General features: G+C 70.4%; 49 protein-coding genes and 7 pseudogenes. 36 read left to right on the top strand and 20 right to left on the bottom strand.

Annotated features, from left to right (window positions below):
• Positions 1-1,165: 1,165 nt before the first annotated feature.
• Both ACWF9Z_RS29260 and ACWF9Z_RS29255 read right to left on the bottom strand, forming a co-directional pair.
• Positions 1,166-1,315, bottom strand: a pseudogene (locus ACWF9Z_RS29260) (SRPBCC family protein); the annotation flags it as partial.
• 151 nt (positions 1,316-1,466) lie between these two features.
• Complete coding sequence (locus tag ACWF9Z_RS29255; protein WP_453606845.1) at positions 1,467-1,835, bottom strand: hypothetical protein; 369 nt, start codon at positions 1,833-1,835, stop codon at positions 1,467-1,469.
• Positions 1,836-1,838: 3 nt separating this feature from the next.
• Here ACWF9Z_RS29255 and ACWF9Z_RS29250 point away from each other — a divergent pair, with 3 nt between their 5' ends.
• On the top strand, positions 1,839-2,360 hold the full coding sequence (locus ACWF9Z_RS29250; protein WP_453606842.1) for a hypothetical protein: 522 nt from the start codon (positions 1,839-1,841) through the stop codon (positions 2,358-2,360).
• Here the strand turns inward: ACWF9Z_RS29250 and ACWF9Z_RS29245 are convergent.
• The 3 genes from ACWF9Z_RS29245 to ACWF9Z_RS29235 all read right to left on the bottom strand — a co-directional run bounded on the left by ACWF9Z_RS29245 (position 2,312) and on the right by ACWF9Z_RS29235 (position 4,449).
• The gene (locus tag ACWF9Z_RS29245; RefSeq protein ID WP_453606839.1) at positions 2,312-3,028 is read right to left on the bottom strand and encodes a class F sortase; all 717 of its coding nucleotides are present in this window, start codon (positions 3,026-3,028) and stop codon (positions 2,312-2,314) included. The two genes, ACWF9Z_RS29250 and ACWF9Z_RS29245, sit on opposite strands and share 49 nt — an antisense overlap.
• Positions 3,025-3,849, bottom strand: a complete 825-nt coding sequence (locus ACWF9Z_RS29240; RefSeq protein WP_453606837.1) for a hypothetical protein — start codon at positions 3,847-3,849, stop codon at positions 3,025-3,027. Before ACWF9Z_RS29240 ends, ACWF9Z_RS29245 begins: the two co-directional genes overlap by 4 nt.
• A gap of 147 nt (positions 3,850-3,996) precedes the next feature.
• Complete coding sequence (locus tag ACWF9Z_RS29235; protein WP_453606834.1) at positions 3,997-4,449, bottom strand: ribosome-inactivating family protein; 453 nt, start codon at positions 4,447-4,449, stop codon at positions 3,997-3,999.
• A gap of 520 nt (positions 4,450-4,969) precedes the next feature.
• Here ACWF9Z_RS29235 and ACWF9Z_RS29230 point away from each other — a divergent pair.
• The 3 genes and pseudogenes from ACWF9Z_RS29230 (at position 4,970) to ACWF9Z_RS29220 (ending at position 7,079) form a co-directional block, all read left to right on the top strand.
• Positions 4,970-5,744 (top strand): annotated as a pseudogene (locus tag ACWF9Z_RS29230) (transposase family protein).
• Positions 5,745-5,757: 13 nt separating this feature from the next.
• Positions 5,758-5,931, top strand: a pseudogene (locus ACWF9Z_RS29225) (IS630 family transposase); the annotation flags it as partial.
• A 248-nt stretch (positions 5,932-6,179) separates the two neighbouring features.
• Complete coding sequence (locus ACWF9Z_RS29220; RefSeq protein WP_453606831.1) at positions 6,180-7,079, top strand: GNAT family N-acetyltransferase; 900 nt, start codon at positions 6,180-6,182, stop codon at positions 7,077-7,079.
• 926 nt (positions 7,080-8,005) lie between these two features.
• Here the strand turns inward: ACWF9Z_RS29220 and ACWF9Z_RS29215 are convergent.
• Together ACWF9Z_RS29215 and ACWF9Z_RS29210 are read right to left on the bottom strand one after the other, a co-directional pair.
• On the bottom strand, positions 8,006-8,557 hold the full coding sequence (locus tag ACWF9Z_RS29215; RefSeq protein WP_453606828.1) for an EF-hand domain-containing protein: 552 nt from the start codon (positions 8,555-8,557) through the stop codon (positions 8,006-8,008).
• A 137-nt stretch (positions 8,558-8,694) separates the two neighbouring features.
• Positions 8,695-10,992 carry a molybdopterin-dependent oxidoreductase gene (locus ACWF9Z_RS29210; protein ID WP_453606824.1) on the bottom strand — a complete coding sequence of 766 codons (2,298 nt, stop codon included), beginning with the start codon at positions 10,990-10,992 and terminating at the stop codon, positions 8,695-8,697.
• Positions 10,993-11,453: 461 nt separating this feature from the next.
• On the opposite strand from ACWF9Z_RS29210, the gene ACWF9Z_RS29205 reads away from it, so the two are divergent.
• The 7 genes from ACWF9Z_RS29205 to ACWF9Z_RS29175 all read left to right on the top strand — a co-directional run bounded on the left by ACWF9Z_RS29205 (position 11,454) and on the right by ACWF9Z_RS29175 (position 16,036).
• Positions 11,454-11,579: a hypothetical protein gene (locus tag ACWF9Z_RS29205; RefSeq protein ID WP_453606822.1), complete on the top strand. Its 126-nt coding sequence runs from the start codon at positions 11,454-11,456 to the stop codon at positions 11,577-11,579.
• 378 nt (positions 11,580-11,957) lie between these two features.
• Positions 11,958-13,565, top strand: a complete 1,608-nt coding sequence (locus ACWF9Z_RS29200) for an RNase A-like domain-containing protein (protein ID WP_453606819.1) — start codon at positions 11,958-11,960, stop codon at positions 13,563-13,565.
• A 10-nt stretch (positions 13,566-13,575) separates the two neighbouring features.
• On the top strand, positions 13,576-14,250 hold the full coding sequence (locus ACWF9Z_RS29195; RefSeq protein WP_453606816.1) for a hypothetical protein: 675 nt from the start codon (positions 13,576-13,578) through the stop codon (positions 14,248-14,250).
• 21 nt (positions 14,251-14,271) lie between these two features.
• Entirely contained in the window at positions 14,272-14,676 is a 405-nt protein-coding gene (locus ACWF9Z_RS29190) for a WXG100 family type VII secretion target (protein WP_453606813.1), read from the top strand.
• 14 nt (positions 14,677-14,690) lie between these two features.
• Positions 14,691-15,011, top strand: a complete 321-nt coding sequence (locus ACWF9Z_RS29185; protein WP_453606811.1) for a WXG100 family type VII secretion target — start codon at positions 14,691-14,693, stop codon at positions 15,009-15,011.
• Position 15,012: 1 nt separating this feature from the next.
• Complete coding sequence (locus ACWF9Z_RS29180; protein ID WP_453606808.1) at positions 15,013-15,369, top strand: RNase A-like domain-containing protein; 357 nt, start codon at positions 15,013-15,015, stop codon at positions 15,367-15,369.
• Between the two features lie 10 nt (positions 15,370-15,379).
• Positions 15,380-16,036 carry a contact-dependent growth inhibition system immunity protein gene (locus tag ACWF9Z_RS29175; protein WP_453606805.1) on the top strand — a complete coding sequence of 219 codons (657 nt, stop codon included), beginning with the start codon at positions 15,380-15,382 and terminating at the stop codon, positions 16,034-16,036.
• A 269-nt stretch (positions 16,037-16,305) separates the two neighbouring features.
• On the opposite strand, the gene ACWF9Z_RS29170 is transcribed toward ACWF9Z_RS29175, so the two are convergent.
• The gene (locus ACWF9Z_RS29170; RefSeq protein WP_453606802.1) at positions 16,306-16,761 is read right to left on the bottom strand and encodes a hypothetical protein; all 456 of its coding nucleotides are present in this window, start codon (positions 16,759-16,761) and stop codon (positions 16,306-16,308) included.
• A gap of 493 nt (positions 16,762-17,254) precedes the next feature.
• On the opposite strand from ACWF9Z_RS29170, the pseudogene ACWF9Z_RS29165 reads away from it, so the two are divergent.
• The 11 genes and pseudogenes from ACWF9Z_RS29165 to ACWF9Z_RS29115 all read left to right on the top strand — a co-directional run.
• Positions 17,255-17,670 (top strand): annotated as a pseudogene (locus ACWF9Z_RS29165) (IS110 family transposase); the annotation flags it as partial.
• A 201-nt stretch (positions 17,671-17,871) separates the two neighbouring features.
• Positions 17,872-18,045 (top strand): annotated as a pseudogene (locus ACWF9Z_RS29160) (S1 RNA-binding domain-containing protein); the annotation flags it as partial.
• Between the two features lie 212 nt (positions 18,046-18,257).
• A complete protein-coding gene (locus ACWF9Z_RS29155) occupies positions 18,258-18,668 on the top strand; it encodes a hypothetical protein (protein ID WP_453606799.1) in 411 nt (136 codons plus the stop codon).
• A 258-nt stretch (positions 18,669-18,926) separates the two neighbouring features.
• On the top strand, positions 18,927-19,313 hold the full coding sequence (locus ACWF9Z_RS29150; protein ID WP_453606796.1) for a hypothetical protein: 387 nt from the start codon (positions 18,927-18,929) through the stop codon (positions 19,311-19,313).
• 101 nt (positions 19,314-19,414) lie between these two features.
• Positions 19,415-19,879, top strand: coding sequence for a hypothetical protein (locus ACWF9Z_RS29145; protein WP_453606794.1), 465 nt, complete (start codon positions 19,415-19,417; stop codon positions 19,877-19,879).
• A gap of 93 nt (positions 19,880-19,972) precedes the next feature.
• Positions 19,973-21,241 (top strand): IS701 family transposase, encoded by a 1,269-nt coding sequence (locus tag ACWF9Z_RS29140; RefSeq protein ID WP_453606791.1) that lies wholly within the window; start codon positions 19,973-19,975, stop codon positions 21,239-21,241.
• A gap of 433 nt (positions 21,242-21,674) precedes the next feature.
• Positions 21,675-22,529, top strand: coding sequence for a DUF4132 domain-containing protein (locus ACWF9Z_RS29135; RefSeq protein ID WP_453606788.1), 855 nt, complete (start codon positions 21,675-21,677; stop codon positions 22,527-22,529).
• Positions 22,526-27,508: a hypothetical protein gene (locus ACWF9Z_RS29130; protein ID WP_453606785.1), complete on the top strand. Its 4,983-nt coding sequence runs from the start codon at positions 22,526-22,528 to the stop codon at positions 27,506-27,508. The genes ACWF9Z_RS29135 and ACWF9Z_RS29130 overlap by 4 nt, the downstream gene beginning before the upstream one ends.
• The gene (locus ACWF9Z_RS29125) at positions 27,505-28,683 is read left to right on the top strand and encodes an ATP-binding protein (RefSeq protein WP_453606782.1); all 1,179 of its coding nucleotides are present in this window, start codon (positions 27,505-27,507) and stop codon (positions 28,681-28,683) included. The genes ACWF9Z_RS29130 and ACWF9Z_RS29125 overlap by 4 nt, the downstream gene beginning before the upstream one ends.
• 76 nt (positions 28,684-28,759) lie before the next feature.
• Positions 28,760-32,488, top strand: coding sequence for a vWA domain-containing protein (locus tag ACWF9Z_RS29120; protein WP_453606885.1), 3,729 nt, complete (start codon positions 28,760-28,762; stop codon positions 32,486-32,488).
• On the top strand, positions 32,485-34,230 hold the full coding sequence (locus tag ACWF9Z_RS29115; RefSeq protein ID WP_453606779.1) for a hypothetical protein: 1,746 nt from the start codon (positions 32,485-32,487) through the stop codon (positions 34,228-34,230). Before ACWF9Z_RS29120 ends, ACWF9Z_RS29115 begins: the two co-directional genes overlap by 4 nt.
• 551 nt (positions 34,231-34,781) lie before the next feature.
• Here the strand turns inward: ACWF9Z_RS29115 and ACWF9Z_RS29110 are convergent.
• From ACWF9Z_RS29110 to pip, 3 genes are all read right to left on the bottom strand, one after another.
• Positions 34,782-35,336 carry a hypothetical protein gene (locus ACWF9Z_RS29110; protein WP_453606776.1) on the bottom strand — a complete coding sequence of 185 codons (555 nt, stop codon included), beginning with the start codon at positions 35,334-35,336 and terminating at the stop codon, positions 34,782-34,784.
• Positions 35,337-35,338: 2 nt separating this feature from the next.
• Positions 35,339-35,893: a matrixin family metalloprotease gene (locus ACWF9Z_RS29105; protein ID WP_453606774.1), complete on the bottom strand. Its 555-nt coding sequence runs from the start codon at positions 35,891-35,893 to the stop codon at positions 35,339-35,341.
• Between the two features lie 747 nt (positions 35,894-36,640).
• On the bottom strand, positions 36,641-37,603 hold the full coding sequence (pip, locus tag ACWF9Z_RS29100) for a prolyl aminopeptidase (protein ID WP_453606771.1): 963 nt from the start codon (positions 37,601-37,603) through the stop codon (positions 36,641-36,643).
• Positions 37,604-37,957: 354 nt separating this feature from the next.
• Here pip and ACWF9Z_RS29095 point away from each other — a divergent pair, with 354 nt between their 5' ends.
• The 5 genes and pseudogenes from ACWF9Z_RS29095 (at position 37,958) to ACWF9Z_RS29075 (ending at position 41,214) form a co-directional block, all read left to right on the top strand.
• Positions 37,958-38,296 (top strand): hypothetical protein, encoded by a 339-nt coding sequence (locus ACWF9Z_RS29095; protein ID WP_453606768.1) that lies wholly within the window; start codon positions 37,958-37,960, stop codon positions 38,294-38,296.
• Positions 38,297-38,436: 140 nt separating this feature from the next.
• On the top strand, positions 38,437-38,919 hold the full coding sequence (locus ACWF9Z_RS29090; protein WP_453606765.1) for a hypothetical protein: 483 nt from the start codon (positions 38,437-38,439) through the stop codon (positions 38,917-38,919).
• Positions 38,920-39,004: 85 nt separating this feature from the next.
• Positions 39,005-39,148, top strand: coding sequence for a hypothetical protein (locus ACWF9Z_RS29085; protein WP_453606762.1), 144 nt, complete (start codon positions 39,005-39,007; stop codon positions 39,146-39,148).
• Between the two features lie 320 nt (positions 39,149-39,468).
• Positions 39,469-40,334 (top strand): annotated as a pseudogene (locus tag ACWF9Z_RS29080) (IS5 family transposase).
• Positions 40,335-40,680: 346 nt separating this feature from the next.
• Complete coding sequence (locus tag ACWF9Z_RS29075; protein ID WP_453606760.1) at positions 40,681-41,214, top strand: hypothetical protein; 534 nt, start codon at positions 40,681-40,683, stop codon at positions 41,212-41,214.
• A gap of 246 nt (positions 41,215-41,460) precedes the next feature.
• Here ACWF9Z_RS29075 and ACWF9Z_RS29070 read toward each other — a convergent pair whose 3' ends face one another.
• A complete protein-coding gene (locus ACWF9Z_RS29070) occupies positions 41,461-41,616 on the bottom strand; it encodes a hypothetical protein (RefSeq protein ID WP_453606888.1) in 156 nt (51 codons plus the stop codon).
• On the opposite strand from ACWF9Z_RS29070, the gene ACWF9Z_RS29065 reads away from it, so the two are divergent.
• Positions 41,577-41,972, top strand: coding sequence for a DUF5958 family protein (locus ACWF9Z_RS29065; RefSeq protein WP_453606757.1), 396 nt, complete (start codon positions 41,577-41,579; stop codon positions 41,970-41,972). The two genes, ACWF9Z_RS29070 and ACWF9Z_RS29065, sit on opposite strands and share 40 nt — an antisense overlap.
• Positions 41,973-42,300: 328 nt before the next feature.
• Entirely contained in the window at positions 42,301-42,747 is a 447-nt protein-coding gene (locus ACWF9Z_RS29060; RefSeq protein WP_453606754.1) for a hypothetical protein, read from the top strand.
• Between the two features lie 480 nt (positions 42,748-43,227).
• On the opposite strand, the gene ACWF9Z_RS29055 is transcribed toward ACWF9Z_RS29060, so the two are convergent.
• Positions 43,228-43,665: a DUF6892 domain-containing protein gene (locus ACWF9Z_RS29055; RefSeq protein ID WP_453606751.1), complete on the bottom strand. Its 438-nt coding sequence runs from the start codon at positions 43,663-43,665 to the stop codon at positions 43,228-43,230.
• A 5-nt stretch (positions 43,666-43,670) separates the two neighbouring features.
• Here ACWF9Z_RS29055 and ACWF9Z_RS29050 point away from each other — a divergent pair, with 5 nt between their 5' ends.
• From ACWF9Z_RS29050 to ACWF9Z_RS29030, 5 genes and pseudogenes are all read left to right on the top strand, one after another.
• Positions 43,671-43,820 (top strand): hypothetical protein, encoded by a 150-nt coding sequence (locus ACWF9Z_RS29050; protein ID WP_453606748.1) that lies wholly within the window; start codon positions 43,671-43,673, stop codon positions 43,818-43,820.
• A 204-nt stretch (positions 43,821-44,024) separates the two neighbouring features.
• Entirely contained in the window at positions 44,025-45,191 is a 1,167-nt protein-coding gene (locus ACWF9Z_RS29045) for a S1 family peptidase (protein ID WP_453606745.1), read from the top strand.
• Between the two features lie 494 nt (positions 45,192-45,685).
• Positions 45,686-46,945: a family 16 glycosylhydrolase gene (locus tag ACWF9Z_RS29040; protein WP_453606743.1), complete on the top strand. Its 1,260-nt coding sequence runs from the start codon at positions 45,686-45,688 to the stop codon at positions 46,943-46,945.
• A gap of 134 nt (positions 46,946-47,079) precedes the next feature.
• Positions 47,080-48,726, top strand: a complete 1,647-nt coding sequence (locus ACWF9Z_RS29035; RefSeq protein ID WP_453606740.1) for a beta-1,3-glucanase family protein — start codon at positions 47,080-47,082, stop codon at positions 48,724-48,726.
• Positions 48,727-48,943: 217 nt separating this feature from the next.
• Positions 48,944-49,305: pseudogene (locus tag ACWF9Z_RS29030) on the top strand (hypothetical protein); the annotation flags it as partial.
• On the opposite strand, the gene ACWF9Z_RS29025 reads toward ACWF9Z_RS29030, so the two are convergent.
• The 3 genes from ACWF9Z_RS29025 to ACWF9Z_RS29015 all read right to left on the bottom strand — a co-directional run bounded on the left by ACWF9Z_RS29025 (position 49,203) and on the right by ACWF9Z_RS29015 (position 51,504).
• On the bottom strand, positions 49,203-49,610 hold the full coding sequence (locus ACWF9Z_RS29025; protein ID WP_453606738.1) for a TipAS antibiotic-recognition domain-containing protein: 408 nt from the start codon (positions 49,608-49,610) through the stop codon (positions 49,203-49,205). The pseudogene ACWF9Z_RS29030 and the gene ACWF9Z_RS29025 sit on opposite strands and share 103 nt — an antisense overlap.
• A 413-nt stretch (positions 49,611-50,023) precedes the next feature.
• Positions 50,024-50,899 carry a hypothetical protein gene (locus ACWF9Z_RS29020; RefSeq protein WP_453606735.1) on the bottom strand — a complete coding sequence of 292 codons (876 nt, stop codon included), beginning with the start codon at positions 50,897-50,899 and terminating at the stop codon, positions 50,024-50,026.
• 431 nt (positions 50,900-51,330) lie between these two features.
• Positions 51,331-51,504, bottom strand: a complete 174-nt coding sequence (locus tag ACWF9Z_RS29015) for a hypothetical protein (RefSeq protein WP_453606732.1) — start codon at positions 51,502-51,504, stop codon at positions 51,331-51,333.
• A 584-nt stretch (positions 51,505-52,088) separates the two neighbouring features.
• On the opposite strand from ACWF9Z_RS29015, the gene ACWF9Z_RS29010 reads away from it, so the two are divergent.
• A complete protein-coding gene (locus ACWF9Z_RS29010; RefSeq protein ID WP_453606729.1) occupies positions 52,089-52,394 on the top strand; it encodes a hypothetical protein in 306 nt (101 codons plus the stop codon).
• 374 nt (positions 52,395-52,768) lie between these two features.
• On the top strand, positions 52,769-52,918 hold the full coding sequence (locus ACWF9Z_RS29005; RefSeq protein WP_453606727.1) for a hypothetical protein: 150 nt from the start codon (positions 52,769-52,771) through the stop codon (positions 52,916-52,918).
• A gap of 81 nt (positions 52,919-52,999) precedes the next feature.
• Here the strand turns inward: ACWF9Z_RS29005 and ACWF9Z_RS29000 are convergent, their stop codons facing one another.
• The 4 genes from ACWF9Z_RS29000 to ACWF9Z_RS28985 all read right to left on the bottom strand — a co-directional run bounded on the left by ACWF9Z_RS29000 (position 53,000) and on the right by ACWF9Z_RS28985 (position 56,506).
• Positions 53,000-53,290: a DUF6342 family protein gene (locus ACWF9Z_RS29000; protein WP_453606884.1), complete on the bottom strand. Its 291-nt coding sequence runs from the start codon at positions 53,288-53,290 to the stop codon at positions 53,000-53,002.
• 47 nt (positions 53,291-53,337) lie between these two features.
• Positions 53,338-54,606 (bottom strand): DUF6357 family protein, encoded by a 1,269-nt coding sequence (locus ACWF9Z_RS28995; protein WP_453606724.1) that lies wholly within the window; start codon positions 54,604-54,606, stop codon positions 53,338-53,340.
• Between the two features lie 69 nt (positions 54,607-54,675).
• The gene (locus ACWF9Z_RS28990) at positions 54,676-55,329 is read right to left on the bottom strand and encodes a hypothetical protein (protein ID WP_453606722.1); all 654 of its coding nucleotides are present in this window, start codon (positions 55,327-55,329) and stop codon (positions 54,676-54,678) included.
• 70 nt (positions 55,330-55,399) lie between these two features.
• Positions 55,400-56,506 carry an IS630 family transposase gene (locus tag ACWF9Z_RS28985; RefSeq protein ID WP_453606720.1) on the bottom strand — a complete coding sequence of 369 codons (1,107 nt, stop codon included), beginning with the start codon at positions 56,504-56,506 and terminating at the stop codon, positions 55,400-55,402.
• Between the last annotated feature and the right edge of the window lie 139 nt (positions 56,507-56,645).

The following is a 56,645-nucleotide window of genomic DNA, read 5'->3' as shown; positions in this document are numbered from 1 at the left end:
TCCCCACCGCCGTCGGGCTTGTTCGCCGTGTGCTCCTCGACGGACCGGCTTCCGCCATGGCAGCCGCCCTCCACCGGGTCCGCCGCGCGCGGCCGGTCGCCAAGACCGGTGCCGGGCACCGCCGGAAGGGTGGACGAGGCCGCCGGCGCGGTGGATGCCAGCCGGTGATGCCCCGCCGAGTCACACACGCCGAGCAACAAGATCAGCATGGTGCCGAGGAGGAGACCGACGAGCCACTGCTCGCGCCTCACGCTCCGCCAGGACCACCCTCGATATCGCATCGTGATCGAAACGCTACCCTTGGTGACTTTTGGATGCGACCAGCGACCCACGAACGAGTGACGCGCCCCGCAGGCGTCCGGTGGGAGCCCGCGCGTACTGTCTGCGGGGAATCCGGTCAGGGCCTGGCGGGTCGAGAGCCATTGCCAGGCAGGGGGATGACGCGTGCTTGCCTGCGGAGGGCGTCGTTTTCGAGGGCGAGCTGGCGGATGGCCTCTTCGTACAGGTGCAGGGTCCGGCGCAGGTCGGCGTTCTCCTGCCGCAGGCGCCTCAGTTGCTCTGGGTGCGCTCGCTGCTGGCCGGGGAGGGGCCTTCCCGCTCGCGAGCGGGCGCCGCGCGAGGTTGGAAGTAGCTGGTGATCAGGTCTTGGTGGTGGCGTGTAGAAGGTGGCGTGGGGCTGCCGCAGATGGCCGCATGACCGCCGGAGTCCACCAGGCCGTCGCCGCGAACATCGCGCGGACGAGGGCGGAGGGCACCGACCGGTGGGCCGACCTCCTGAAGTCCACGATGCCGGAGGGCTTGGTGCGCGACGCGATCCTCTCCTCCCCGGCCTGGCCGGACATCGCGGCCGCGATGGGAGACGTCGACGCCTTCGCGTCGAGCCGCCCAAGCCACCGAAGGGCGGCGAATTTCCCGCGGAAAATTCAGACAACCGGGCGATACCGGAGCCACGCCCCGAACCGGCCGCGACCGCCTGGACCGTGTCACCATCGTCGCGCTCCTGGCGACACCAGAAGCCGCCCGGCCTTCGATGCCCTCGGGCCTTCCTGGTGTCGTCCCACTGTGCAGGGCCCCGCTACAGCACGATCAGCTGGCCGGCCTGGAAATCCGGCTGCCGACCTCAGGCCCTGATGGCAGAGTGCGGCCATGATTTTCCTACGTTTTGCTTCGTGACCCAGTGCGTCATGGTGTCGGTGCGCTGCTCGATGCGCTCCACACCGTCCATGAAGTGGGGGAACGACTCGAACTGCGTCCACTGGTTGTAGGCGGTGCGCACGGGGACGTCGACCTCGATGGATGCTTCGACCTTCGACACAGAGCATCCTTCCTCTTCGCCGGCCAGGCGGTGTCCGGCCGTACCCGGGGAACCTTTCCCCTGCCCACGCCCGGCCCCCGCTGCCCGCGCCCGTGACCCCCGAACACCGCACTGGCGGGATGGTCCGCCGGTGCGGTGCGGTGCCGTGCGGTCAGGACAGTCGCCGGTGGATCGTCAGGGCCTCGTGTGCGCTGCCGGCCTGGCGCAGTTGCTGGCCGAAGGCGTTGAGGGTGGTGAGTTCGTTCGCCAGACGGCTCTGCGCGCAGGTCTGGTTACCGAGGTGGGCTGCTGCCTCACGGAGCCGGGCGATGGTCTCGTCGTTCCGTCCGAGCCGGTGGAGGGCCTCCGCCTCGTAGCCCAGTGCCCAGCCCACCTGGAGGTCGTCGCCGACCTCGGGCGCCGCTTCCGGGGCGGCTCGTGCGGTCGTCAGGGCGGCGGTGTGGTCGTGGTCCGCGTCGAAGCGCAGGGCGGCGGCCGCCCTGCGCAGTGCCCATCGGGCGTCCCGGTCCCGGGCGGCCATGATGTGCGCGAGGTCGTCCTCCTCGGCCAGCTGTTCGGCGGCGAACAGACGGAGGAGGTCGGGGAAGCGGTAGCGGTCGGCGGCGGCGGGGTTGCCGACATCAACCGCGACGCCTACGTCTACACGCCCGACGAGTCGATCCGGACCGTCAGCGCCGGCAGGCATTACGTCAACACCTACGCGCCGAACCGGTGCATGGTGCGCGGTGACGGGTTCGACGACGGCCAGGGCGGCCGCAGCCAGCTGTGGAACGTCATCCCGGTGAATGTCGACAACGACGGAAAGGCGTGCGGCTACTCCTTCATCAAGCAGTGGACCGGGAAGTGCCTGACCCTGGATCCCGCGACGAAGTCCGACAGGGCCGGCAGGTCACCCAGGCCGCGTGCCCGACCCTTGTCCGAGAGGAGCGCGGCAGAGTCCGTCAGCCGCAGTGGGGGCCTGCGGCTGACGAACGTCTTCCCGCGCCGGTGGAGTGGCTACGCGGCGCCCGTCATGCGGGCGAACACCACGACGTTGCTGTCGTAGTAGTGCTTCTTGGGGTCGAAGTCACCGCCGCAGGTGACCAGGCGAAGGCCGGCGTGGTCGAGGTTCTTGTAGACCTCCAGCGTGGGGAACTCGGCCTTCGGGTACTCGCCGACCCGGTCCACCGTGAAGGTGACCGTCTTGCCGTCCTGTCGGGTCACCTTGATGGTGTCGCCGCCCTTCATCGTCTTCAGCTTCTCGAACACTGCGGAGGCTCCGTTCCACGTGACATGTCCGGCGATCACGGCCGGTCCTTGGGAGCCGGGGGTCGGCCCCGGCTCGTACCAACCCGCGAGCGCGGGGTCCTTCGGGGTCTGCATGGTGCCGTCCACGTTCTGCCGCAGCGTCTCCAGGGTGCTGGACAGACCGAGGGAGGGGATCGTGATCTTCTGCGGCTCCGACCGGGCGAGGGCGGGCTCGGCCCGGCCCGCACCCGTACCGCTCTGCGATCCGTCTGCCGGTGACGCGGAGTCGGTGGGAGCGGCGCCCGCGGCGGCCGGTGCCCCGCCCTGGAGGGCTTGCCCCTCCGAGGGGGGCTTCGCCGCGTTCTGGCCGGCGCACCCCGCGAGGAGCAGCCCGGCGAGGACGGCGGCCGCCAGGGGGGCCGCGGTCCGGCGGCGGGGCCGCGTGGTCGAGGCGACGGGTGTGGAATGCGCGGCAGCCGGCTTCACGTGCCGCCTCCGGTGTTCCCCCTGCGGACGGGGACGGCAATGGCCCGCTTCCGCGTGACGGCCATCGCACCCGCCACCAGCGCGAGTACGGTGATCGCCGCACCGTCGCGCACCGTCACCGGCGCCGACGCGTGTTGCGGAGAGCCGCCGCCGGTCTCGATGCCGCCGACCGGAATGGACCCCACGGCCGCGCCCTTGACCTCTCCGCAGTTGGTCGGAGCCGTGGCCTCCTGGGGCAGCTTCGGGTCGAGCTCGCTCTTGCCGGCGCCCTCGAAGTCGTACTTCTTGTTCTTGTTGCGGTCGATGCCATGCTGCACGACGTGCAGGTCCTTGATGTGGTCGACCACATCCTGGCCGACGGGAATCGTCCGCTTGTAGGAGATCTTGCCCTGCTTGTCGGCGACGGGCATGCGTTCCACGGCGAGACCGCTGGTGGCCTTGGTGTCCCCCGCCGTGGTGAGTGAGATGTTGATGTCGCCGTAGTCATGCGTGGCCTCGGTGTTGCTGAGGACCCCGTCGCCGTCGGTGTCGTCGGTGGCGTCCGGGCATTTGAAGTCGTGCCCCTTCGTCGAACCGTGCAGATGCTGGGCCGACGGCTGTCCTGGCACCATTCCCTTGGACTCGATTTGCACCGTGAGTTGGTTGCCATTGAGGCTCAGCATGACCGTACCGCTGGAGCCCGATGCGTTCAGCTGCGCCAGGTCGATCTGGTACGCCTTTCCGCCCTCCGCGAGAGCTGGTCCGGAAAGGCCGAGGGTCAGGCACACTGCGGCGGGTACGGCGCCGAGAACCACGAGGCGACCGGCGCGCTTTACTATCACTTTCGCTCCTGTTCCGTGGATCCCCAGAACGGGAATCACAGATCGTACGGGGTTGAAACGGTTTCCTTGAGAGGTGTCTCGCTCCTGGTCTCGGTCTCGCTCCTCCGGTGCCGAACATCTGTGGATGGGTGCCCATGTGAAGATTCCTCAGGCGGCTCCTTCATCGGCCGACAGCCGCCCGCCGGTCATCCAGATGCGCGACATCGCATCTGCCAGGGCAGGGTATCTGGCAGCCTCACAGAGCATTTCCGAGAGCACGAGAATGCCATGTGCGGTGCATTTCGGATCGCGGTTCCGATGCAGCCAGATGACCGCGTCACCCAAGGGGCGGCGCCCCAGGGAGATTCCCGAACGGCGCACGTCGGCGGCCATCTCCAGGTCGAATCGACCTCCACCGAAGGGCAGGGCCGCCGTTCGACGGATCCCCGGTGGCGCGACCCAGTCCCGCACGTGGCGGACGTACGCTTCCGGCGGGGCCTGCCAGTTCTCGAAGGTGTTGCGGAATCCGACGATACGAAGGTCGGAATTCTGCAGGCGGAGCTGGATGTAGAGCTCAATGAACAGACCTCGCAGGTGAATGCGCAGGGGGAGGTGAGGCATTCCCCCCTCCCCGTGCCCGGCCCTGCTGAACCAGCCCGGAGCATCTTCCACCCTCGACCGGATGGTCGACGTCAGGAGCCTGTACTCGTCCACCGATGCGTACGCCGGGGAAAAGCACACTGGTTTCAGCATGGCCGCCCGGATCAGGTGAAGGATCCGGAACCCGGACTCCTCGGAAGTAATCTGACCGCCGCCGATTCGATCCTGCTGTACTCGCGCACGCAATCCACCGCCTTCGACATCATTCCGATCGTCGACGGGGTGGCATCAACCCCATCGCCGGGTTCGGTTCCGTGAGGACCTTTGTAGTCGTCCTGGCGGCGGCCGGGCGAATAGTTGGCCTCTGATGCTAAGAAATATGCGCGTGATCCCGGTGACCGGACGGCCGCCGGCGAGCCTCAACGGGCCCTGAAGCACAGTGAGCCTTTTCCAACCTGACTGGGATGTCGGAGCGTTGGAGGTCGGGGGCTGTACGCAACGACGAAGCTCCTGGTAGACGGGTTCTCGGCCAAGATCACCCGTGCCGCCAGGAGCTTCCGCGCTTGTTTGCCCGTCCTCGATCGATCTGTCCAGCAGCACGCTGCGGCACCTGACCGAGCAGCTCGCAGCCCGGCGACGGGAGATCGGTACGCGCTGGCGGCGACTGCCCGTCGGCCGCCAGGCCTTGCCGGCCCTGGCCCATCTGCGGTGCGGCGACACCCCAGCTCGCCGCTGGATTCGGCATCGGCATCGGCATCGCGACCGTCTACCGGTACATACGCGAGGCGATCGAAGTCTTGGCCGCTCTCGCACCGACCCTGGCCAAGGTGATGGAGGCGGCCCGGAAGAAGGCATTCGTGATCCTGGACGGCACCCTTCTGCCGACCGACCGGATCGCCGCGGACACCCCCTACTACTCGGGCAAGCACAAGCGGCACGGCATGAATGTGCAGGTCCTCACCGACCCGTTCGGCCGGCTGCTCTGGGCCTCGGCCGCCCTGCCGGGCTCCACCCATGACCTGACGGCTGCCCGAAGCCACGGGATCGTCGACGCGCTCGCCGCCGCGGGAGTGAAATGCTGGGCGGACAAGGCGTACCAAGGGGCCGGCCCGCACATCCGGGTCCCCTTCCGGGGCCGCCGACTCAAGCGCTGGAAACGACGTCACCACAGCAGCCACGCCAAGATCCGCTGCGTCGGCGAGCAGGCCATGGCCGTCCTGAAGGGCTGGCGCCTGCTCCGGAAGCTCCGCTGCAGCACCAACCGGATCACCGACATCGTGAAGGCCGTCCTCGTCCTCCACCACGCCTCAACATGAGATTGGAAAAGACTCACTGGTACGCCGAGCGACGGCCAACACCGCCTTCGACACACTCGACGACCTCGACCGCGTACTGCGACGCGAGTTACGCAAGATTCAGCTTCGGTCTCGCCTGATCGACGGCTGCCTCACCTCCACCGGCCTGGCCATCAACCCGCTGACCCCACCCCGAGGACCTCAGTAGTAAGGCCCCGTGGGCCATTGAGAGCGCCCTGCCTCCTCCCGCGGAACCCTTCTTTCCAAGGGCCGCAGAAATCCGTGGACGGACCCGCGGAAGATCACGTACCGTGTGGCTCCACGCCCTGAGATGAACGGAAGGAGGCGAGTGCCGTGTGGTTCACACCTTTCCAGCGCTCCCTCTTCCAACATCCCGGCGTGGTTTCTCAGTTCTGACCGGGGGCGCTCCCAGCAGCCTTTATCCCGGAGGAATCCATGACCGATCTGGTCATCCGTACGCTCTCCGCGAGCGACGCACATCTCTTTGACGCACTCCCCGACCCCCTGGGCGCCCGTGAGGGTCATCGGCGCACCCGGTTCCGCCCCGACTGGAAGCGCGTCGCCCTGCGCGATGGCGAAGTCGTTGCACGCGGCGCGTGGTGGGGCGGCCCCGACGACTCGGAGCCCGTCAACATCAACTGGTTCGACGTGGCCGAGGGGGAAGAGGAGGCCGGAGCCGAACTTCTGCGCTCCGCTCCCTGGCAGGTCGAACTCGAGATCAACGTGCCCAGCGGCTGGCGGGACGACCCCGAACTGCGGGCCGGCGCCGAGACGCGCTTCGCCGCCGCACGAGCCGCTGGGTACGAACTCCTGGTGGAACGCTTCCTGTACCGCTGGACCCCGGAGCAAGGTCTGCCCGAGCGGCCCGGACGCCTGCGCTTCAGCGCCGAACCCGACGACGCCGTGTTCTTCGACGCGTTTCGCCGCATCCATTCTGTCACCCTGGACGCCCACGCGCTCAGGGCCATCGAGGAGGGTGGTCTCGACCAGGCTGCCCAGGAGGAACTCGACTTCCTCCACTGGTGCCCCTCCCCACGGGAGTGGTGGCAGATCGCGCACACGCCCGAGGGCAACCTGGCCGGCATCCACATACCGGCCCACAACCCCTCCGGCCCGACCATCGGCTTCATCGGAGTCCTGCCGGAGCAGCGCGGTCACGGCTACGCCTACGACCTCCTCGCGGAATGCACCCACCTCCTCGTCGAGCAGGGCGCGGAGGTCGTCACCGGATCGACCGACCAGGGCAACTTCCCCATGGCAGCGAACTTCACCAAGGCCGGCTTCCCCGTCATCAAGGAACGCATCAACTTCCACTCAGCGGGCCAGGAGGCCTAGCGAGGAGTAGCACCCGGTGCGAGCGGTCCGGTCCGAGGGCAGGTCCGGACCGCTCGCCAGTGCCGATGGCTGGCTGGCAGGGGATCGACAGCGGGCTCGATTACCGCGGTCTTCTCACCCGCCGGGAACCTCTTGACGGACTGAAGCCGGATCCCCTCCCGAAATACCCGAACTCAGAGGTCAGCCCCCAACCCTCCGGATATCTCACCCCACGGTCATACCGAAGGGACCATGAACCGTCACCGCCGACGCCGACGCCGACGCCGAACAGAAGACCTCAGTAACCGGTCTTACGGGCCGCCAGCGCGGCACGACCGTCCGGGCCCGGACCGCCGGGTACCCGACAGCCCCTCCTCGAAGCCGCCTTCCACGAGCGCTACTGGCCGTATCCTTGGCGCAGCCGTACGCGTTGGAGGGCATGACGCGTGCACGGGGCTGGACCCCCACGTTGGGTCCTGTGCGGTCCGCGGCTCCGATTCCTGCGCGGCGTCGGAGCCGTGTCAGTTTCCCCGGCGCCGAAGGTCCCTGATCTACCGAGCGGTCGGGGCCTTCGTGTTGTGGGAGCTGTCCCGTTCGGGCTTGATGATGGGGGCTGTCGGACCGGGGCCCAACCACGGTGCCGGTCCGACAGCCTCGGAAGCGCGGCGAAATCGCCATCGCGGGACCTTGGGGCGGAATCAGCGGAGGGGCCAGAGGTAGCGGCGGGCAAGGATCGTCCCCTCCTCGTCCGCGCGGTCTGGCGCCAGGCGGCCGGCACTCTCCCATTGCTCGGGGAGCTCGCTGAAGATCGGTTCCAGGTCGGGGCGCAGAACCGTCGGTGGTTGAAGAGGTGTCTTCAGGGGCTGCCCTGGCCTGAGGTCTTCACTCTGTACGCCCACACCAGCAGTGGTGTGGGCGTACGGATCCTGGGCCACATTTTGGGGTTGTCAGCAGGCGACTTTCCCAAACAGGTGGTTAGCGGGAGCGTCCGGGTCGTTGCCGTAGAAGAACTCCGTGAGTGCCTGGTGGAATTCGCCGCGGTCCAGCGCGCCGGAGCCGTCCCGGTCCAAGGCGGCGAAGACGGCGGCGCAGTCGTCTCCGGGAACGCCGGCGACTGAGTCGAACATCTGCTGGAACTCCGCCTGGTCGATCTTTCCATCTGCGTTGAGATCGACCAGGTCGAAGAAGCAGTTGGTGACCGGCTCGATCTGTTCCGGATACAGGGCCGGGTCGGTCAGGACCCGCCTGAATCCTTCCGTCATCTCCCGCAGGTCGACCTTCCCGTCACCGTCCTGGTCCATGGGGGCGATCACGTTCGTCCAGAACGCGTCCATCCCATCGGTGAGCAGACGGGCGGTCGCGGGGTCCGGGATGGTGCCGCGAACGGCGATGTAGCGCTCGCTCATCATGCGGACGTCCCGCTGGGTGATGAACCCGTCGCCGTCGACGTCGGCGCCCCTGAACCACTGGCCGTACTTGAGGTCTTGAAGTGCAGTCACAAATGCGCACAGTATTCATACGGTTACGCAAACGCAAACGTGCATGTGGAGAGCCTCACGGCAGGCGGGTGCAGCCTGCCACGCACGTGACCATGGAGCGAGCAGAGATCGGCCCGAAGAGGCCTGAGGCTTTCGTGTCAGTGTTCGAGGTTGGGTGGCGTGAAGGCGAACACCGCAGGAGGGGGATCGGCGTACGGCTCGACGTCGACCAGCGCGCTGAGGGCGCTGGGCCCTTGGGAGAGGCGCGAGCATGGCCGATCTGCCGTGAGGACGTTCGGATTACCGTGGCGGTCCAAGGTTCCGCTCAGGCCCGGCTGGACCGGATCCCACCACGCACCGGTGGACAGCTGTACGACGCCTGGCATGAGGTCGTCCGACAGGACTGCGCCCGCGAGGCAGCTGCCTCGGTCGTTGAAGACTCGCACGATCATGCCGTTCACGATTCCGCGCGACGCGGCGTCCGATGAGTTGAGGGTCACGGGCTCACGGCCACGAATTTTTGAGCTGAGGCTGTGGCCGCCGTTGTCGTACTGGCTGTGTAGCCGCGAGGCGGGCTGGTTCGAGATCAGATGCAGTGGGAATCGGTCCGCCAGGTCAGCGTGAAGCCACTCCACTGGTTCGAACCACGTCGGATGCCCGGCGCAGTCGTCATAGCCGAACGAGTCGATCTCCTCGGAAAAGATCTCGATCCTGCCCGATGGCGTCGGCAGGGGGAAACGCCGCGGATCTGAGCGCAGCGCCTCGAAGCTCCCGGGAAACGGTCCGGCCAGCGCCGGCAGCTCAGCAGTGGAGCTTCGCCAGAATTCCTCGAAACTCGGCAAGGCGGCCTCGTCGCCGAGCCCGGCTCTCGTCTGCTCGTAAAGATGCCTGACCCAGTCCATCTCGGAACGCGACTGTGTGAACTCCTTCTCGTACCCGAGCCGGGCGGCCAGGGCGGCGAAGATCTGGTGGTCGGTAAGCGACTCGCCCTCCGGCTCACGGACCTTCGGCATCGCGACGAGATGGGGATCGGAGAATCCGGCTGCAAAGTCGTCGCGCTCCAGGCCGGTGGCGACGGGCAGGACGATGTCCGCGAACTTGGCCGTGGCGTTCCACCAAGCTTCGTGAACCACCACCGTGTCAGGCCTCTGCCAGGCACGGGCCAACCGGTGCAGGTCCTGGTGGTGGTGGAACGGGTTCCCTCCACACCAGTAGATCAGGCGCAGCTCGGGCAATGTGAGCCGTTGCCCGTCGTAGTCGATGGTCTTCCCCGGATACAGCAGGGTGTCGGCGATCCTTGCGACCGGGATGAAGTCCGGAACGGGGTTGGACACCGCCGGAATCGTCGCCACCGAGGGGCGGCCCGGGGCAACGCCGGTCGCGTCCATCGTCGCGTAGCCTGCGCCCCAGCCGCGGCCAGGCCGGCCCATCGAGCCCGCCATGGCAGCCAGCACGACCGACATCCAGATCGGCTGTTCGCCATGGTCCGCCCGTTGCACCGCGTAGTTGACCATGATGAGGGAACGCTGGGTGGTCAGGCGGCGGGCAAGGTCGGTGAGCGTGTCGCGGCTGATGCCCGTGATCTGCGCTGCCCAGGCAGCGTCCTTGGGGACGCCATCGAGTTCGCCGAGCAGATAGGAGGCGAAGCGGTCGAACCCTACGCAGCACCGGCGGAGGAAGTCCTCGTCGTGCCAGCCGTTGACCAGCATCGTGTGGGCGATGCCGAGCATCGCGGCGGTGTCGGTGTTGGGGACGACGGGCAGCCACTCGGCGTCGAGGAAGCCGGCGACATCGCTGCGGATGGGACTGACGTTCACGAACCGCACCCCGGCCTCACGACACTGGCGCTGCAGGTCCTGCGTCTGGTGCCTGGCCAGCCCACCAGGGTTGATCTGGCTGTTCTTCAGCGCCAGCCCGCCGAACGCCACCACGAGCTCACAGTTCTCGGCTATCTCGTCCCACATCGGCATCCGGGACTGGTAGCTCCACGGATGCCCGCCGATCACATGAGGAAGGATGACCTCCAAGGCCGCAGTGCTGTACGTATTGCGCGAATCGGTGTATCCACCGCCTAACGACAGGAACCGATGGAGTTGCCCCTGCGCGTTGTGGAACGCGCCCGCACTCGCCCAGCCGTAGGACCCGCCGAACACCGCACTGTCCCCGTGCTGTGAACGAACCCGAGACAGTTCATTACCGACCAGGGCGAGCGCGTCGTCCCAGCTCACTTCCACGAAGGCGTCCGCGCCTCTGGCCGTGTCGTGGACGCGCGGCAGGCCGTTCAGCCAGCCTTTGCGCACCGCGGGGCGCAACACCCGAGCGTGGTCGTCGGCGGCCGTCACCATTCCGGGGCCGATAGGCGACGGTGCAGGGTCGTCGCTCGTCGGCTCGATTCGCACCAACCGGCCGGATTCGACCACCGCGACAAAACTGCCCCAGTGCGTCGCAACCGACATGCGTCGTTCCACCATGCCCCAACCCCACCCTGGAAGTTTCCCCTGCTCCCGCACAGCGGCTGCCTACGTCACAGGGACCCCCTGTCCAGCCGACGGTCCGCAGGGCAGAGACTTCCCCTGAGGCCTGCCGATCAACCCCACCGATCAGTGTTTCGGCGCCGGGTGTACGGCCAGTGGTGTCGCCGGGTGTCGTTCCAGACGGTCCAGGGACAGGTGCAGCCCCTCGACGAGGCAGGCTCGGCCCTGTGCGTAGGCTAGGACGCCGCACCCAGAGGACGTCACCGACAGACGCCTGTCCGTCTCGGCCAGGGTGTATGCCAGGAGCTCCCCGAGCCCAGACCCACCTGGCAGAGCGGCGGCACGGGCTTCCAGCTCTTCCCTACTGACTTCGGCGTTTCAGGGTGAGGCTGGTGTGTCGAGGGTGAGGCCGGTGCCGGCTATGAAGCCGTCGAGGGTCCCGCATGGCCGCTGTCTACATCGTCGCGCTGATCCCCCGCCACAGCGACGAGGCCGTCTCCGTCCACGGACCCGCAGCCGGTCATTACCGGCCATTCGATCTCTCCCTGGTCCCCTCGATCCCGGGCTGATGTAGCTTGTGCCGACCGAAGTCAGCGCGGGGGGGCGTCCATGGCAAACGGCAGTGGTTTAGGCGTACTTCGTGGGCGCGTGCCGCGTAGAAGCGCGTGGCGTGTGCCGGTGCTGCCGGCGCCTTGTCGATGAGCACCCCGCCGCCCCAGACGTCTTCGACGCCGCCCCCGCCGCCACCCACGCCAAGTTCCGGCGCGACCCACTTACCCGAGCCCGGGTCCACCCCTCTCTTGCCTTCGCAGACCCCCGTGGTCGAGCCTGGGCCGCCGCCGACAAGTCCGTCGGGAAGCCCGCCCTCAGGGCCGCCCAGGCCCGGGCAGACCCTGCCGTCACCACCGCCGCCGATCCCCAGCATCGCCACGAACGGGATCATCGACGTGCGGCCGCACCACCTCTACGCCGTCTCCGATGCGGTGGCCGTCGAGCAGGCCTCACTTCACAGAGTGGCCCGTGAGCTGCTCGACGTCCTCGGCGGGCTCGCCGGCGCAGGTGGTCAGGGCACGGCCGCCTCGGCCCTGTCCGATGAGTACCTCCGCATAACGAGTCTGTTCTTCGACACCCACGCCAGGACGGTGACGGGTATCGGCGGAGCCGCCGTCGGTTTCACTCTGACTGCGAACACCTTCGGCGCGGCGGATGCCGCGAGCCATCCCGGCTCGCCGCCCTTCGCCCCGCGCCAGCCCCCCTGGGTGATCTTCCTTGGGCCCGTCTATGAGCGGGTGCCCAGACTCGGGCACGGAGGCGGCACGGGAATGAATGACATCCTGCACGAGCTGGCCGGGGACTTCGGGGATGCAGCGATGGCCATCATGCGGCCCGTGATCGAGAAGGCTCTGCCGGCCCGCGCCCTGGAAGTCATGCCCCTGCCGGACTATCTGCGGCTCGACAAGGTCTCGTGGGCCTGGCACCAGTACGTCATGCCGGCCGGCACGGTGGCGAACCAGTTGACCGAGACGGTCAAGCAGGTCACCGACAGCTCGCCGGGCGCGAACCCCGACTGGCATGCGGCGATGCTGCGGTTCAGTAGCGCGCTGTGGGGAACGTCCGCCTGGGGGCAGCAGCGCGAGGGCCAGCGGTGGGGACATGACACGCCTGGGAACGGTATGAGCCGTCCCGTGCTCGGTGTGCTGACCAACACGGCCGAGCAACTGGCCATGGCACTACGCCTGTACGCGGAGGCCGCCAAGGCCGTCCGGGACCGGCTGAGGGAACTGCTCTACCAGGCAATCCTCGACGCGCTCAAGTTCATCGACCTACACGACGGTCCCTGGGACAACGTCAAGCGCATGGGCGACCGGCTCTGGAAGATCGTCGGCAGTGCCTCGGTCGCGATCGTCCTCAACATCAACGTTCCTGAAGTCAATGCGGCGGTCGACCGGTACGAGGAGCAGCTCCAGCAGCAGCGGACGGCGATCGGGAAGCTGGCGCCGGCTCTGGAGGACGCGGTCCGCAGCGTCCCCACCTTCATGTCGGAAATGGCGCGGGCGGAAGCCTTCGGCACGCGCGCACTCGTCGAGTTCAACCCGGACTACATGCAGCAGATCAGGGAGAACGCGCCACCCGGTGCCCGCCGCTACCCCATCCTCCTGGCCTCGATGGAAGGGGCGAACGGCGCGCACACGGTGGACCGGCACGTCGGGCTCAGCCCTGACCAGCTGAACCAGCGCCTGCGGGACGAACCCGGGCTGGGCTCCACCTCCACCTACACCTCCCTGAGCGACGCGCAGCGGTACACCCAGGCCGCCCTCGACGATGTCGACAAGGGGCGGGACATCAAGCGCTGGCTCAACAACCGGAGGAAGGACGCGACGTACAACCCGGACGCCACGTACGGCTTCAACCTGACCATGTCCGACGTCACGGGCACCGTCCTCACCCGGGGTGCCACCGCGTCGGCGCAGGTCAAGAGCGTGCACCTCGTGCTCCGCTACGATCCGGTCACCAATATGTTCGTGGTGGTGAGCTCGTATCCGGTGCCTCCGTAGCATGCACGACATGACAGAACACACCGACGCGCTGTTCGAGGAAGGGCCGGTCAGGAGGCTCCTCGAGCTGGCGATCGCGGTACGGGGCCAGGGTGGGGCCGAGGGCGGGGACGCAACGCGGCTGCGTGAGGAGCTGGACCGGTTCTGCCGGCTGGTGCGCGACAGCCCCGAAGCCTCGTGGACGATGCCGCTCGCCGCTGTGTCCGAGCTGCTCGGTCTGCTCGCCGACCGGCTGACGGACCCGCGGGCGGGGGTGGTCGGTCCGGCCGTGAGGGATCGGCTGGCCCGGGCCGCGGGTGACCGGCCACCGGCGGAGTTGCTGCGGGAGCTGGCCGATTACCTCCGCGACCAGGACGGCGAACCCTCCCTGGACCTCGGTGAACTCCCCATGAGCCACTGGGAGGTCTGGATCCGGTTCTTCACGATGGACTGCGTCTCCCACCCCTTCAGGTCCGGGGAGTTCCCACCCGAGGTGGCCGCGAAGGTGGTCGCCGCGAGTCGGCACCCACACGAATGCCACACCGTGACGGCCGCCGTGGCGGCGGAGGTCCAGCGGGCCTTGCTGACCTTCCGCACCCCGGAGGAACTGAACGCGGCGCTCGGCTCCGTCCTCTCCTGGGTCACCCACGACACGCTCCAGCTGCTGCTCCGGGCCATCCTGGAGCACTTCGCCGACGAACACTGACCTCACAGGAGGACCATCCCGGTGGACAACGCCGACCTCGCCGTCACCGACGGACACCTGACCCGGCTCGCGGACGAGCTGCACACCATGCAGCTCCACCTGGACAAACAGGTGCGCCGGATGGACGCCGTCGTGGACCGGGCCGAGGCCCGGTGGCAGAGCTCGGCGGCCTCCGCCTACCGCAAGGTGCACCGGAAGACCGGAGAAGACGCCGTACGCATCAGGGACATCCTCGGCGTGCTCGAACAGGCTGTACGGATGAGCCGCGACGGGTTCACTCAGCAGGAACTGGACGTTCTGCAGAGCATGCTGCAGGTCCAGCGGTCCACCGACGCGGCGTCCGAGGTCCGCGCGCTGTCCGGTGAGACCGAAGCAGGCACCGCGGGACCGGGTGCGGCACCACACAGCCGACTCGACGAGATATAGGGGGCACACCGCAGATGCCGAGCACGCCGAACACGCCGGACCTGCCGAACATCACCGTGGACCTGGGGGCGCTCCGCGAGATCGCGGGCGAGCTGGAGTCGATCCTGCGCACGCTCAACGAGCGCCTCGAGGACCTGTATGCCCGCACCGAGCCCGTCGTCCTGAGCTGGCGGGGCGTCGGCCGGGAAGCCTTCGTCGACCAGCTCGACCGGTGGGACCGCGAGATGCAGGACCTCCAGGCGGCCCAGGCGTGGCTGCACTCTCTCGTCGTCACCGGCCACGCCAACTACTCCGCCGCGCAGCGCGCCGTACTGAGCGGCTGGGGAGGGGCCTGAGATGACGACGACCGGGACACCTCAGCCCGCGGCGGGCGCCCTCCCCAGCGGCCCGGCCCTCGCGGTCCGCGCCGCCGCCTACCCGGACCGGGAAACGGCGCAGTGGGCCACCCAGCAGGTGGTGAACCTGAACGAGCAGGTCATCCAGCACTGGCTCGCGCGGCCGGGACGCCAGCGGCTGGTCATCGAGGCCGCCTGGCCCGCGCGCCCGGATCCCGTGGGCGTGGTGCAGCTCCGGGCCATGATGCTGGCGGGTATGGACGCCACCGAAACACGCGCCGCACGCGTCATCCTCAAGCGGGACGGCACGACCCCCCACGGATTCGTCGTGCACTCCACCTTCCCCATCTACCTCTAGAGGACCTCCGTTGCCCCTGCACCCCGCCGAGCACGACCGGAAGTACGGCGCGCTGGACCAGGTCCTGCGGAGCCACTTCGGCCGCTCCCCTCATGACCCTGCCGCCGTCGACGCCTACCTGCGCCACACCTGGCGGACCGGGCAGCCCTGGGCGATCGCGGTCGCCGAGACCCAGCTGCGAGAGTTCGCGCAGAACCCGCCCGGGCGGGTACGGATGCGCCTCGGGGAGTTCTACGAACCGCCGGAACTCGGCCTGGCCGACGGGGAGTTCAGCGACTGGCTGCTGGCCCTCGCGGACCGGCTCGCCGAGAGCCTCAGGCAAGGCCCCGGCAGTTTGCAGGACCCTGCCCCGCCACTCACCCACTGGGAGTGGCACGCCCGCTTTCCGGAACTGGGCCAGCTCCTCGGCGGGTGGTTCTCCCAGGACATGCCAGAGGAGTTCGGCGACCACGCCACGGCGCTGCAGGACTACCTGGACTCCACTGACAGCGCCCTCCTCGCGCGGCTGACGGGCGAACTGCACGAGCTCCTTGCCCTCCCGCTCGACGAGTCCGCGCTCACCATGACCGTCGCCACTCTGGGCATCGAGGTCGACCCGCCCGCCCCCTACAGCGTTGGCGCCTGGCTGGAGGCCTTGGCCGGCGTACTCTCCGCGAGTCCCTCGTAGCCGGCATACGCGATGCAGCGCTCTCAGTCACACCTCCTGCGGCTGAGCGCTTCACTTGGCGGCTGAGCGCGCTACTTGGCGGGGCTGGGCAGCCTAGATGGCAGGCCAGCGCCGCTCGGAGCGCATGGAGGGGGCCGGGTCCTCGGCCGCGGGCCGCTCGCGTGGCCAGAGGCTTGTCGATGTCGAGCCAGGTGACGTGCGCGCTGCACCGATTCGTGCTCGTCGTCGATCACGCACTCGACTCTGGGGCTGAACCTTGAAGTGGTTCTCTAGCGCCGTGCATAGGAGCGGCGCACATGCGTCACCGTCACCGCCGCCGGGAGGCCGGTCAGGAGGAGGGACAGCCCCACCGGGAGCACCCCCGCCCACACCGTTGGTGAGACGTACGCGGTGCCGGACGTACCGTCCACCAGCCACGCACGGACGGGTTGCGAATCGATGTCGCCCTCGACGGGGACGTCGAACGACGAGCCGCCATCGTCCGGGGTGAAGGCGCCCGAGCAGGACCTCGACGTTCCCGCATTGGCCACGGTGTTGTCGTACGTTCGGCAGTTGGCTTCGGTCACGGTCCCGGGCTCGCCCCACAGCGCCGCCCTCAGCTGTCCGGTGAAGTTCGTCAGCACGACGTACGACAGAATCAGCCCGCCGAGACAGGCCAGCACCAGCCACGGCGCCGGTCCGACCTGCTCCGGTCGCCCGTCCAGAACGTCCCCACCCTCGCTCATCCCCACCCCCGGATCGCCGACTGACCTCCATGGTGACCGATCCGAGGCACCCTCAGAAGCCCTCCATGGAATGCTGGTGGGCTCGCACGACCGTCAAGTCGGCCGGCACCAGCCGGCCAGGGCCTCGCACGAACTCGCATCACCGCTGGCCACAGATCCGCCTGCAGTGTGCGCCGTACCTGGCGAATCCCGCCAGCTGAAGTGCTCCTTACCTTGTTGGCGGGTTGATTCCGGTCCTTCGTACAATCGGGCGACCCAGGTGCCTGGGTGTGGCTTGATCGCGCTCATGCCGTAGGTGTGACTTTGACTGATTGGCCGCCCAGTGCCCCGCGACGACACGGGCACTCATTGGGATGAGCGAACCCAAGATCGCTTCGTAAGGACACGTCGGCGTGGCCGTCTGCAGGGACCAGTCAGCCGGACGACGAGGGAGGCTCGGATGTCCTAGCTTTGGGCGGGGACGGATGCCGGCAAGGCTGCGCATCACTGCACGGTGATCGACACGGACGGGACGAAGGTGCTCTCGCGCCGGGTTCCCAACAACGAGCCCGAGCTCCTGGAGCTGATAGCCGATGTCCTCGCGCTGGCCGAGGATAGCCCCGTGACCTGGGCCGTCGACCTGAACACGGGCGGCGGCGCTCTACTGATCGCGCTCCTGACCAGTCATGGTCAGCGGCTGCTCTACATTCCTGGCCGAACTGTCCACCACGCCATCTCCGCGGCTACCGCGGAGATGGCAAGACCGATGCGAAGGACGCCTTCGCCGTCGCCGATCAGGCGCGGATGCGGCGGGACCTGCAGCCTCTGCAGGAGTGGGACGAGATCGCGGTGGACCTGAAGATTCTCACCGCCCGCCGCTACGACCTGGCGGCCGACCGCACCCGGGCGGCGCCAAGGCGAACCAGCCCGTACCGGATTCCAACTTCAAGTTTGCCGTCCCTCAAGACGCCGACGTGATTCTGAACTGAGTCCTCAGCGACTTCACGTGCGCCAGCCCTGCCCGACCAGGACGTGTCCGGCCGATCACGATGCCGACTGCTGAGGCATCGCGGCGAGGGCAGCTCGTCGAGGGCATGGTCGGCCCACGACGTCGTGTGCCAGAGTGTCGGTATGGAATGGCAGTCTGAGAGCCCGGAACTCTGGGCGTTCCTGGAGTCCCTGCACGGCGGCGACATCCTGTCCGGCACCGTCGCGGCGATCGAACGGTTCGGGGTCTTCGTGGCCCTGGACGACGGGCCTGCCCATCCGCTCTTCCCCGGTGTCGGGTTCATAGTCATCCCCGAAAAACAGCGGGTCCGCCAAGTCAGCGCCGACAGCCGCACCCTCGACGAGCGGCTCAAGGCCGCCCGCTCCCAACCTTCGCTTCCACGACCGCCGCATCGCCCACCTCGAAGCCCAGATCGCGGGCATCTGACAACCCGGGAGCCGCTCAGTCCGGTCCGGTGACCGGGGAAACCCCTGGTCCCCGGACCGTTCCGTATGCCAGGCTCCGGAATATGGAGCCCCACAACGAGCAGGCCGCAGGCGAGATCCTGCATCAACGCGGCTGGCGCAAGGCATTCACCGTCCAAGAGATGGTCGGCAAGTGGGCCTGGCTCGTGGACAAAGTCGAGGACGGGTACAGCGACCTGGTAGACGAATACACCAACGACCTCTACAGCCGGAACTGGCTGCATGAGGCGTGGCCGATCCTCACTGAGCGCGAGATCGTCCAATGGACCCCGCAGGTCAGAGCCCTCGACGACTGTTTCCGGGCTGTCACCGTCTTCGACGACGGCATCTCCTTGTCGCAGTTCCACCGAATCAGCGGATTCGACCCCATCGACATGTGGTGGTGGCGGCGCCACCCTCGTCTGCTCGTCGGCGATCTCGGCCGCTCGCTCCGCTCGGCGGGCGCCACCGACTGACCCTCGCCAGGACAATGCGTGAGAACCCGCGAGATGGAGCCTTCTGCGGATCACGGCCGACTGGCCACAATCAACCAACGATCCGATGATCTGAGAGAAACGGCCTGGGCGGGGCCGGCACCGATCCACGCGACGGGGGTGAAATCGGAGACCGGACAGGTGGCGGGGAGTTGCGCTCAGGTCCGGGACCAGGACCGGACCACGTTGGACAGAGGACCGCAGGGGGATGGATCAGGTACTGAGCTAGGTTTCTGTCTCATGAATGACTTGGCACAGATATACGACAGAGAGTTCCGTGTCCGCGGCCTGCGCGCACAGGGGTGGGGTCGAGGGCTGCTAGCCGTATCCGTGCTCATCTGGCTATGGCTCGGCTACCTGCTTCTGTTTCCCTTCACTGCCGACGACGGGGAGTGCGATTCCCGCGTCTTCCACCAGAGCGGCCCCTGGCCGATGTCGTACCACACCGACGAGGGGGAGCGTTGTGATGCCGCGCGTGACCTGGGACCGATGTTCGCCGCTCTCCTCCTTTCTGTGCCCTTGGCCGCACTTGGCACCGGCCTGTACGCATCGGGAACTTCGGCAGTCCAGACCGCCGCGTACAGGGCGGAAATCGCCCGGCTGAACGCCACGAAGAGGGCTGAGTGAGGCCGGCCCTTCGAGGTGTCGAAGATGCCTCAGGCGGGTTAGTACTCCAGCCGTAGATCGTGATCTTGGAGGCCGAGGTCGCTCGCCGGTAGCCTGCCCGCGTGGCTGAGACCTGGAACGAAGAGCAGTTGATTGTGGACGGCTTCGAGCGTGTGTACGCCGAGTTGGAGTGGTACGACGGACCGCGCGCTGGCCTTGCTGACGTCAACGGGAAGCCCCACTACTTCCAGAGCCACGACTACGACCACCGCGATGAAGCCGATGTGTACCAGATCTGGCCCGCGAGCGAGGCGGCGGTGGAGCTGGAGCGCGAGCAGTGGGCGATCTTCGCCCGGTGGAACGAGCGTCGTGAGGCCGGCGAGGTCGGACCGGAGAGCCATCCGGGCCACGGCGGAATTGACGCCCGTTATGACGAGCTGGAGCTGCTGCTGGCGCCGCACCACCAGGCGCCGGACAGCGCGCGTCGGCTTGTGGGTGAGCTGCGGTTCGTTGCTGGCGCTCGCTACCGGGTCGAGGGGCTCGACTACTGGTTTCGGTGGCGTCCGAGCAGGTGGGGCCGCCGTTGATCATTAGGTGCTGTGTGGACAGTCAATGATCACGCGGCGATCTCGGACATCAGCGTAGTTCCTGCCCGCTGGCAGGAGGCATTCGAAGGTCTGATGAGCCGGATCGCTGGCCGGTTCACCCGAGTTGAACCCCGCGGCCGGGTACGATATCTGGTCTCCGGGCTGCTGTCGGACCTGCCGCGGAAGAACTGCTGGACCCTTGCAGAGAATGCGGGCGACGCCACTCCGGACGGCATGCAGCACCTGCTGCACCGCGCGAAGTGGGACGCGGATGCGATCCGTGACGACATACGCGCCTACGTGGTCGAGCACCTGCACGACACCGACGCTGTGCTCGTGGTCGACGAGACGGGAGATCTGAAGAAGGGCACCGAGACCGTCGGAGTCCAGCGCCAGTACACCGGAACGGCCGGCCGCAACGAGAACGCCCAGGTCGCCGTCTACCTCGTGTACTCCGCCGCACACGGACACGCAGCCATCGACCGGGCCCTGTATGTACCGCGCTCTTGGACCGAGGACCCAGAACGCTGCCGGAGCGCGGGCATCCCCGACGGCCTGGCCTTCGCCACCAAGCCCCAGCTCGCCACCCGCATGATCGAGCGGGCCCTGGACGCGGGAGCAGCCGCGCGCTGGGTCGCGGGAGACGAGGTCTACGGCGACAACCCGCACCTGCGGACCGCCCTGGAAAACCGCCGGACCGGCTACGTCCTGGCCGTGTCCAGCACCCACCCCGTCATCACGCCCGCCGGGAAGCTCCAGGCGAAGACCCTGGCCGCACGGATCCCGAAGCGGGCCTGGCAGCGGCTGTCGACCGGCGCGGGCGCGAAGGGCGAGCAGTACTACGACTGGGCCCAGATCGACATCCACGGTCCCATCGGTCGGCTCTGTGAGTGGTGCCTGCTGGTCCGTCGCAACCGTCGCACCGGTGAACTCGCCTTCTGCCGCTGCTTCTCATCGCGCCCGGTGCCGATGTCCGAGCTGGTGCGGGTGGCCGGACGGCGCTGGACGATCGAGGAGACGTTCCAGGCAGGCAAAGGCTTGACCGGCCTGGACAAGCACCAGGTCCGCCGCTGGACCTCATGGCACCGCTGGGTCACCCTCGCGATGCTCGCCCACGCCTTTCTTGCCGTCACCGCAGCCGCCGAACGCCGCGACCGACCCGCCCCCGACGGCCTGATCCCCATGACCGGCAACGAGATCCAGCACCTGTTCGCGGCACTGATACGTCCAGCCCACGACCTCGCACACCGCCTGCGCTGGTCACACTGGCGACGCCGGCATCAAGCCCGCGCCCGCCGGTGCCACTACCGACATCAGCGGCCGTCCAGCCATGAAGATCACGATCTACGGCTGGAGTATTAGGGCGAGTGGACTTGGCCGACGCCCACTGACGCCAGGGTCAGGCCACGCCGTTCCGGCCGAGGGGTCACGTCCGGGTGAACCCTGTCTGTCGGCTGCAGCTCCAGGTGTGGCTGCGCAGCTGAGAAGAAACCCACGTAGAAAGCCAGCGGGCTGACCCCCGAGCGTGCGCAGGAGATCGCCAATCACATCAGAAGGTGTATCTACCCATTCGTTGTCGGCCTAGACGTTCGGCCCGTGCCGGGGTGGCGGCAGGCGGGGGTCCGAGGCGTCGCTCCGGGCCCCATGGGCGTGGTCCGCCCTCCCTGAGGCGCTGCCGGAGGCATTGTCCGAGGCTGCACCTAGAGTCACACCAACGTGATCGCGGCGGCGCTGCGACCGGGGGGCCGTGCTGTGCCATGCCCCGGACCAGGCCGTCTGACCGAGGAGACAGCACATGGGGTGGGTTCCGGCCGGCGACTACGAAGTCGCCCTCGACGACGGGAAAGTGGTCTGCCGCAATGCGGCGGGTCGCCGGCTGAAAACCGTCCCGGGGAAACTCGCGGACGACCCGGCCGTGGTCGGACTGCGCCAGCTGGTGGAGTGGCTGGATCGGCACGAACGCCAATGCGTCGCCGACGTGGAGCGCTGGATGGTCCGCTCACTGCCCGTCCCCGTCGCGGTCATCGCACGGGTGTGGAAGGACACGGCCTGGCGCTCCGCGCTGTACGACCTCGTCGTCACCGGGGATGACGGCGAAGTCGCCGGCTTCCTGCGTGACGCCGACCCCGTCCGGGGCCTCGGCCTGGTCGACCTCGACGGCGACACGGTGCGCATCAGCCCCGAGCTGGTCCGCATCCCGCACCCGGTGCTGCTGGCGGACCTGGAAGAACTCCGCGAGTTCGCGGTCGAACTCACCGTGGACCAGCGGGTGCAGCAGCTCTTCCGCGAGGTCTGGCACCGCCCGGCGGACCTGGATCCGGAGACCGCCTCGGTCGCCGACTACGCGGGCGGCGCCTTCAAGGAACTGCGGTTCCTGCACGGGCGCACCACCCAGCTCGGCTACCGGGCCCGCGGCGGCCAGGCGGTGTGCCCGGTCGTCGAGGACGGCGCGACGGTCGAGGCGCGCATCTGGATCGGCGACTACGACAGCTACGAGCGGACCGAGACCGGCTCGCTGACCTGGACCGACGCTTCGGGCCGGGCACTGACCACCGGTCAAGTCGGCCCGGTCGCCTGGTCGGAAGGCATGCGCATGGCGGCGGCCCTGTACGCGGGACGCGACATCGATGACGAGGAGCAGGCGGCATGAACACCGACGACATCACCCGGGCCGCGGCCCTGCTGGACGCCGGGGCGATCCTGCGCACCGGCACCGTCGCCCGTGACGACGCCGACACCCTCACCGCCCGCACCTACACCCACCCGGTCCTGGACGGCCGACGCGTGGTGCGCCTGGTGGCGGGCACCCTGGGCGAGGCCGAGGACCTGGCACTGGACTTCCTCGGACTCGTCCGCGAGCCCGATGCCCCCCAGGTGGGGCAGGTGCGGCGCGAGACACTGGGCTTTCCCGCCTGGGCCCTGGTCAACGACCCGGCCAACGGCCACCACGCGCTGGCCCTGGTCAAGGACATGGAACGGCTGGCCCGCCAGGCCAAGTCCCGGGCCGGCGCCGCCAAGGACGGCTTCGAGGCACTCGCCACCCGGCTCGGCCGCGCCGTTCCGCACTTCCTGCCGACGTTCTACGAGCAGGCCGCGCGCGTCTTCCTCCAGCACGACAACCGCACCTACGCCGCGACGCTCTTCGGCAAGGCGCGCGCCGCCGAGCGCGTCCACGGCCTGCCGGTCGACGAGGAGCGGCAGCGGGCCGTCTTCTTGGAGTTCGCCTTCGCAGGGGCTCTGACCGTCAAGGCGCTCAAGGAGCACGCGCAGGACCTTTCGCGTCGCCTCGACCCGGCCGAGGCCTGGGCGCAGTTCCGACAACTCGCCGTCGAACGCTGCGGTGCGGGCATGGCGCCGTATGCCGCCTTGCCGCAGGACGCCCGCGCGCTCGTCAAGGCCGCGGGCCTGGACCGGGAGACCGCCGAGATCGCCTTCGTCGGCGACTTGATCGGTTCACCCAGTATCGTCCGGGCCCCCGCGTCGTTCTGGACCGCCTACCGTCCGGCCCTGGTGGCGCTCGCCGCCGTACGACCGGAGGTCCGCACCCGCCTGTTGGAGATCATGCCGGCCGGCCTCGGCGACGACCGGAAGGCGGACGAGGCCTGGCTGTCGCTGCTGGCGGAGACGGGCGCGGACGCCCTGCTCACCGATGCGGAGGGCACGGACGGCGTCGACCCCGCGGACTGGCTCAGCCGCTGGGCCCTGCACCGCAAGCACGGCTCGTCCAGTTCGGAGCGCTGTGCGCGCACCCTCGCCCTCGTGGAGCGCATGGCCCCCCGGCTGCGCTCCGACGGCCGCCCCGTCGACCTCTTCCAGGGACGCTGGCACGCGGGCGCCGACCTGGACCTGCTGGACGCCTGCGTCGCCTGGGGCATCCCCGTCACGGAACCGGCGGCGGGCGCCAACGTCCACCTGCCGCTGGAGCGCTGGATAGGCGACGAGACCCCGGGCCGCCGCGACCTGACGGCCGTAGCCGGCCGTCCCCGCTTGCGCGGACTGCTGTACGACGCGCTGGACGGCAGGAACGGCCATCGCTCGGGGGACTCCGTGCTCGCCGCGATCGCCGCCCACCCGGTGCTCGGCGCGGTGCTCCACGACTGGCTGCGTGATCGCGCCGCGGAACTCACCGGGGCGGCGGGATTGCCCGGTTCGCGAGCGGCGCTGCGGCGTCTGTCGTCCTTCCGCGCGGTGGCCGGCCAGGTCAACCCGGAGGCCATCGCCCGGATCGCCGCCCACGACCTGGCGCCGGTCCTCGGCGCCACCCTGCGCGCCGGCGTTCTGGACGAACTGGGCTGGCCCGCACTGGAGGAGACCTACCGGCGGCTCGACACCGACCGGACCGACCGGGACCACTGGATGGTGGTCGCCGAGGCCTGGCCCGCCCTGGTCCTCGCCAACCGCCATACGGCCGTCGTCGTCGGCCCCGAAGGGGTGCTGCTCGAACACGAGCTGCGCCTGCCCGCAGACCTGGACCGCTGGCGGCGCCCCCGCTTCCGGTACACCGACGGCGAACTGCTGGTCATCTGGGCGGAGGACGGCAAGCAGCGCGCGTACTGGTCGGCCCGCCCCGGCGAACCCTTCACCCTCGGCGGCGAGCAGCTGCCGCAGTGGTGGAGCGGGCAGGAAGTCGGCTCCCCGTCGCTGCCGCTGCCCGGCGGCGGCCGCGCCACCGGCGGCCGCACCCTGCACGCGGGCGACACCACCCTGCCCTCCACCCGCCCCGTGCTGGGCGACGGCACCGGACACTGGCGCCAGGGCAAGCAGGGCCGCGACCACTGCTGGGTCGAGTACGACCCGGCGGGCGGCACCCACGGGCGTGCTTCGCTGCCCGCCTTCCTGCAGTCGGGAATCCGCGACGGCGCCCGCCTCGTGACCGAGGAATGCGAGGTCCTGCCGCTGCTCCCGGGCCTGGAGACCACGCCGTTCGGCACCGACGGCACCGTCCTGGGCCGCTGGGTGCGCACCGAGGGACACGACCCCGACCGGCGCGTCACTTCCGGGACCCCCGACGGGCGGACCCTCACCCTGGCCGTCGCGCCGGGCCGCCGGGACCACCCCGTACCGCTGGGCGCCCTGCGGCTGCCGGGCGGAGCCGCGCCCCTCGCCGCCGTCGTCGGCGGCACCGTCGAGCTCTATCCGGCGGGCGCCGGCACCACCGACGCGCTGGGATCGGTCCCCCTGGGAGACCGGGGCAGCGAGTACGCCGCCGGCACCCGGTACGTCCCGCCGACCGCGTTCTGGCACGCACTGCGCCCGCGCGACGAGCGGGGCTCGGCCGCCCTGCGCGCGGTCACCGACCCGCAGATCGCGACCCTCCTCGACGCCGTCGCCACCGCACTGGCCGGGCGGAAGGCCGCGGTCGCCGCCGACACGTCGTACAACGGCCCCTCCGAGGGCCAGCTCATCGAGGCCGCCGTCGCCACGGCGCTTCCCGCGCTGACCGACGCCAGGCTGCTCACCGGCGTGAGCGCGCTCGTGCGGACGGCCGCCCGCCATCGCGCCGACACCGCCGCGTACGTCGCACCCCTGCAGGACGGGCCGCACGGCGCAAAGGCGCACGGCGACGGGATGTACGCCGACCACCGGCCCCTCCACGGGGACGACATGACCCTGAGCGCCGCCGTGGCCGGGATCGCCGCGCCGGGCAGGTACGGCTACTGGGGGCGCACGGCGAAGTGGAGCGGCCTCCAGCAGATCCTCGCCGTCAACCAGGTCCTGTCCGGCAAGCCCGCCGACGGCAAGCCGCTGCCCGACCCCACCGCGTTGCCGGCGCTGGGCGACGGCTGGACGAGCGAGACCCGCACCGTCCCCGGCATCGACCTGGCCTGGCTGCCGTTCCTGGACGCGCTGGGCCCCCTCGCCTACCGCGCCGCCGCCCCCGCCACCACCGACGAACACCGGGAGGCGCTGCTGCTCCTCCTGGAAGCGGTCGCCACCGGACCGCTCGCCAACCCCGCGGGCGCCCTGCGCCAGGTCCAGCTGTGCGAGGAGGACAGCCAGGACCAGGCCGGCAAGAAGCAGCGACTCGGCCAGGTGCTGCGCCGCGGCGACCGCACGGTGGTGATCCTCGGCCGGGAGCACACCCACCGCAACGACCGCGTCCACTGGCTCGCCCTCGACCACGACCCGGAAGGGGCGTTCGGCCAGATCGCCGACTTCACCCACCACGAGGACCGTCGGTACACCCCCGCCCTCCCGCACGAGCGCCTGCTCCCGCTGATCCGCCTCGTCCGCGAGCGCGGCGCCGCGCCGTGGCGGCCCGAGGCGCCCGTCGCACTCGACGCCGCCACCGGCATCGGGCCCGCACAGGCGGCCCTGCTCGTCGCGGCGGGGACCGGTGAACCCGGCGCGGCAGGGCTGGCCCTGGTGGGCCTCAAGGCCCGTCAGGCCGAACGGGCCGACGCCAGGCTGAGCGCGCTCGGCGGCACCAACCGGCTGGCGCTACTGGACGCGCTGCTGCCCGCCGACCCCGCCGACCTGTGGGAGACCGGCCCCGACACCGCGGCGGCCGCCAAGACCTGGGCGGAGCGCCTGGGATCCCTCGTCCGGCTGCCGGAGGAGCTGGACGACACCCTGGCCGGGGTCTCCATGGCGTCGGCAGAAGCCGTCCTCAACCCCGGCCGCACCGCGTGGCTCAGCCGCACCACCCCGATGCGGCTCGACAAGGACGGCGGCCTCGTGGCGGAGGACCCGGCCGCAGTCCCTGGCCGCGGTCACCTCACGAGCGCGGTGGCCGCGCTCAGCGGGCTGGCCTACGGACTGCCGTACGGCCATCCGCTGCGCGCCCACCTCCCGGCCGGACTCGCCGCGCTGCGCAGGCGCCTGGCCGACCCCGGCCTCCTCCTCGACCTGGACGTGGAGTGGACGGAGAAGGGCACCGCGACAGCGGTCCCGCTGCGCACCGCGTACGGCCTGCCCGCGACGGGAGGGGCGGGAGCCGACGGCCTCACCCGGCTCGGGGACGCCCTCGTGCTGCGCCCGTGGTACGGCGACACCGAGATGACGCTGGTGCGTCCGGCCGGGATCACCGGCGCGGACGATCCCGTCCTCGGGCTGCTCGAAGGGCTGGTCGGCCCGGGCCGCGGCCGCTCCCTGGCCGCCGTGCGGGCCCTGCTCGGCGACGGCCTCGAACAGGCCGTCCTGGCCGGGTCGGCGCCCGGCGACTCCACCGGCTACGCCCAGGACCCCGCCCGCTCGGTCCCGGAGCTGGTCGCCGAGGTGGCCGCGACCCACGGGCTGGGCGACGACGCGGCCGCGCTCTACCTGCAACTGCTCGCACTGCCCGACCCGACCGACCGCGACCGCGCGCGCTGGACCGGCTGGACGCCGGGCCGGTCGAAGAAGGCCAGGACCGAACTGGCCGCCACCGGCCTGGTCCTGGAGGCCAAGCGGTCCCGCGCGGGCCGGACCCTGTTCCTGCCCTGCGGCTGGCACGAGTTCAAGGCCCCCGCCCTGCCGGTGGAGACCTGGAAGGAACCCCTCTACCCACTCCGCGACCACGCCCGGGCCGTGCCGCACCTTCCGGTGCCCGCCCTGTTCGCCCGCGCATGGGGCCGTGTCAAGGACGGCGACGCCCCCGCCTTCGAAGAACTCACCACCCGTACCACCCGGAAGGGCCGCCGCCGATGACCACCGACACCACCGTTCCCGCACCCCCGTCCGCCCGGCAGGTCAGCCCGCCCGAGGACCGCCACGCCACCGAACTGGCCTTCCTCGCCGCCTACGACAACGGCCCCCGCCCGCCCGCCTGGCTGCTGAGCCCCCGCGCCGCCGTCACCTTCGTGATGGGCAGCGCCGGCGAGGCCCTGCGGCTGCCCGAGGGCGCCGCGGCGCCCGACGGCGTCCCCCGCAAGCTGGTGGTCGAGCAGAAGTTCGTCGGCGACCGCGCCCTGGTGGAACGCTGCGTCGTCACCCTCGCCGGAGAACGCGGGCTGCTGCTCGTCGGCGAGCCCGGCACCGCCAAGTCGATGCTCTCCGAGCTGCTGTCCGCCGCCGTGTGCGGCACCAGCGGCCTGGTGGTGCAGGGCACCGCCGGGACGACCGAGGACCAGCTCAAGTACGGCTGGAACTACGCGCTGCTCCTGGCCCAGGGCCCCTCCCGGCAGGCCCTGGTGCCCTCCCCGGTCCTCACCGCCATGACCCGTGGCGCCGTGGCCCGCGTTGAGGAGATCACCCGCTGCCTGCCCGAGGTCCAGGACGCCCTGGTGTCACTCCTGTCCGAACGGCGCATCGCCGTCCCGGAACTGGCCGGCAGCGCCGACGCCCTCGCCCACGCCGCCCCCGGCTTCACCCTCATCGCGACCGCCAACCTCCGCGACAGGGGCGTCTCCGAGATGTCCGCGGCCCTCAAGCGCCGCTTCAACTTCGAGACCGTCGGCCCCATCGGCGACCTGGATGCCGAGACCGCCCTGGTACGCCGCCAGGCCCACGCGGCCGTCACCCGGGCCGGTGCCCCCTTCCAGGTGGACGACGCCATCCTCGAAGCCCTCGTGACCGCCTTCCGCGATCTGCGGGACGGGCGGTCGGCCGAAGGCTGGGAGGTCGAGCGCCCCTCCACGGTGATGAGCACCGCGGAGGCGGTGTCCGTGGCCGGCTCGCTGGCCCTGGCCGCCGCGTACTTCCCCGGCGACCGGGACGTGCTGTCCCTGCTCCCCGGCCATCTGCTGGGCGTGGTCCGCAAGGACGACCCGGCCGACGCCGCCCGACTGCTGGGCTACTGGGACGGCGCGGTGCGCCGCCGCGCCGAGCAGGGTTCGGCGACGTGGCGCACCCTGTGGGACCTGCGCCCGGCGCTGGAGAGCTGACGCCATGACCCTTCTGTCGCCGGCCGCCACCACCGCGGAAGCCTCCACCGCCCCATCCGTCTCCACCGCCCCCGCCATGACTCCGGACGAGGCGGTGGCGGCCTTGACCGACCCCACCGCCCCGTACCTCATCGGCGTGCGGCACCACGCGCCGTCGCTCGCGGCCGTCATGCCGGATCTACTGGACGCAGCGGATCCCGAGGTGCTGCTCGTCGAGCTCCCCGCGGATCTGCAGGAGTGGCTGCCCTGGCTCGCCCACGCCGACACCCGGGCCCCGGTCGCCCTGGCCGCCGTCCCCGGCACCTCGGGCAGGGACGCCGGGGACGGGCGCGGGCCCGCCTTCTACCCGTTCGCCGACTTCTCGCCCGAACTCGTCGCCCTGCGCTGGGCCGCCCGCCACGGCATCCCCGTGGTCGCCTGCGACCTTCCGCTGTCCGACCCTGCCCGGCACGAGCCCCGGCGCCCGGCCGGGGCGGGCCACGAAGGACCCGGGCTGTACGAGGCACTCACCGCCCGCCTCACCGGCCGTCCGGGCGAGGACCTGTGGGACCGCCTGGTGGAAACCGCCGCCCCCGGCTCCCCGCCCGACGCGCTGCGCCGTGCCGCCCTGCTCACGGGCTGGGCACTGCGACACGACGCCGAACGGGCCGGGGCGGTGGCCGAGTCGGACCTGGCCCGCGAGCGCTGGATGCGCGCACGGATCCACGAGGCCACGTCCGCCGGTCGCCGGCCCGCCGTGGTCGTGGGCGCCTTCCACACCCCGGCGCTGCTGGGCCCCGGGCCCGGCCCGGTGCCGCCCGAGGATGCGCTCCCCAGCGGTCCGGACTGGACCGTTTCCCTCATCCCGTATACCTATCCGCTGCTGGACGAGCGGTCCGGCTATCCGGCCGGCATCCGCGACCCCGAATGGCAGCACCTCGTCCTGGAGGCGGCGGGCCGTCCGGCCGCCCTGTACGAGGCACTGCTCACCACGGCCGTGCGGATCTGCGGCGAACTGCGCGCGCAGGACCACCCCTCGGGGCCCGCGGACGCCCGCGAGATCGTCCGGCTGGCGGGCGACCTCGCCCGGCTGCGCGGCCTGCCCGCGCCCGGCCGCGGCGAACTCATCGAAGCGGTGCAGACCGTACTGACCCAGGGCGAACCCCTCGGCCGCGGGCGCGCGGTCGCCCGGTCGCTGGAACGGGTCCTGGTCGGCACCCGCTCCGGTCGCCCCGCGCCGGCCGCCCCGCGGAGCGGTCTGGCACCGGCCGTGGAGGACGAGGTCGCGGCCCTGAGCCTGCCCGGTCCCGCCGACACGGGCCCCGCCGCCCGCGACCTGCGGCTCGACCCCTTGCGCTCCGACCTCGACCGCCGCCGCGAGCTCCTGCTGCGCCGGCTGACGGTCTGCGGCATCCCCTACGCCACGCCGACGCCCGTCACGGGCGTCGGCGCCGGCGAGGCCCTGACCACCCGGTGGGAGGTGCGCTGGACGCCGGCCACCGCCGCCGTGCTCACCGCCGCAGGAATCCGCGGCGTCACCCCGGCCCAGGCCGCCGAGGGCCTGCTGCGCGAACGGCGCCGCGCCGAACAGGACGACGGAGGGCCCACCGCCGCCCAGAGCATCGACGGCCTCGCGGAGGCCGCCGCCTGCGGACTGCCCGCACTGGCCGACGAACGGCTCACGGAACTGGCCGAGGTCGTTCCGGCCACCGGCACGCTGCCCCAACTGCTCTCCGCCCTCGGCCTGCTGGATCGACTCCGGGCCGGCCACCTCGCCGGACTCGGCCCGGACCCGGACCGCGCCGCGCGGTCTGCGGCGGCAGGCGAACTGCTCACCTCGGCCGCCGTCCGCCAGGTCGACGGCCTCACCGGCTCCGACGACCCCGACGACGCCCGGGCACTGCTCGAACTCGCCCACCGCGCGGACGTCCTCGGAGGGATCCGGCTCAACGACGCCCTCACCCGGCTGGCCGCCGACGGCTCGCCGCTGATGTCTGCCGCGGCCGGAGCCGTCCGCGTCCTGCTCGGCCACGAGGACGCCCACGCCTTCGGCACCCGTACCGCGTCCTGGGTGGACGCGGCCACCGACACCGCCAGCCGGAACGCGCTGACCGCCCGCCTCACCGGCCTGCTCACCGCGGCCGGCCCCCTCCTGGAGACCATGGCGCCCGTCCTCGACCCGGTGCTGGACCGCGTCACCGACCTCGGAGACACCGCCTTCCTGGACCGCCTGCCCGCGCTGCGCGGCGGCTTCGACACCCTCAGCCCCGCCTCCCGCGACCGGCTGCTCACGGCGGTGGAAGCCCGGCTCGGGGACGCGGCCGGCCTGGTCACCGACACGGACGGCATCGACCCGGCCGTGCTGGCGCTGTGGACCCGCGCAGACCTGGCCGCGCGCGAGACCCTGGCCCGGCTGGGCCTCCTGCCTCCCGCCCTCTCGGCGGGTCCCGACGTCTGCGGACCGTCCGCAACGCCGCCGCACGACGGCGATCACCGTCCCGGCGAACCGTCACCAGCCCCCCTGGCGCAGGCCACGGCCCCTGATCCGACCGGTCCGCCGCCGCGCACCCCTGGCCACCCACCGGCCCCGGACGCCGCCGCACCCGGTGGCACCGCCGGCCGCGCGGCCGCACAGCAGGCCGGCCTGCGACCGGCAGCATTCCCGGCGGCGCCCCCCGCATCCGGGCGCGCGGCCCGGAAGGCCGCACCCGCGCAGGACCGCGTCCTGGCCCCCGCCGACCGCTGGCGACTGGTACTCGGCCGCCGCACCGACCAACTGCCCGCATCCGCGGCACCCTTGGCCACCGCCCTGGACGAGCTGTACGGCAGCGGCCGCGGCGAGGGCTCCCGCGGCGATCTCGGCGCGGGCAACCGCGGCGGCCGCCAGGCGCCTTACCCAGGCGTCCGTGAATGGTCCGAAGAGCTGTCCGCCCTGTTCGGCCCCGGAATCCGCGAGGAGGTCCTCGCCGCAGCCGCCGCGACCGGCCGCCGCGACGTCCTGGGCGAACTCGACCCCGCCGGCGTGCGCCCCTCCGTCGACCTGCTGCGCACGGTCCTCCAGCACGCGGGCGGCCTCCCCGAGGCACGGCTCGGCGCACTCCGCCCCTTGGTGCGCCGGCTCGTCGACGAACTCACCCGGGAACTGGCCACCCGGCTGCGCCCCGCCCTGACCGGCATGACGCTGCCCCGCCCGAGCCGACGCCCCGGCGGACAGCTCGACCTGGCCCGCACCCTGCGCGCCAACCTCGCCACCGCGCGCCGGAGCGCCGACGGCAGCGTTCAGGTCATCCCCGAGCACCCGGTGTTCCGCTCCCGCGCCCGGCGCGCCGCCGACTGGCGGCTGGTCCTGGTCACCGACGTCTCCGGCTCCATGGAGGCCTCCACCATCTGGTCGGCCCTCACCGCCGCCGTCCTGGCCGGGGTGCCCACCGTCTCCACCCACTTCCTCGCCTTCTCCACCGAGGTCATCGACCTCACCGACCACGTGCATGACCCCTTGTCCCTGCTGCTGGAGGTACGGGTCGGGGGCGGCACCCACATCGCCGCCGGGCTGCGCCACGCCCGCACCCTGGTGACCGTGCCGTCCCGCACGCTGGTCGTCGTGATCAGCGACTTCGAGGAGGGCTATCCGGTCGGCGGGCTCCTCTCCGAGGTGCGCACCCTCGTCGGAGCCGGGTGCCACGTACTCGGCTGCGCGAGCCTGGACGACGCCGGCCGCCCCCGGTACTCGACCGGCGTCGCCGGGCAGCTCGTCGCCGCAGGGATGCCGGTAGCCGCCCTCAGCCCGCTGGAACTCGCCCGCTGGGTAGGGGAGAAGATCGCATGAGCCAGCACCTGCCCGCCGTCGCACCCGCTGTAACAGCCCAGATCGTCGGCGCGCTCTCGCCCAGGCTGCGCAAGCGGCTCGACGCCGCCATCACCAAGATGGCCGATCGGCCCGTCACCCGCGACGGCGACACCGTACGGATCGCGGTCGACGACGAGACCGGCCTGGAACTCCACGCCCCCGCCGGGGTGGTGGCCACGGCGGACGCGATCCGCTGCGGCTGCCTGCTCGCCCCGGACTGCCTGCACCGAGCCGCGGTCGCCTCCGCCGCCCCGGTGGCCGGCCCGTCCTCCGACGCGGACGCCGGGCCAGTGTCCTCCGACGCGGACGCCGGATCCCCGGAGCCGCCGGAGGCCGAGGAAAGCGCGGCCACCCCGGAGCAGCGTGCCGCGGCCGGCCACCTGTGGGCCGCGGGCGCCGCCGTGCTCGACACGGGCATCGAGGGCGCCGGCGCAGTCCTGCAGTCCGAGCTGCTGCGGGCGGCCCACACCGCCAGACTCGGTGGCCTGCCCCGCCCGGCCGCGGCCGCCGTCTCCGTCGTCACCGCGCTGCGCTCCGCCCGCTCCGCCGACCCCGCCCACCGCCTCGCCGACCTCACGGCAGCCGTCCGAGAACTGCTCGGCACCGCCCACCGGCTGCCCGACGCAACCGGCCCCGAACTGGCCGCCCTGCGCGGCACCGCCCGACAGACCTACCGACCGGACGGATCCCTGCGCCTGTACGGCCTGTTCACCGAACCCCTGATCACCGCCGGCGGCTACGCGGGGGCCATCACCTGGACCGCCGCCGCCGACGGCCGCCTCTACACGGTCTCGGACATCGCCCCGGGCGGCCCCGGCCGTGCCACGGCGGCAGCCGGGCGCACCGTACGCCTGGGCGATACCGCGCTCACCCACCGCCAGTTGTCCCACGCCGGGCTCGCCCTGTCGGGGGCCACCGTCTCGCCCACCGGCCGCCTCGGCGCGGGCGCCGGGGCCAAGGCGGTCCAAGCGGCGGGCGCGGCCTGGACGGACGGACCCATTGCCGCCCTGTGGGCCCCGCCAGCCGCCGGACAGGCCGCGCGCGCCCTGCACTCCGAGGCCCCTGGTGCCGACCTGCTCTTCCTCGACGTGACGATCCTGGGCCCCGCCCGCGAGATCGGCGGCGACTGCCTCCTCGCCACGTGCGAGGACCTGACGCTCCGCCTCACCGCGGCCCACGACCATCCCGCGCTGGCGTACCGCGACAACCTCCGGATGCTGGCAGCCCTGCCCGGCACGCGCCTGCGCGTCGTCGGCCGCCTCGTCCCGGACTCCCGGCCCACCCTCCAGCTCCTGGCAGCCGCCCATCCGGCGGATGCCGCCCGGCGCGTCGACCTGGGCCTGGACCGGCTGCAAGGCGCCGACCTCCCCTCCGCCCCGCCGCCCGCCGTACGGATCGCCACCAGCCGGAGGGCGGACCCGGCCCCCCTCCACCTCCTGCGCCGCCGCCTCGAACAGGCCCTCGCCGCCGGACGCCCCTTCCTGGCCGTCCCCGGATCGCTGTCGGCCGACGCCGGGCAGCTGCGCCGCTCGGCCCTCCCCACCGCCGCCGATCTCCTGGCCGAACTGCAACGCACCGCCACCCGGCGCGCCCGTGACCCCTTCGGCCGCCTGCTCCGCGCCGACCCGACCGACTTCGCCCGCGCCTGGCTGGGCGCGGCGCTGTACGCCGAGGCGGCCGAGACCTCACTGTGCGCGGCGGCGTGGCAGCCGGAGCGGTGAGGTACGGGACGGCGGCGGTGGCGTCCGGCGCCGGGCGTCCTGGTGACGGTCGAAGCCGGGGGAAGGGTCCTCGCGCGTAGCGAGCCCTACACCGTCACCCTCCGAGGGTGACGGCGAGTCGACGGCACCTGGCAACCGTGCCCTGCACGGCTTGAGCCTGGGTCTGCTTGTAGCGCAGTCTCAGGACCGGGGCGTACCACCGGCGCACCCTGCGGTAGAGGGCACCGGTAACGATCTCCCCGACCGGCGAGCTCGCCGGGGGCCAGGTAGTTGCGCATCGCCTCGTGGCCCTGCCGTTCGACAGGCTCGTCGTCCTCGATCAGCCCGTCGTCGGCGAGCAGCTGGTACTCCAGCAGCCGTCTGGCTGCTGCACGGCCTGCAGCCTGAGCCACTTGTCGAACACGTGCCTTTGCCCTCCCCCGGCGCCGCGCCTGGTCGGCGAAAGCACCTGGACCAAGGCTAGGCCAGCACATGCCGTCGGTCTCCATCCCGGGATGCTGGCGGCCACGGGAGTATCAGCGGTCAGGAGCAGGATCGGATGCTGCAGGGCCCTATGGGGTGGCGGTGTCTTCGCACACCGGCTTCGGCGGTGCCTTCGCGATCACGCCCCGCCAGTAGTCGGCCTCCCCGGGCGCCCCCCGTCGTGCGGGCTCGATCAGGGTGGAGAAAGCCGTCGTCCCCGGACGGGCCTCCAGGTCACCGGGTCCGATCGCGATCACGTACCGCTCCCCCGGTTTCATCATCACCTCTCGGTTGGAGGTGGCCACCTTGAAGGAGCCGGGGGCCCCGCCGGGCTCGACCCGCTGGGACACCCCGATGCTCGGGGCGAACTTCCCCTTCATCGTCTCCACGATCCGCACCGGCGTCGTGACGAGCTCAGGGTTCTCGGCGCCGACGGCCTGCGGGTCGTGCGCTGCCGCGCCGAGGGCTTCCACCACGGCGATGCCCTGCGCGCCGGTCGCCACCTCAGCATCGGTGCCCCCGGACGGCGTCCCGCACAGGCTCTCCGTGTGCGACTCTCCGCCGTTCTCCCAGGCGTACCAGCCGCCGGCTCCTAGGAGCACGGCGGCCGCCGTCCCGGCCATCGCCCACGTCTTCACATTCATGATCAGCCCCACAGCTTGGAGTAGTTGGCTCGGTCGACGGCCTGAGGGCGATCGAAGTATTCGTGGGCGGTCGGCCACATCAGCGACCGTACGTAGCCCGGGCCGCTGGCATCGGACTTGTGGCACAGTCCCAGGGCGTGGCCCAGCTCGTGCGCCGCGATCTGCCGGCGCTTGGTCTGGCTTGCGTTTTTCATCGCCGCAGTGTTGAAGCGGATGTAGTCGGTCTGGCCGGGGCCTCCACGGTAGTTCCACTTCGCGGCGGCGTGGTCCTTCGGGTCGTTGTAGTCCACAAACTCAAGGTCGTTGACGGTGGCCGCCGAGTCCGGAGCAAATTTGATCTTGTGGCCGGTGTATTGCCACGCCTTAAGCGCGTGCTTGTATGCGTCGGAGTAGGCCGTGTGCGCTGTCCATCTGATCTCGCCGTCGTCCACCGAGCTGCGCGACCGCAACTCGGACTCGCCCCTGACACAGGGCGCGGCGGCAACGGCTGCCGCCGGGGGCGGGGCGGTCAGGAGCAGGGATGCGGCCACCGATAACCCGGCTGACAGGCGCTTCATCCACTTCACGGTAGGGCTCTGCGTACCGGGGACGATCGTTTCCTCAGCCCTGAGGGGAGAGCTTCCCCCAGACTGGGTAGACCCAACGCTCGAACACGTTCGGGACGGTGCTGATGTGCGCGTACGGCCGTACGACCCCTCTCCTGGGTGAAGCGGTGCTGTACCGCATGGGGAGCCACGCAGCCCGGCGGCGACGGTTGGGGCTCCGGCGATGCCTACGGCCCCTGCGCGACAAGAACGCGGCTGACGGCGAGTAGGCACCGGCAAAGGCGTGCCGGGCCGCGGTCGGCAGAGGTGCTTCGGCGGTGCGACGGGGGGGTCAGGGGTTGCCGCCCCCGCCCTGCGCCCGCATGCTTCAGGTACTGGTGGCGGCGATGGTCCGTCGCGGCGCCGAGCAGCCCGGCCACCGCAGCGGCGAGGGCTTGCCGGTCCCGGCGAGCGGAGAGCGAGACGAGGTGCTGCATCGCGCCTGCTGCCAAGGCACCGAGCAGAGTGCCCAGCACGGCGATGATCGCAGTCGCCACAAGATCCCCCTTCGCTGGCCTCCTTCCGTACTACCGGATGAGCCCAGCCCTCGGCGCCAGCGTTACCACATCGGATTGAAGCCACGCGCCCAGTGCTCCGGTCATGCTCTGGGGCTCTCGCTCGAAGGGTGCGGTCAACCCGTCCGTGCGTCGTTCGGGGCATCGTTCAAGGCCGGACCATGAAGAACGAGCTGATCGCTCTCTGATGAGGTCGCGGAGCATCTCATCCCTGGCGAGCGAATTCGTCGAGGGCCTTGAGTACATGGGAGCGGGTCGTGTCGCTGCCCAGATGGCCTGCGTTGCCGACGATGGTCAGCTCGGCATCGGGCCAGGCGCGGGCGAGTTCCCATGCGGTATCGAGTGGGCCGGCCAGGTCGAGCCTGCCGTGGACCAGAACGCCCGGGATACCGGCCAGGCGGTGTGCATCGCGCAGGAGTGCGCCTTCCTCCAGCCAAGCGCCGTGGGAGAAGTAGTGAGAGCAGATGCGGACCAGCGCCAGTTGCGCGACCGGCGGGCGGTCACCGTACGGGTGGGAGGCGCCGTTCGTTTCCCCGGACAGGACAGCGTCCTCCCAGGCGCACCAGTCGGCCGTGGCCTTCTCCCGTACCGCGGGGTCCGGATGTTCCATCAGGTGTGCGTAGGACGCGACGATGCCACCGTCCTGTGGTGTGCCGCCGGCGCCTTCGAGGAAGCGTTCCCACTGCTCGGGGAAGAACCGGCCCGCTCCTCGGTAGAGCCAGTCGATCTCGGAGCGCCGGGTGGTGGTGACGGCGGCGATGACGATCTCCGACACCCGCTCCGGGTAGGTTTCGGCGTACGCCAGGATCAGCGTGGAGCCCCACGAGCCTCCATGGAGCAGCCAGCGGTCGATACCCAGATGATTGCGAAGCCGCTCCATGTCGGCGATCAGGTGCCAGGTGGTGTTGTGGCGCATGTCGGTCGTGGGTTCGCTTGCGTGGGGGGTGCTGCGGCCGCAGCCGCGCTGGTCGAACAGAACGACCCGGTAGCGGGCCGGGTCGAAGTACTGGCGTGCCCCGGTCCCGCATCCTGACCCCGGCCCGCCGTGGACGACGAGCGCTGGCTTGCCGTCCGGGTTTCCGCAAACCTCCCAGTACACAAGGTTGCCGTCGCCGACGTCGAGCATCCCCTTCTCGTACGGCTCTACCGGTGGGTACAGCTCGCCCATCTTCCCGACCTCCTGGCAACCAAATGCAACACGAACAAGGCCTTGTAGTAGACAACATCCGCGGTGCAACCGTCGGCGACTCCGCACCTTCCCGACGTCGAAACGACCCCAACGACGCCGACCAGCGCCAGACATGCGCAGACCTCGCCGCCACTGAGGTGGTCACCCGTGGCACTGTGAACGTGCAGGCATCGGGCTGCGGCCCGCTGCTCTGGTCGCGGACGCAGGCTACGGAGCGAATGCCGACTTCCGCCACGGGTCATGGTGTGGCGCGTCGCCGGGGGTGCACGTCCCGCGGCGTATGCCATTTCGGCCGTTGTCGTATTCACAGCCGCTCGGCGCTGGTTCTGGTGGATGCAGGACCCGACGTGGGCGGGTGTCCGGCTCGCAGGCCTGTGGACTGGACTGGCAGCGGGTTTCTGCTGCTTCTGGTGGGTGATATTGCGAGTCCGGCTTGAGATCGGTCCTGAGCGGGTTGTCGCGGTCAACCCGTGGGGTACTCAGCGGTTGCCGTTGGAGCAGGTCACGCATGTGACGCTCGGCAACTCGGGTGCCGAGTTCCACCAGACTGACGGGTTCAAGACCATCGCCTATGCCCTCAGTGACATGGCGGGATACGCGGGCAAAGTGCAGCGTGCGAAACGCTTCGCGGAAGTCCAGGCCGAGCTTGAGAGGGCACGACGGCCTGCTTGATTTCCGGGTCAGTCGGTTCGTGTCAGGTAGGACGGATGAGGGGCCCGACCTGTGAGACCGCGTTCGAGGTCTTGTTCAGCGCGGACATACGGCGAGGCTGTCGGCGCTTGTTGTCGCAGGCAGCACCTATGGTTCCGCCCATGAGCGTTCCCGAGGTCATCCCGATCAGATACGAGCCTGACTACCGCACGAACACCATCGGGCGGTGGCAGGGCGGCCAGTTCTTCGCGTCGGTCACCGCGGCCTTCCCCGAGGGCTGGAGCGGTGACGACTGGCAGTCCCAGAAGCGTTGGTGCGCGGTGCTGCATCGGTTCGACGAGGCCGGCCTGTATCTGGACTCGCGCATCCAGTTCACCGGGACCACGGCGGACGGCGAGCAGAAGGCGATCGACGCGGCCCGACTGCTACTTGGTGAGTGGCTGGACGCCCTTCCGGAACGCCGGTACCAGGACATCGCGATCGCACCCTTCGCAGTCCGGTTCGAGGGATCCCTGTTCGGCCTGGTCATGGAGGAGGACGTGGACGAGGAGGAGGTAGACGAGGAAGACGGCGGAGTATGGGCCGAGTTCTATCCCGACGGCCTAGGCTTCAACGCGCCCTGGCACGGCTGTTACGACACCTGAACCCGCGCCGACGAGGGGCCGTGGGCGACCCGGACCGCTTCTCGGCCACGGGTGAGCCGGCGGACCACGATGCCGACGACCCATCATGAGCCTGCACACGATGCTCACCGAGATCGACGAGCTCCTGGAGGTGAAGGCAATCAGCCTGCCACCGGATCCGTTCATCGACATGACGCCGAAGGTGCTGTCTGGCGGGCGCAGACCGCAGTGGAGCCTTCGTGCTGCTTGACGCGACAGCGGATAGCGCGTCGGCGGATTTAGCGATGGGGCGGGTTCCTGCGGCTGCGGCGGCCCGGTCCGGGCTGTCCCCGACGATGCCCACCGAGCAGACCCGACCGACCCAAGCGACCGGCTGGGCCGACGCGCAGTACACCGCGTGGGATGCGGTCCTGGCCGTGTGGCGGGATCGGGAACGTAAGGGGGATGCCGGTGTGAGTCCCGCACGGGCGTAACGCGAGAGCCGACGGCACTACGCCCCGCCTCAGGGACGCCCAGCCTGACCCGCGTACGGAGTGACGGCCTGGCGGAGGGCACCGGACGGCCGCACAGGTGCGGCAGGCGTTAGCGCGAGTCGGCGAGACTGACGCCCAGTGGGCCCGCGTTGAGCCGTTACTGCCGGACCGCGCCCCTCAGCAGGGTGGGCGGTGGCGGGATCACGGACAGGTCATCGACCGCATCTCGTTCAAGTACCCCACGGGCACGCCGTGGATGGACCTCCCAGAGCACTTCGGGTCGTGGAAAGGCGCCCACAACCTGCTGCGGAAGTGGGACGCCGACGGCACCTGGGAGAAGGTCTTCACCGCCCTGCTCGCCCAGGCCGACACCGAAGGCGATCTCGACTGGGTCGTCGCCGTCGACTCCGTGATCGTCCGCGCTCCCCAGCACGCCGCCGGGGCCCGTCAAACGGGGCCCCGGCCGACGAGCCCGCCGACCATGCCCTTGGACGCTCCCGCGGCGGACTGACCACCAAGATCCACTTCGCCGCAGACAGCCACTGCCGCCCGCTCGCCTTCGTCCTCACGCCGGGACAGGCCGGTGACGCGCCCGCGTTCACCAAGGTCATGGCCCGATTACGGGTGCCTCGGCGGATCGGCCGTCCCAAAATCACGCCGGATGTGGTCCTGGCCGACAAGGCCTGCCCACCCCGCGCGATCCGCTCTCACCTGTGGCGACGCAGAATCCGGGCGGTGATCCCGCAGCCCGCCGACCAGGCCGCCAACCGCAAACGACTCGGCCCCTTCAGCAGCCGTCCGCCGGCCTTCGACCGTGAGGCCTACAAGCAACGGAACACAGTCGAGCGGTGCATCAACAAGCTGCAGCCATGACGCGGCCTAGCCAATCGATACGACAAGACCGCCACCATCTACCTCGCCGCACTCCACCTCGCCGTCATCTTCATCTGGTCAGCAAGCTGATCCGAAAGAAAACGGCCAAGGTCGCCCGGGGCTCCGGGCGACCCCACTGACGGCGTCCGGCGGCCGGGCAATAGGCCGTGTCGTCTCCCAGTCGCCACGCAAAGGCGGTCGGGGCAGTATGGAGGGTACGGGCACGTCCGGAGACACCCGGTTGCCGCGCAACGGGCACGGTGGTCGGAGGGGCTCGGGCACGGAGAAGGCGCGACGCCGTTTCCGGCGCTGTCGGCTGCCCGTTCCCGCGCGGACGCGCCCATTCCCCCTCGACCTCGACTTTCCCGCTGTCCTCCAGGGCCCGTATCCGATGCCCGATGGGAGCACCCTCATGTATCGACGCACCCGACGCGCCGTGATCACTTCCCTACTCGTCTCCTCCGTCGCCTGCGGCGGTGCCGTGGTCCTCGCGCCGGCCTCCGGCGCGGCGGTGCCGGCCGCCAGCTGCACGGTCACGCCCAACGCGGACGGGACCGCCGTCACCATCTCTGGCGAGGGGTTCACGGCACCGCGCAAGCTCAACGACGGCGAGAGCACCGAAGACCTCAACGTGGACGCGACCGGGCACTTCCTGCTGACCCGCTTCCAGAAGAACGTCAACTACACAGTCCTCGCCGTCAACGAGGACCAGCCCTTCGTCTTCGTGAACTGCAAGCGCGTCCCCTCGGCCACCTCACCGCAGTCCACCAGCCCGACCCAGCCCAACTCCCGACACGACAGGGCCGCGGGCAGGGCGGCCGGTGCCAAGGCGGGCGCTGCGGCGGCAGCCAAGAGCTGCGCCACCCCGCCCGTGGCGGACAAGAGCGGCCCGCAGCACAGCGCCGTCTACTGGAACAGCTGGACCCAGGCCGCCAACCGGGCCTTCCATAGGGCGTGCCAGAACCGCTAGGAGCGCGGTGCGCCCTGGCCCCCCAGCGGGTGTTCGAAGATTCCCTGGGGGCCAGGGCGCGTCACCACGTGGTCGGCGTCCGTAAGGCAAGGCCCCCCAGGCTCGGCTGTTCTCACGCACTGTTGCAGGGGTCTCCGTCAGCGGGATACTCAGTCTCACGGTCTGGCGACGGCCGTTTACACCGCCCGCACCAGTACCGCCGGCACCGGCTGCACCAGCGGTACGGAAGCGGCCCCGCCTTCACCGTCACATCGCCCAGATCACGGCCGCCGGGTACGCGGTTCCCCACACCTCGAGGAAGCGACGCAGCGTCTCAACGAGCGCACCCTGTTCCAGCCCGGCGGTCTGGTTCGCACCTCCTTTTGGTACGGGACCGAGCGAGTCGTCAACGGGATCGCCCAAGAGCTCTGCACCCTGGACGACGGGGTGGCTGGTTCACCAGCCTGTCGCCCGCCCGTCGGCAAGAAGTGCTGCACGAGGCCGGCCTGTACGCGATGCAGGTACACATCACTGCCGTGGACGGCCGCGCAGGCGTGGCACGGTCCGGGGTGAAGCCCACCGCCAACCCCTCAGTCATGATCTGCATGGACCCGCCCCGCTACGGGTTCGCCCACTTGCCCGCGGACGAGCACGTGAAGGCGTTCCGAGTTCTCGTCTCCGTATTCGCCGTCGCCGACACACGGCGCAGAGAGACGTACTGCAAAGGCGCCTGCGGACACACGTGGCACCACCTGCAGACGCTCGCCGAAGAGCCGTAACAGCGCGGGCTCCCCACGGCTGCAGCCAACACCTCCAACAGAGCCTCCGACGCCATCGGCCAGCTCGCCCTCTCCTGACGCAGCCTGCACGATTGTCGGCAAGAGCACCGTCACCGTCGGCACCACCGCTCAGATCACGGCTCTCCCGCAGCGCCTGGCCCCGCAGGCACCGCCGTGGAGGTGGTCTGGAACCCTGAGTTCCTTCGCGAGGGGCACGCGGTCGGGTACCACGCGGCGGCCGGACCGCCTCGTCGCCGGCCTCACCACCGCCGAGGCCGAGAAGGCGACCCGCGCCGTCTACGCCCCCATCCTTGAGGCGGGCGTCCCCTTGTTCATCACCGACCCGCAGACCGCCGAACTCGCCAAGGGCGCCGCGAACACCTTCCTCGGCCTGAAGATCTCCTACATCAACGCGGTCGCTGACCCGTGCGACGCGGCGGGCCGCGATGTCTCCCTGATCGTGCAGATCCTCGGCATCGACCCGCGGATCGGGTCCGGCGGCATGCGGCCCGGCATTGGCTACTTCGGCGGCTGCCTCCCTAGGCTTCCTGGGAACCGAACTGATCCGGCCGAGGGCGAGGCCTGTGGGCAGGTGGCCGGTGGTCGCGGACGCGCGGACGGTGGTGGCGTCCACACCGAGGACAGGCTCCTGCCTCCTTGTCGGTGCCGTGCGCCTCGACTGCCGGGCAACCCGGCGGACTCTGCGCACCACACTGCGCGGTATCCGGCAGTTCCTGCACCGCGCTGGGTACCAGCCCAAGCTCAAGGCGCATGAACGGACGGCTGCCCGGGTCCTCACCCGCGCCGACCTGAGCGAACGCGACGCCGTCCGCTGACTGGGTCCGGCCGCCGACCGTTTCGGGGCCGATCGCCTCAGCACCCCGGCGCCCGCCCATCTCAGCAACTGCCTGAGTCCCCGCGCCTGCGCTACGTCCTCGCCGACCGGGGCGTGCGGCCCGCCAGCGAGCTCCCCGCGGAACCGCTGCACCACTGCACCACTGCGACGCGGTCAAGTCCGGTATCGCCGCCGTCCTCGACCGGATCGTCAGACGCTGAGCGGTCGGCACCCGGATCCCGCACGACGCTCGTCCAGCCACGCAGTTCAGCCCGCGGCCCTGGCCGGCCCCTCGCCGAACCGGTACGTCCTCCACGCTCGCGTCCGGCGCGGACCTTCGGGAGCATGACGAAGTCCGGCTCGCGCGGGGTGGCGGGGCCGGAGCTCGGAACCAGTGCAGCGCTGCCTGAACGGCCGGGCTCAGTCGGTGCCGATGCCGCGCGCGGCGAAGACCTCCGCCGCGTCCGGCACGGCCAGGACGCCGTCCTCCACGAAGGTGACCTCCCGAAGGTTGGGCAGCAGGGCGAGGTCGTCGAGCGAGCGGACGTCGAACAGGTCGTCCTCGCCGTCCCAGGCGGGGGCGCAGTGCTGGAAGACGTCCGCCCCTGCGTCGAAGCACAGCTCCTCGACGCCGGCGAGCAGTTCGGCCGGGATCTCCAGGGCCTCGAAATGGGCCCGGGACTCCAACAGCACCTCCCCGTGGAGGCCGTTCTCCAGTACGTGGGACGCGGGGTCGCCGATCCCCCGCTCGGCCAGCCGCGCGGGCAGGTCGTAGGCCGGGAGGAGAAGCGGATCGGGGCCGTACATGAGCTCCTCGATGACGAGCAGCTTGAGGTTGAAGTCGCGGAACTGGCTCATGGGAGATGAGTATCACGGAGGTTCGAAGGGCCGGAGCCCTGGCCCCGGCCAGGTACGGCTCCGACTACGCCCTCCGCAGCGAGCGCGCGGAACTCGGCGTCGAGTTCGGCCGTGTAATCCACCAGGCCACCACCGCGACACCGACACCGACGTAGACCTCGACATCGACGTCGGTCAGGCCGGTGACGCAGTCAGCCCTCAGCGCCGGGGGCAGTCCTCAGTGCCCGAGTGGTCGCGCGGGTTCGGCCGCGGCGGAACCGGAATTTGGTATGGACCTGACAAGCGGGCTGGGCTAGCGTAGCGCCCGACACTCTGTGAGAGCGCTCTCAAGCGTTCAATCCCCCGCACCAGGAGGTCTCGTGAAACACGCCACCCCCTTACGCGCCGCCGTCGCCGCCCTGCTCCTGACCGTCGGCCTGGGCGCCGCCCACGCCGGCGTGGCGAGCGCCGTCCCGCTTCCGGATCCCGCCGCGGCCTCGTCCGACGCAGCGCCGTCCGCCTCGGCCGGACTCCTCGACGCGATGCGCCGGGACCTCGGGCTCACCGCCTCCCAGGCCGAGGAACGGCTGAGCGCAGAAAAGGCTGCCGCGGCCGTGGAGAAGACCGCACGGCAGGCCGCGGGTGGTGCGTACGGCGGCTCGTGGTACGAGCCGTCCACCGGCAGGCTCGTCGTCGCGGTGACCGACCGCGCGGAGGAGTCCGAGGTGCGGGCCCTGGGCGCCGACACCCGGCTCGTCCGGCACAGCGCCGCCGCGCTGGACCGCGCCAAAGCGCGCCTGGACACGCTGCGCGCCCCCACCGGGGTGGCCGGCTGGCACGTCGACCCGCGGACCAACAGCGTCGTCGTCACGGTCATACGCACCGAGCGGGAAGCCCCCGCCATACGGGCGTTCGTCGACCAGGCCCGGGCCGGCGGCCCCGTCACCGTCGCCGAAACGGCGCAGGCGCCCCGTACGTACGCCGCGGGCACCGTCGGCGGCGACCCGTACTACACCGGCAACGTCCGCTGTTCGATCGGCTTCTCCGTGTACGGCGGCTTCGTGACGGCTGGGCACTGCGGGCAGGCGGGGGCCGCCGTGCGCGGCTGGGACGGGTCCGCGATGGGCACCTTCCAGGGATCCTCGTTCCCCGGCAACGACTACGCGTACGTCGGCATCCACAGCGGCTGGTGGACCGTACCGGTGGTGCTCGGCTGGGGAACCATCCCGGACCAGCTGGTACGCGGCTCCGCCGAGGCGCCCGTGGGCGCCTCGATCTGCCGGTCGGGTTCCACGACGCACTGGCACTGCGGCACCGTCCTCGCCAAGAACGAGACCGTCAACTACAGCCAGGGCGCCGTCTACCAGATGACGAAGACCAGCGTCTGCGCCGAGGGAGGCGACTCCGGCGGCTCGTTCCTCAGCGGGGACCAGGCCCAGGGCGTCACCTCCGGCGGCTGGGGCAACTGCTCGTCCGGCGGCCAGACGTGGTTCCAGCCGATCAACGAGATCCTCGGCCGCTACGGCCTGACGCTGCACACCGCCTGACGCTGGGCACCGCCTGACGCTGCACACACCTGAGGTCGGCGCGACACCAGGGCCTTCCGGGGGCGCGCACTCGGGAGGCCCTGTCGCCCGGCCTCCCGTACGGCGCCGGACACCTACGCATGAACGAGAAACCGTCGGCCGGGGCCGTGGCCGTGGCCCGGAGCACGCGGTCCGGACGCCCGCGCGGGGTACCCGCGGCGGCCGTCCGGCCGACGATCACGTGAGGCTCCGATGCACACCTCTCTCCATCAAGCCAGCCTTAAGAGAGCGTTAAGCCGAAGCCCACAAGAGAAAACCGCAGCTCAGAGGCGTGCGAGGAGTAACGCCTGACGTTGCCATGACGGTTACCTCTCCGTAATACTCACTGCCTCGGGTGACATTGCGTCACGTTTGAGAGCGCTCTCGTACCCACCTGTCACTCTCCACGGCTCGCCCGGCCTGGCCCCCCTCCACCTCCCCCTCCTCCTCCCCCGCCCAGACAAGGAACCCTGCCCATGGCTGCTGCTCATCGCGCACGTCGCCGCTCCCTCGGAGGAGTGGTGCTCCTCGTGACCACCGCCCTGGTCGCGGCGGTGCTCATATCCTTCACCCGTTCGGTCGCCCCGCACGCCGGTGCCGCAGTCGTCGCGCAGACCTGGTCCGACGAGTTCGACGGCGCGTCCGGCCGCGCCCCTGACGCCGCCAAGTGGACGCTGGAGACCGGAGGTTCGGGCTTCGGCAATCACGAGCTGCAGTACTACACCAACAGCACCTCGAACGCCGCGCTCGACGGCCAGGGCAACCTCGTCATCACCGCGCGGAAGAACACCGACGCCGGCCTCGGCTGCTGGTACGGGCAGTGCCAGTACACCTCGGCCCGGCTGAACACCGCCAAAACCTTCACCCAGGCGTACGGCCGCTTCGAGGCCCGCATCAAAATCCCGCGCGGCCAGGGCATCTGGCCCGCCTTCTGGATGCTCGGCAACGACCTCGGCAGCGTGGGCTGGCCCAACAGCGGCGAGATCGACATCATGGAGAACATCGGCCGCGAACCCAACACCGTGCACGGTACGGTGCACGGCCCCGGCTACTCCGGAGCGGGCGGCCTCGGCGCCGCGTACAACCTGCCCGGCGGCCGCGCCTTCGCCGACGACTTCCACGTGTTCGCCGTCGACTGGAGCCCGAACTCCCTCGTCTGGTCGGTGGACGGCACCACGTACAAGACCCTCACGCCGGCCGACACCGGCGGCAACAAGTGGGTCTTCGACCACCCGTTCTTCGTCATCCTCAACCTGGCGGTCGGTGGGGACTGGCCCGGCAGCCCGGACGCCTCCACGTCCTTCCCGCAGACGATGACCGTCGACTACGTCCGCGCCTCCTCCGCCAGTGCCCCCGCCGCACGCCCGATCCGTGGCATCGGCGGCATGTGCGTCGACGTCGCCGGCGGCTCCGATGCCGACCGCACCCCCATCCAGTTGCACGACTGCACCGGCAGCGCGGCCCAGCAGTGGACCATCGGGGGCGACGGCACCGTCCGCGCCCTCGGCAAGTGCCTGGACGTCGCGGGCGGCTCCACCGCCGACGGCGCCGTCGTCCAGCTCTACACCTGCAACGGCACCAACGCCCAGAAGTGGACGTACACCGCCGCCCGCGGCTTCACCAACACCGGTGCGGGCAAGTGCCTGGATGCCAAGGGCAACTCCTCCGCCGACGGCACCCGGTTGCAGACCTGGACCTGCACCGGCGCCGCCAACCAGACGTGGACGGTCGGCTGACCCACCAGCTCCTCCGCCCTCCCTTCTCCCCCGCCCCTGCGTCCGGCCGCTCCCCCGCCCGACCTCACGAAGAACGGACCCCCACCGTGACGGCTCGCCACCAGCGAACGATGCCCCGTAGAAAACTCCTCGCCGTGACAGCGGGCCTGGCCCTGGCCGTGCCCGCCGCGGCAGCCTGGCTCGAGGTGGGCGCCAACGCGTCCACCACCACCACGCTCCCCCTGGACCTGGTGAACACCACCGGCAACAACACGGTGTACGCCTACGTGCTCGGCCGTGACCCCGCGGCGGGCGGCACCTGGGCCTTCATCCAGGCCAACGGCTCCAGCCTGTACCACCCGCCGGCCCCGGCCAACGATCAGACCCCGCTCGGGGTCGACTGTGCCATCCCGCTCAACGCGTCCGGCGCCGGGGCGCGGAGGGTGACGCTGCCGCGCCTGGACAGCGGCCGCATCTACTTCTCCGTCGGCACGAAGCTCACCTTCCTGGTGAACCGCGGCGGCGGTCTGGCCCTGCCGTCGGTGAGCAACCCTACCGACCCCAACGCGAACGTCCCTCACGACTTCTGCGAATTCACCTTCAACAGCGACCAGTTGTACGCCAACATCACGTTCGTCGACATGGTCTCGCTGCCGATCGCCTTCCAACTGGAGACCGGGCAGGGCACCCAGACGGTGCGCGGGCTGCCCGCCGACGGACTGTCCCGGGTCGCCGCCGCGCTGCGGGCCCAGTCCGCCGCCGACGGCAGCGACTGGAGCCGGCTGATCGTCACCGGGGGCGGCCGCGACATGCGCGTACTCAGCCCCAACCTGGCCATCCGCGGCAACAGCGCCTTGTTCCGCGGCTACTTCGACGGCTACGTCGACGAGGTGTGGAACAAGTACCGCTCCACCGACCTGCGCATCGACACGCAGTTCACCTGGGGAACCGTCACCGGCCGGGTGAACGGCGACGTCCTCGCCTTCCCAGGAGTCGGCAACTTCGCCAAGCCGTCCACCCTTTCGATCTTCTCCTGCAGCGACGCGCCCTTCACCACGGGCAACGACCTGATGGGCAATCTCAGCGCGCGGCTCGCCGCCGCCTTCAACCGCACCACCCTGCTGGACAACCCCTACCAGCCGACCGCCGAGAACCCCGCCGCCTTCTACACCCGGCCGCGCACCAACCACTACGCCCGCATCTTGCACAACACCACCCCCGACCATCTCGGGTACGCCTTCCCGTACGACGACGTGCACCCGGCCGGAGTCGACTTCGAGGGCAAGGTGCAGTCCGGCACCCCCGGCCGCTGGACCATCACGGTCGGTGGTGTGGCCGGCGGCGGCGGCACACCGACCCCGACCCCCACGCCGACCGCCACCGCCCCGGGCGGCGGGGTCAGCGCCTTCACCACCATCCAGGCCGAGGCGTTCAACGCCCAGTCCGGAGCACAGGTCGAGGCCTGCTCCGACGGCGGCGGATCCGACGTCGGCCATCTGTCCAACGGCGACTGGCTCAAGTTCTCGTCCGTCGCCTTCGGCTCCACCGGCGCCACCCGCTTCGACGCCCGCGTCGCTTCCGGGGCCGCAGACGGAGTCAGCGGCCTGGTCCAGGTCCGCCTCGACAGCCCCACAGCCACCCCGGTCGGCGGCTTCGCCGTCGCCAACACCGGCGGCTGGCAGGCCTGGCGCACCGTCCCCGCCGACATCGGCCGCACCACCGGAACCCACGACGTCTATCTGACCTTCGACAGCGGCCAGCCCGCCGACTTCGTCAACGTCAACTGGTTCTCCTTCGCCTAGCTAGTGCCGCGTCAGGCGACGTTCGCCCCGTCGCGACGCCCGGCACGCACTCTCGCCGCACCGGCCGAAAGCCCAAGTACGTCCAGTACGAGCGCTTGCGGCCGGCACGCCGAGAGCACGCACCGGACGCCGCTCCTCAAGGGGCAAACCTTGCCCGACGCGGCACTAGCCCCTTCTTCCGGATCAGCGGGCGGACCAGATGAACGTTGATCCGCACCCCGAGGCGGCGGACCGCTGGACCTGGCTGATCCTCGCGGCCTACACCCGACTGCGACTGGCCCGGCCACTGGCGGCCGACCGGCCTCGCCCTGGGGAGAGGCCCGCCTCCCCAGACAGGCAGACACCGGCACGTGTCCGCCGCGACTCCCCAAGGACGTCTGCCCGGCCGGGGCACCAAAACCCACCCGCCCCGGACCTGGACGACCTTCCGGCCGAAAGAGCACCCGCCCATGCATGTCCTGGCCCGTGTCGCCCGACTACGCCGAAGCCTCGGCCCCTGCGCTGGGGGCGAACCCGGTCCCCTGCTCGGCGAACACCTTGATCGCGGCGCCCATGAACTCCACCAGCCCGGGGTGGTAGGAATCGTGGAACGCCCTCATGGCCGCGTCCTCGGCGTAGAAGAGCGACATGCCGACGTAAGCCTCCCTGGAGGGGGTGTAGAACCGGCAGACGATGTCGAAGTGCCTGCGGACGAGCTCCTGGATCTGCTGGTCTCCGGGCAGGGAGCCGCCGTCCAGGAAAGCCGTGATCTCCCGGTACAGGACATCCCAGTCCTGATGGACCCGCTCCCTTTCCACATGTTCCCAGTCGTTGCTCCCGGCAAGGCTCTTCGCCTGCTCCTCGGCCAACGACCGGCGACACTCGTCCTCGTAACTGTTCGCCACGGCACCGGTTCCCATCATTTCGTGGCCTCTCCGGTGGATCCCCAGGAGGCCGCCGACATGTCGACATCGACCGGCCGTCGATGATCAACTGCCGGTCCAGGCCGAACGGTGACACACAGCCACCGGGTCGGCAATCCATTTCCTGGCCCACTCTCTGCCCCTCCGCGAATGGCCGACCGGTCGCCACGTTGTTCCGCACCCCGGCGTCGCCCGCCGGTCCGTCGTTCCGGCGGCATGGGCGGGCAGGATGCTCAACTCCACGCCGCACTCGCCGTCCGACGCGCTCCCGACACGGCGTGCGACAGCCCCCGCCACGGCCACGGAGCTTTCCCGGACTAAGAAATGATCTTGCATCGGCAGTTGAGTGCAGTCTCCGAGGCAGGGCAGGAGAGGGCAGGACCGGCCCGACCGAGTCAGCGGGACTCTGTTGCGTCGTCCTCGGCCGGGCCGGGGGCTGCCGTGCTGTCGGCGGCCTGGCCGGCGGCTCGTTCCGCGCGGAGTTCTTCGGCGACCTCGTAGGCCCGGCCCGGGTCGTAGACGGTGACCGAAGTGCCAGGGCTGTACGTCGCGTTTGCCCGGGGCGTGTACCGATAGCCTTCGACGCCGCGCTGGGCGGCTATCCCGTCGACCTCGCCGACGGGTACCCGCCACAGCTCGGCGGTGTGGGACCGGGTCCACCACTCGTCCGGACGCAGGAAGTCTCGCTTGACCTCCGTCTGACGCTCCACTGCCACCTGGAACTGGCCGAGTTGCTCGGTCAACCAGCCGGCCAGCGCCTGTACGTCGACCCGAGAGAGCGGTGCGGACGTCGCCGGTTCGCACTCCACCGTCTCGCTGCGCGTGTGCAGCATCACCTTGATCGACTGTCGCTGCCCCAGACTGAGTCGCTCGATGACCACGACTCGCTGCAGTTCAGCCATCGCTATGGTCGACGAACGCAGAAAGCGGGCGATCACGACCTGGGCCGGAGTTCCCAGGGGGCGGAACTCGACCCACCGCACCGTCATGGAGACCGTGACGTACACCATGGCCACGGTGAGCAGGATCATTGCGACGACCGTGAGCGCCAGTAGGACCCAGAAACCGCCCCAGAAGAGTGAGTTCTCCGAGATCACGGCGGCCACCAGAGCGGCCAGCAGAAGCGGGGCCGCCACCATCGAGGGGACCATGATGCTCCCGCCGAGCGCGACGGCCAGCTCGCGGGCCCGGCTGGGTACGAACAGCAGCCGCCATCCGGCTGTCACGGGTGAGACGACTTCCGCCAGCGGACCGGGATGCCGAGTGTCCATGACTCAAAGATAGGACCCTGCAAGGGAGTTCGTAAGGGCACAGCGAGCCGTACCTTCTCGAAGAACGGGAACCGCAGGCGACAGCGCGTCAGCCAGGTAGAGGTGGAGAGGTTCTCTCCAGTGAGGAACTCCAGGCCGACGTCGCTCGCCTTCAGTTCCTCGGCGACGCCTTCCTCCGCTGGGCCATGCGCTCCCGGCTCGCCCTCCTCTACGCGCAGCCGCTGACACGGATCGCCTGCACTCGGCACCGACGATGTCCAGCAAGGACGACGACGAAGTCCTCGTCCGGCTCGGCGACCCGCCATCACCCGCCCCGCCCCCGTTCGCCGGGATGCCGCTCGCGGCGCGGAGGCCTCGTGACACCTGGCTGTAGCCCGGTGGTTTGGCCAGCCGGAGGCCGTTGGGCCTGCTTCCCGCATGGACGACACGCGTCAGACCGCATGCCTGACGGTGGACGCGGGGCGCGGCGACCTGACCTGGACGTCCTCGCCCACCAGAAGACGGCGTTGCGCGTCGCGGCGCCGCAGGAGCAGCTGCTGCCTGGAGATGACTGGCGCGGACGGAGTGCTGAGTGTGGTGCCGACCGTGGAGTCGGCCACCGCCATGTCGTGACGGGGTAGAGCCCGCCGGCCGGAGCCCATGGCGGTGATCGGTGCTTGTGCCGTGGCCCGGCTCCGTCTGGCGGTCACGGGATCACGGGGAGAGCGGTCAGACCCTTCAGGCGTGCGGAGCGGCGCCAGGTCAGCGTGTTCGCAGGTGCGCCCAGCGCGATGTGTGGCAGGTGAGGCAAGAGGATGTCGAGGGCGGCGGCGAGTTCAGCCAGGCCAGGTGGAGCCGGGGCAGAAGCGGGTCCGTGGCCGAACGCCAGGTGGCGGCCGCGGAGGGCGACGGCGAGGAAGCAGTCGGGGCGGCGGAGCCGACGGGGATCGGGGTTGGCTTCGGCCAGGGCGAACAGAATGGTGTCACCGGCCGGATCCGGTGGTCCGCGATGGTCAGCTCGTGGCGTGAAGCGCCGCAACGAGGTCAGGACCCGACGCCCTACCCCACGGCCGCCCGGCAGCTTGAGCCTTTGCACTGCCTCTCGGCGCCGAAGTGCAGCACTGGCGGGCAAAACACGGCCTAGCCGCCATGCTGGTTGATAGTCGGCCCAGGCTGTCCGGGGAAGCAGCGAGGGCTTAGAGTCGCGCCCGTGAACATACCCGTGGCAGTCCGGTTGGCTCTGCTCGCCTGCGCCGGCCTGAACCTCTTCTTCGCGCTGAGGGCGCTGCAGCGCATGCGTCGGGCCTGTCCGGGCCACCGGACCGGCCCCGGTCTCGATGCCCTCGACCATGCGCTCGGCACTGTGCTGATCAGTACCCTCGCCGCGGGCGGCGGCCACCCGGCCGTCGTCTTCGCCGCTCTGACCCTGCTCGGCCCCGTGGTGCTCTGGAAGATGGTCCGCGACGCCCGGGCCCGCGGCGAGGCGAAGGCCAGCACTTCCGCCGAGGCCGGCTAGACCGGCTTGCCATAAGGGATTTCGTCGGACTTCCAGTGCGTCGACGCCGATGGCATCCCCCGCCAGGCCAACCCACGAAGCACGTGTCGCCGCGTTCCACCAGGCCCGCTACGACGCCTTCCCCGTCCCACAGATCGCGCGCCAGACGGGCCGCTTGCTTCGCCCTCACGCCAGGCCCGCGCCGTCCCGTGCCCCCCGTCGTCGCGCTCCCTCAGGCCAGCTCTCTGTGCGCGCATCGACGCCTACACCAGCGATTTCTGAAGCCGCAGCAAGGAAGTCCACCGATAATGGGGCGGGGTGGGCCTCGGTGAATCCGTGCCGGCGTCCGACCGGCCGTGCGCTTGGTCGGCACGCACTTCACCATCACCGGCCACGTGCCCGCCGATCAGACCGCGCCCGACCCAGCCGCACACCTCCTCCCTCACCTGACGCTCGTACGGACGGGCGAGGGCAACGAGGGCAAGGTGTCGCCGTTCACCCCGCGCGAGTGGCTGGAGGTCCACCCGGCGCCGTCGGCCTCCTGACCCATACAACGAGGGCCCGCACGACGTGTCAGGTCGTGCGGGCCCTCGTGCTGTGCGGGTGAGACGCGCTCCCCGCGGGACCTACAGGTCCAGGTTCTTCTGGTCGGTGATCAGCTTCCCGGCGATCTGCAGGTTGCCGTCGGAGTCGAGGATCCAGACGACCTTCCTTTCGCTGCCGTGGTGGGTGACGAAGTAGACCTTGTCCATCTCCTGGGAGCTGGAGCAATTGGAATTCATCACGATCTCCACGCTGTTCGGGGAGATGACCGCCACGTTCTTCTGCGGAGTGCCCGGGTAAGTCCGGTTGTCCAACAACTTGACCTTGCCGTTCGGCCGCTGGAGGTGGCTCGGATCGGGCCTGACCGTTCTGATCGTTGGCGTCAGCGGCTTCCTCGGGACCGAGCCGGTCCGGCCGGACCCTAGCGGGCGTCGCGCCGCCGGCGCGCACGCTCGAGTTCCAGCTCGGCGACGTCCGACATCCAGGGACCGTGCTGGTCAAGGGCGGCGCAGCCGCCGCGGACGAAGGCGCTCACCAGGGCCCGGTACCCGCTCATCCCGTCGACCAGCCTGTACTCGACCCGGTACTGCGGATCCGCCCCGCCTGCACCCTCGCGCAGCGTCGTGATCCGGGCGATGGAGTCCGCGTAGAAGTGGAGCTGGATCCCTTCGCCCCTCTCCTCTGCCTCGATGGTGAACACTTCATTGTCGGCGGCGGAGCGCTCGCCGACGAACTCCCAGAACTCCGCGGCGGCAGTGCGGGGACCGTCCCGTGTCCACTTCTTCTCGACACCCTTGTCGTCGGTGAACGACAGGGCCGCCTTCCCCGCGCTCCCGCCGAAATCGGCGCGGCGGCCATCTGCTGCCTCGTCGTCCTCCATGGGTGTGCTCCTGGCGCGGTACGCGGCCTCCGAGCACATCAGGAAGCTCACGGTACGCACCGCGTCATCGGCGAGCCCAGGGTGTGCGCGGCGCACTGCCGCTGCGACCGTCGCCTCCATCCGACCCCAGTCGCGCTTGTCCGTGGCGTGCTTTCCCCGTCGTGGATCGCGGCCGATCCGCATCGTGGCGCACGCCTGCTCAGCCGTGGCGATCACCCGCATGACCTCGCGCAGCAGCGCGGGGTCGACGGCATCGGGCATCCGCTTCGGAACCGTCGCGCCGTGCAGATACTGGCCCGTGTACCTCAGGATCGCGGCGTCGAGCGGACCGAGCACTGTTCCGCGCTCGGCGCGGCGGCGGTCCGCGTGGTACTCCTGGGCTCGTTTCCCGTTTGAGGCCTCGGTCGCCGCGCGCATCGCCGCGCATACCTGACCGCGTTCGAGGAGACCGGTGTCGGCCCCGTGGGCGATGAGCCGGCCGCTGTCCCACCGGATGCGCCGGAAGAGCGCATCGACGTCTGCGGGCGCGGCAAGGAGGATCGGGTCCAGGAGCGCGACGGCAGCGTCCTCGTCGAGCCGGCCCCTGGTTCCGGCGGCCTCGCACAGGGGAAGGACCGCACTCCACAGCAGCAGGTGCCGGGCGATGTCCTCCCTGATCACCGCGAGATGGGCTTCGCTGACCGGGAACGTGAAGGTGCGAGGCTCGTGGTTGGCATCGGCCCCGGCACCGAGCATCAGTTTCAGCTCGCCGTCCTCGCGGATCACGTTCGGGATCCAGCCGCTCATGCGCGTGAAAACGATGTCTTTCATGGACTCAGCCCTCTACGGAACGGCGCTGGTCGGCACGCCGTCGTCGCGGCACCGGCCCGCACCGTCCGTTCACGACCACCGTGCACATTCGACGTCGAGGCGATGGTCGGTGCGCACCCAGACTTCGCCGTCGGCGGCCTCGGCCGGAGCGTCGACCCGTTCGATACCGAGGAACTCGATCAACTTGAGGAGTTCGGCTCGTTCGGCTCGGTCGTCGTCGAGACCATGCGAGTCGAAGAAGACGTAGTAGCGGTCGCTCGGGTCCACGCAGCCCGAATCCGCCCAGATCCGGGCGACTTCTTCGATAGCAGCTGCTTCCGTCGTGATCGCGGCGGCGCGGGCGGCGCCGCGAGTCTCAGGTGAGGCGTCGAGGTCGGCGGGGTCTGAGAACCACTGGCCGAAGTGGTCAAGGCCGGCATATCCGTTCTCGAAGAACAGCATCGCGCTCGGTAGGTAGCGATTGGCCCTGTCGACCCGGAGGTACTGCGTCCGAGACCGGTCCGCATCCTGGATCCGCGAAATCACACCTTGCCCGGGCATGAGTACCAGGCTCTGCCCCGACGGTTCGTCGGCGATGGTGTAAGTGTCGGCTTCCCGACCGCGGAAGAACGCGGAGAACGCCACGTAGGCCTCCTGCGGGTCGCCCACGGAGACCTGTTGGTCGTCTCCATCACCGACAGCGAAGACGAACTGTTTCGGTCCGGGGTGGTAGGGGCGAGCCATGGCGTCCTTCGTTCGCGCGTACGAGCGCCACCAGCTTAGTGGTCGACGCCGGAAGTCCTTCGGGGGTTGATCAGGCTGCCAGTGCGACGGAGGATTCTTGGTGTCGGTCGGTTAGGGTGTGCCGGTCGAGCCGGGCCAGCAGATCGTCCAGGTCGGAGGTGGTGAACTTCCACTGGAACGGCTGTGCCGTGGCGTTGTAGCGGTCTTCGAAAGCTCGGAGCCGGTCCCGGACCTCGGTCAGGTCCGTGAAGTCGTTGGGTTGGACGACCTTGCGCTGAACGATGGAGAAGAAGATCTCGATCTGGTTGGTCCAGGAGGCGTGGATGGGAGTGTGAACCATGACCGCGTTCCGAAACACCGTGGTCAGACGGTCGATGGCCTTCTTCCCCCGGTGGGAGGAGCCGTTGTCGACGATCCAGAAGACGCGTTTCGCGCTGGCGTAGGGCTCGGTGGCCATGGCCTGGGCGACCAGGGCCATGAAGGGCACGATGCCGGTCTTCGGCTCGCAGCGGCCGAAGACCTTCGCGCGGTGGACTTCGTAGGAGGCCAGGTAGGCCAGCGCGCCGCCGCGGCCGTACTCGTGGTTGACGCGCATCGCCCGGGCCCGGCCCGGGGCCAGGGTCGGATGGCAACGGCAGCGGGCCTGGACTGAGGTCTTCTCGTCGCTGGAGAGGACGTACTCGTCCTCGCCCAGCGGGGCACCCTCGAATGTGCGGGCGTAGAGGTCCAGGACCCGCTGGGCCTTGGCGCGGAAGTCCGGGTCGCGGATGAAGATCCAGGACCGGTACTGCCAGGGCTTGAGCGCGTCCTTGCGCAGCCAGCGGCGCACCGTGGACGCGGAGACGGTATCGGTGACCCCGCGCGCGGTCAGCTCGGCGGCCAGCTCCGGGCACGACCAGCGCGCCAGCGGTACGCCGGTCTCGGCGGGCAACTGGCAGGCCAGCGCCTTGGCCTCTGCGACCTGCACCGGAGCGAAACGGGCGGGGCGTCCTGAGCGCTTGCGGTCGGCCAGGGCCGGCAGCCCGCCGGCGGCGAACCGGCCCCGCCAAGCGCGAACCGTGTCCATGTGCAAACCCGTCTCGCGGGCGATGCGCGCGTTGGAGCGCCCCCGCGCCGCGTGCAGGACGACCTGCGCGCGGACCCGCAGCCGGTACTCGGTCTTGTGACCGTAGGCCATCTTCTTCAGCCGCTCGCGCTCGGCGGCGGTTACTGAGGATTTCGGGGTGGGGTCGGTGGGTTGATAGCCAGGCCGGTGGCGGTGAGGCAGCCGTCGATGAGGTGGGGTCGGAGCTGGATTCTGCGTAACTCGCGGCGGA

This window comes from Streptomyces sp. NPDC054961 (assembly GCF_053609145.1).
Note: the sequence above shows the minus strand (reverse complement) of the source record. Positions and strands in the feature narration are given on the sequence as shown.

What these genes read in the sequence shown, in the direction of transcription:
- ACWF9Z_RS29255 (WP_453606845.1), bottom strand. Translation starts at nt 1,835, where the DNA reads ATGGCCGCCCGGGACCGGGACGCCCGATGGGCACTGCGCAGGGCGGCC.
- ACWF9Z_RS29235 (WP_453606834.1), bottom strand. Translation starts at nt 4,449, where the DNA reads ATGCCTCACCTCCCCCTGCGCATTCACCTGCGAGGTCTGTTCATTGAG.
- ACWF9Z_RS29220 (WP_453606831.1), top strand. Translation starts at nt 6,180, where the DNA reads ATGACCGATCTGGTCATCCGTACGCTCTCCGCGAGCGACGCACATCTC.
- ACWF9Z_RS29210 (WP_453606824.1), bottom strand. Translation starts at nt 10,992, where the DNA reads ATGTCGGTTGCGACGCACTGGGGCAGTTTTGTCGCGGTGGTCGAATCC.
- ACWF9Z_RS29205 (WP_453606822.1), top strand. Translation starts at nt 11,454, where the DNA reads ATGGCCGCTGTCTACATCGTCGCGCTGATCCCCCGCCACAGCGACGAG.
- ACWF9Z_RS29195 (WP_453606816.1), top strand. Translation starts at nt 13,576, where the DNA reads ATGACAGAACACACCGACGCGCTGTTCGAGGAAGGGCCGGTCAGGAGG.
- ACWF9Z_RS29185 (WP_453606811.1), top strand. Translation starts at nt 14,691, where the DNA reads ATGCCGAGCACGCCGAACACGCCGGACCTGCCGAACATCACCGTGGAC.
- ACWF9Z_RS29180 (WP_453606808.1), top strand. Translation starts at nt 15,013, where the DNA reads ATGACGACGACCGGGACACCTCAGCCCGCGGCGGGCGCCCTCCCCAGC.
- ACWF9Z_RS29170 (WP_453606802.1), bottom strand. Translation starts at nt 16,761, where the DNA reads ATGAGCGAGGGTGGGGACGTTCTGGACGGGCGACCGGAGCAGGTCGGA.
- ACWF9Z_RS29155 (WP_453606799.1), top strand. Translation starts at nt 18,258, where the DNA reads ATGGAGCCCCACAACGAGCAGGCCGCAGGCGAGATCCTGCATCAACGC.
- ACWF9Z_RS29150 (WP_453606796.1), top strand. Translation starts at nt 18,927, where the DNA reads ATGAATGACTTGGCACAGATATACGACAGAGAGTTCCGTGTCCGCGGC.
- ACWF9Z_RS29140 (WP_453606791.1), top strand. Translation starts at nt 19,973, where the DNA reads ATGAGCCGGATCGCTGGCCGGTTCACCCGAGTTGAACCCCGCGGCCGG.
- ACWF9Z_RS29135 (WP_453606788.1), top strand. Translation starts at nt 21,675, where the DNA reads ATGGGGTGGGTTCCGGCCGGCGACTACGAAGTCGCCCTCGACGACGGG.
- ACWF9Z_RS29130 (WP_453606785.1), top strand. Translation starts at nt 22,526, where the DNA reads ATGAACACCGACGACATCACCCGGGCCGCGGCCCTGCTGGACGCCGGG.
- ACWF9Z_RS29125 (WP_453606782.1), top strand. Translation starts at nt 27,505, where the DNA reads ATGACCACCGACACCACCGTTCCCGCACCCCCGTCCGCCCGGCAGGTC.
- ACWF9Z_RS29120 (WP_453606885.1), top strand. Translation starts at nt 28,760, where the DNA reads ATGACTCCGGACGAGGCGGTGGCGGCCTTGACCGACCCCACCGCCCCG.
- ACWF9Z_RS29115 (WP_453606779.1), top strand. Translation starts at nt 32,485, where the DNA reads ATGAGCCAGCACCTGCCCGCCGTCGCACCCGCTGTAACAGCCCAGATC.
- ACWF9Z_RS29110 (WP_453606776.1), bottom strand. Translation starts at nt 35,336, where the DNA reads ATGAATGTGAAGACGTGGGCGATGGCCGGGACGGCGGCCGCCGTGCTC.
- ACWF9Z_RS29105 (WP_453606774.1), bottom strand. Translation starts at nt 35,893, where the DNA reads ATGAAGCGCCTGTCAGCCGGGTTATCGGTGGCCGCATCCCTGCTCCTG.
- pip (WP_453606771.1), bottom strand. Translation starts at nt 37,603, where the DNA reads ATGGGCGAGCTGTACCCACCGGTAGAGCCGTACGAGAAGGGGATGCTC.
- ACWF9Z_RS29095 (WP_453606768.1), top strand. Translation starts at nt 37,958, where the DNA reads ATGCAGGACCCGACGTGGGCGGGTGTCCGGCTCGCAGGCCTGTGGACT.
- ACWF9Z_RS29090 (WP_453606765.1), top strand. Translation starts at nt 38,437, where the DNA reads ATGAGCGTTCCCGAGGTCATCCCGATCAGATACGAGCCTGACTACCGC.
- ACWF9Z_RS29085 (WP_453606762.1), top strand. Translation starts at nt 39,005, where the DNA reads ATGAGCCTGCACACGATGCTCACCGAGATCGACGAGCTCCTGGAGGTG.
- ACWF9Z_RS29055 (WP_453606751.1), bottom strand. Translation starts at nt 43,665, where the DNA reads ATGAGCCAGTTCCGCGACTTCAACCTCAAGCTGCTCGTCATCGAGGAG.
- ACWF9Z_RS29050 (WP_453606748.1), top strand. Translation starts at nt 43,671, where the DNA reads ATGAGTATCACGGAGGTTCGAAGGGCCGGAGCCCTGGCCCCGGCCAGG.
- ACWF9Z_RS29040 (WP_453606743.1), top strand. Translation starts at nt 45,686, where the DNA reads ATGGCTGCTGCTCATCGCGCACGTCGCCGCTCCCTCGGAGGAGTGGTG.
- ACWF9Z_RS29020 (WP_453606735.1), bottom strand. Translation starts at nt 50,899, where the DNA reads ATGGACACTCGGCATCCCGGTCCGCTGGCGGAAGTCGTCTCACCCGTG.
- ACWF9Z_RS29015 (WP_453606732.1), bottom strand. Translation starts at nt 51,504, where the DNA reads ATGGCGGTGGCCGACTCCACGGTCGGCACCACACTCAGCACTCCGTCC.
- ACWF9Z_RS28995 (WP_453606724.1), bottom strand. Translation starts at nt 54,606, where the DNA reads ATGAAAGACATCGTTTTCACGCGCATGAGCGGCTGGATCCCGAACGTG.
- ACWF9Z_RS28990 (WP_453606722.1), bottom strand. Translation starts at nt 55,329, where the DNA reads ATGGCTCGCCCCTACCACCCCGGACCGAAACAGTTCGTCTTCGCTGTC.
- ACWF9Z_RS28985 (WP_453606720.1), bottom strand. Translation starts at nt 56,506, where the DNA reads ATGGCCTACGGTCACAAGACCGAGTACCGGCTGCGGGTCCGCGCGCAG.